Below are 56,834 nucleotides of genomic sequence, written 5' to 3' on the forward strand. Positions count from 1 at the left end.
GGCGTCTTCACGCAGGCAAATTTCCCGCGCTATTGAGCGCCACGGAAGCTGCGGCCGCACGTCCCACGCCGCGCGGCCGCGCCCATCAGAAATCGACTTCGATGGCTGAACCCCGCCGGACGGCAATCTCCACGACTGCAGAGGCGACCGCCAGATCCTGCAGGCCGACACCGGTGCCGTCGAAAAGGGTTATCTCTTCCGCAGACCGCCGGCCGGCATGCATCCCCGTCACCACCTGCCCGATCTCCACGATCGACGCTGCATCCTTGAGCCCGGCGGCCACTGCGTGCTGGCTTTCGCCCAGGGTCACCGCCTGCGCCACCTCGTCGGTGAACACGCTTGCGCTGCCGACCAGTTCCGCTTCCACCTCCTGCTTGCCCACGGTGTCGGTACCCATGCAGGCGATATGCGTGCCGGGCCGCACCTGCGCCGCCTTCAGGATCGGCGCAAAGGACGAGGTGATGGTGATGATGACGTCCGCCTGGGCGCCGAGCCCGTCCAGATCGACGCGCTCGAACGGCAGGCCGCGCCGGGACGCGACATCTTCCAGCTTCGTCAGCATGTCCGGCTCCACATTCCAGCCGACGATCTTCTCGAAGGGGCGTTGCTCCAGCGCCGCTTCCAACTGGAACGTCGACTGGTGTCCTGCACCGACGATGCCCAGCACACGGGAATCCGCGCGCGCCAGATATTTGATGGAAATGGCCGACGCGGCCGCCGTGCGCAGGGCCGTCAACAGGTTGCCGCCGACGATGGCGCGGCACCGGCCGGTATCGGCGTCGAACAGGAAGACGGTCGACTGGTGGTTCGTCAGGCCCTGGGAAAGGTTGCCCGGCCAGAAGCCGCCCGATTTAAGGCCGAGAGCCAGGCTTTCGGCATCGAAGCCGGACTTGAAGCCGTAGAGGGCTTCGGCATGGCCGAGCGCCTCGCGCACGACCGGAAAGTTGCGCGCCGTGCGCCGCGCCATGGAAGCGAAGACGCCCTCCACGGCCTTGAAGCAGTCTGCCGGCCCGATGAGGCCGGCAATGTCGCGTTCGGGTACGATGATCAATTCGAGTGCTCCGCTCAATAGGCCTTGCCGCGCGCCGAGACAGGCCACACGGTTTCGACGACGCCGTTGCGCACGCCGACATACCAGTCGTGGACATTGCAGGTGGGGTCGCAATGGCCGGGCACGAGCTTCAGTTTTTCGTTTATCTTCAAGACGCCGTGCGGATCTTCGATGACGCCATGCTCGTCCGAGCATTTGACGTATTTCACATCGTCGCGCCCGTAGATGAACGGCAATCCGGAATCCACCGATTGCGCCTTCAGGCCGGCATCGCAAATGGCCTTGTCGGGCTTGGCGTGGCTCATCACGCTGGTCAGGATGAAGAGCGCGTTTTGCCATTCGCCCTTGTCGATGCGCTGTCCATCCTTGTCGTGAATGCGCCCGTAGTCTGCGTCCATGAAGGCATAGCTGCCGCACTGCAGCTCGTTATACAGGTTCGAGTTGCTTTCGAAATAATAGCTGCCCGTGCCGCCGCCGCTGACGATTTCCGGGTCCAGCCCTTCCGCCTTGAGGGCTTCCACCGCGTCGCGCACCTGTGCGATGGCGGCGTCCAGCTTGGCCTTGCGCTCCGCAAAGCTGTCGATGTGCTGCATGGCGCCCTGATAGGCCTGTATGCCGGTAAAGCGCAGGCCGGGCGCCGCGGCGATGGCGCGCGCGATCTCCAGGACCGCCGGGGTCGTGGTGACGCCGCAGCGCCCTGCCCCGCAATCGATCTCGATGAAGCAATCCAGAACGGTGCCGTTGCGCTGTGCCGCCTCTGACAGGTCGGCGACATTGGCGACATCGTCGACGCAGACGATGACGCGGCCGCCGTGCAGCGGCAGGCGTGCCAGCCGTTCGATCTTGGCCGGATCGCGCACCTGGTTGGAGACGAGCACATCCCTGATGCCGGCCCGCACGAAGACTTCCGCTTCCGAAACCTTCTGGCAGCAGACGCCGATGGCGCCGCCCAGCTCCTGCTGCAGGCGCAGCACGTCGACGGACTTGTGCATCTTGCCATGCGCGCGATGCGCCATGCCGTGCGCCTTGGCGTAGTCGCCCATCTTGCGGATGTTGGCCTCCAGCGCGTCGAGGTCCAGGATCAGGCAGGGTGTCTGGATCTCATCCGCACTCATGCCCGGCAAGGCGGGAATGTCGTAACCGACCTCGAGGCCGGCGAATTTCGTTTCCGTATCCATGGGTCTCTCCTCAGTGCGCGTTCGGCTGGTTCCATGGCAGCCTGTCGAGATCGACATTGCCGCCAGTGATCACGACGCCGACACGCTGGCCAGCGAAAAGCTCTCGGTTCTTCAGTATGGCTGCCAATGGCACGGCGCTGGAAGGCTCCATGACGATCTTCAGCCGTTTCCAGATCAGCTTCATGGCATCGACGATCTCCGTCTCGGTGACGGTGAGGATATCGGTGACGTTGCGGCTGACGAAGTGCCAGGTCAGATCCTTCAGCGGCACCTTCAACCCGTCGGCGATGGTTTCCGGCGCGTCGTCGGCGATGATGTGTCCGGCCTTGAAGCTTCGGTAGGCGTCGTCGGCCTGCTCCGGTTCGGCGGCATAGATGCGGATCTGCGGGGCCAGCGTGGACAGGGTCAGGCAGGTGCCGGACACCATGCCGCCGCCGCCGATGGGCGCGATGACGGCGTCGAGCCCGTCGACCTGTTCGTTGAGTTCCAGTGCGCAGGTGCCCTGGCCGGCGATGACGCGCGGATCGTTGTAGGGGTGGACGAACTCGGCCCCCGTACGCGCCACGACCTCGGCGAAGACGGCCTCGCGCGAGCTGGTCGACGGTTCGCACTCCACTACCTCGGCGCCGTAGCCGCGCACGGCATCCTTCTTGGCCTGTGGCGCGGTGCGCGGCATGACGACGGTGCACGGGATACCCCGCCGCCCGGCTGCATAGGCCAGGCATGTGCCATGGTTGCCGGACGAGTGGGTCGCAACGCCGCGCGCCGCCTGTCCGTCGCTGAGGCCGAACACGGCATTGGATGCGCCGCGTGCCTTGAAGGCCCCGGCCTTCTGCATGTTCTCGCACTTGAAGAAAAGGCTGGCGCCGGCCAGGCCGTCGATATGCTGCGATGTCAGGACCGGCGTCCGATGAATGTAGGGTGCGATACGCTCGCGCGCGGCGAGCATGTCACGATAGCTGGGTATGGTCATTCTTCTGTTCCCCGTCAGGCGGCGAGCCGGTCTTCGGCGGTTTGCGTGCTGCGATAATGCTCCTGTGCGGCGGCGACCCCGCTGCCCAGCGTAACGGGCAATCCAAGATCGGCCATCGCCATCTCGGCCGTAGCTATGCCGGACAGGGCCATGACGTCGCTGAGGCTGCCGAGATGCCCGATACGGAACAGCCTGCCCGATACTTCGCCGAGCCCGACGCCGAAGGCGACGTCGTATTTGGCGCTGGCATGGGCCACCAGCCGCGTCGCGTCGAAGCCCTGCGGCGTCATGACGGCGGTGACGGTATCGGAGGCGATCTCCGGCCGCCTGGCGCAAAGCGGCATCGCCCAGGCCCTTGCCGCCGCGCGCACACCTTCGGCGATCCGTCGATGCCGGGCATAGACGTTGTCGAGCCCCTCCGTCAGCAACAACTCGGTCGCCAGCTTCAGGCCGTTCAGCAGGCCGACACTGGGTGTATAGGGATAGGCGCCGTCGGCGTAGCGCGCGCGCATGTCGGCGATATCGAAGAAGGTGCGCGGCAATTTCGCATCCGTCATCGCGTCCATCGCACGTTGCGAACAGGCGACTATGGCAAGGCCAACGGGCAGCATGAAGCCCTTCTGCGAGCCGGTGACGGCGATATCGACACCCCATTCGTCCATCCGGAAGTCCATGGATGCGATGGAACTCACCCCATCGACGAAAAGCATCGCCGGATGACCGGCGGCGTCCAGCGCACGCCGAACGGCGGCGATGTCCGAGCGAACGCCGGTGGCCGTCTCATTGTGCGTGGCAAGAACGGCCTTGATGCGATGCTGCCTGTCGGCGCGCAAGCGTGCCTCGTAGGCCTCGACCGGCAGGGCGTTGCCCCAGGACTCTTCCACCAGCTCGACCTCGAGGCCGTGGCGGCGACACATGTCGATCCAACGATGGCTGAACATGCCGTAGCGGGCCGCCAGCACCGTGTCGCCGGGGCTGAGCGTGTTGGTGATCGCCGTCTCCCAGCCGCCGGTTCCGGTAGACGGAAACACGAAGACTTCGGCCGAGGCGCCCCTGATGACCTTTCGCACACCGGCAAGCGCCGGGTGCAGGATTTCGGCGAAGCGCGGCGACCGATGGTCGAGCGTCGGCATATCCGCTGCACGGCGCAGCACTTCCGGCATGTTGGTCGGGCCGGGTATGAAAACGGGGTTCTGCATGTACATCGGCAAACGCCCTCCTCGACGATGCATGAAGCCTAACACCCAGGATCGACGTTGGAAATTTTCTTGAAAAATATTTTCATTTACGTCAGTCCGAGAATTTATTAAGCATTATCAGTTGGTTGTAATTTTTCAGCGCCGGGGGCGGCAATGCCGGGTGAAATCAGGAAGCGCGGTCGACCGAAGGCCTTCAACGAGCCTGAGGGGGAAACGCGCGTCAAGGCGGTCGACCGCGCGCTCGATGTCCTGGATGCGATCGCGGCATCCGACGGCATCAGCCTCAGCCGTCTGGCCGGCGCGTTGGACGAGTCCGTCGCAACCATCCATCGCGTGCTCGGAACGCTGGAGCGACGCGACTTCGTGGAATGCGGCACGGAGGATCAGCTTTGGCGCGTGGGGAGCGGCGCCTTCCGGCTCGGCTCGTCGTACCTGCGCCGCACAAGCGTGGTGGAGCAGAGCCGCCCGGCGCTTCACCAGTTGATGCAGGTCTGCGGCGAAACCGCAAATCTCGGAGTGGAGAAAGAGGGCTTTGTGCTGTTCCTCAGCCAGGTGGAAACGCATGAGGCGATCCGCGCCTTCTTTCCGCCGGGGACGCTGTCTCCGTTGCATGCGTCCGGTATCGGCAAGGCGCTGTTGTCCACCTACGACGCGCCGCGCTTCGAGTCATTCTGCGCCATGGCGCCCATGGCGCGCTTTACCGCGAAGACGTTGACGAAAGCCGAGGATCTGGCCCGCGACATCACGCTGACGCGGCAGCGCGGATTTGCCGTTGACGACGAGGAGAAATCGCCCGGCATGCGCTGCGTTGCCGCGCCGATCCGCAACCATCACGGCGAAGCCGTTGCCGGCATCTCCGTATCCGGGCCGACGCACCGCATGGGCGCGGAGCGCCTGGATCACATCGGAGCCCATGTGAAAGCCGCCGCGACAGAGGTGTCGCGGCGGCTCGGTCATGCCTGATCTTGTGGGGTGTCAGCTACCTTCGTACCAGGCTACGAGGCGCTGACGCTCTTCCGGCGTCATGGCGGTGATGTTGCCCGGCGGCATGGCATGGCTGCGCCCGGCCTGCACGTAGATTTCCCGTGCATGCTCGGCGATCGCTTCGCCGCTGTCGAGCAGCACGCCCTTGGGCGCGCGATGGACGCCCTCCCACACCGGTTCTGCGGCGTGGCACATGGAGCAGCGTCCCATGACCGTCGTCCTGACGGTGTCGAACTCGCCGGAGGCCATCAGCGTTTCGGCCCGCGCCGACACCCTCTCCTGTCCGGTCAGGATCGACGGCGCGGTCGACAGCCACATGATGACGATGAACAGCACGGCGGAAGCGCACCAGGTCCAGTGCGGTTTGGCACCGGTGGCGTGCATCGTGTTGAAATAGTGCCTGATCAGGACGCCGATGATGAAGACGAGCGAAGCGATGACCCAGTTGAATTCCGTGCCGTATGCCAGCGGATAGTGGTTCGACAGCATCAGGAAGATGACGGGCAGCGTCAGGTAGTTGTTGTGCGTGGAACGCTGCTTTGCGATGCGGCCGTATTTCGGGTCCGGCTTGCGGCCCGCCTTCAGGTCGGCCACCACGATCTTCTGGTTCGGGATGATAATCAGGAAGACGTTGGCCGACATGATCGTCGCGGTGAACGCGCCGAGATGCAGCAGCGCGGCCCGCCCGGTGAACAGATGTGTGTAGCCGTAGGCGACGCAGACCACGACCGCGTAGAGCAGCAGCATCAGTGCCGTGTCGTGCCGCCCCAGCGGGGATTTGCAGAGCTGGTCGTAGATCACCCAGCCGAGCGCCAGCGATCCCATCGAGATGAGGATCGCGACGGGCACCGAGACGTCCAGCACGTTGCGGTCGATCAGGAACAGGTCGGCCCCGGTGTAGTAGACCACGGCCAGCAGGAAGAAGCCCGACAGCCAGGTGGCGTAGCTTTCCCATTTGAACCATGTCAGGTGCTCCGGCAGGTTGGCAGGGGCCACCAGATACTTCTGGATGTGGTAGAAGCCGCCGCCATGCACCTGCCACTCCTCGCCGTAGGCGCCCACCGGAAGGCCTTCGCGCTTGCGCAGCCCGAGATCCAGGGCGATGAAGTAGAAGGACGAGCCGATCCAGGCGATGGCCGTCACCACGTGAAGCCATCGGGCGGCGAAGGCCAACCATTCCCAGAAGATCGCGAATTCGTACACAGGCACCCCCTCTCGGCTAGGACGCACACTCTACGCCGTCGTCCCGTCAACGAAATCATGCCGCATTCGGGATGACTTTCAAACGAAAGACGAAAATGATAGCGGCCAAGTCTGCATGAGGGAGGAACGTGCCGGATGATCTATCTCGACAATGTCGCCGTCTTCGTCCGCGTCGTGGAACTGGGAACGCTGTCTGCCGCCGGACGAGACCTGCGCATCTCACCGGCCGTCGCTTCCCACAGGATCAAGGAGCTCGAGAAGCATCTGGGCGTACGCCTCTTCAACCGCACGACCCGGCAGGTCAGCCCGACCGAGCATGGCCGCGCCTTTTATGACGGAGCCAAGAAGGTTCTGGATGCGGTCGCCGAGGCGGAGGCCAACGTGGCTTCGCTGTCCGACCAGCCGCGCGGCGTGATCAGGGTAACGGCCCCGCTGGGATTCGGCCGCCGGTTCATTGCCTCCGGCATCCCCGAATTCCATGATCGCTTTCCGCAGATCGAGGTGCGGCTGCGCCTGTCGGACCACAATGTGGATATGATGAAGGAGGGCATCGACCTCGCCTTCCGGCTTGGCCTCATGGAGGATTCGAGCCTGCGGATGCGCGGCATACTGGAGTGCGAGCGCCTGCTCGTCTCATCGCCCGATTACCTGGCGCGCAAGGGGGTGCCCGACAGGCCAGCCGCGCTGGTTGCCGACGGGCACGAATGCCTGCTGCTCCGCTTTCCCGGATCGCGCGAATTCTTCTGGACGCTGCACGGGCCCGACGGCCCGGAGAAGGTGGAGGTGAGCGGGCCGTTCGATTCGGACGACGGCGACGTGCTGACCGACTGGGCGCTGGCCGGGCGCGGCATCGCGATGAAGCCTCGTTTCGAGGTGGAGGCCCATCTGCGCTCCGGCCGGCTGTGCGCGGTTCTGCCGGCGGCCCCGCCGCCGCCCGTGCAGCTTGCGGCGGTCTATCCGCATCGCAAGTTCCAGGACCCCAAGTTGCGGCTGTTTCTGGATTTCATGGTGGCGCGCTGCCAGCGCCTGGTGCGCGATGCGCTGGCCCCGGCGCAGGAGTAAGCCGTCAACTGCCCCGGTAGGTGGCGTAGCTGAACGGAGAGATCAGCAGCGGCACGTGGTAATGGGCCGCCTCCGCCATGCCGAAGCGGATCGGCACCAGATCCAGGAAAAGCGGCTCCGCAAGACCCGGCGCGGTCCGCCGCAGGTAATCGCCGGCATGGAAGAGCAGCTCGTACGCGCCGGCGGCAAAATCGGCGCCGGCCAGGATGGGCCCGTCGCATCGGCCATCATCATTGGTGACGACCGTCTTCAGGTGGACGCGGCGATCCCCGTCCAGCCGGAACAGGTCTATGCCCATGCCGGCGGCCGGACGTCCGGTCGCCGTATCCAGCACATGCGTCGTCAACCGTCCTGTCGTATCGGCCATGGGACTCCCTCTTTTCTGACCCGCGTCGGGCAACCTAGCGCCGGAACCGGTACGCCATGGATGCCGGGCGGCAGTAAAGACTTTCAAATACACGGGGGTGAATGCAACCGGCCGCGCTATTCTAACCTCGATTCCCGTGGAATGGAGAGGACGATATGGGCATGGCCGACCGTTACGTACGCAACATGCGGGGTTATGGACCCAACCCGCCGGATGCGCGCTGGCCGGGGGGCGCGAAGGTGGCCGTATCCTTCGTCGTCAACTACGAGGAAGGCGGCGAAAACAACGTGCTGCACGGGGATGCCGCTTCGGAGGCCTTCCTGTCCGAAATCGTCGGTGCGGCGCCATGGCCGGGCAAGCGCCACTGGAACATGGAATCCATCTACGAGTATGGCGCGCGGGTCGGATTCTGGCGGCTGCATCGGCTGTTTACGCAGAGTGCCGTGCCGGTGACCGTCTATGGTGTCGCCACCGCCCTCGCCCGCTCGCCCGGGCAGGTCGAGGCGATGAAGGCCGCCGACTGGGAGATCGCCTCGCACGGGCTGCGCTGGATCGACTATCGCGACCATGCCGAGGCGGACGAGGCGAAGGATCTGGCCGAGGCGATCCGGCTGCATGCCGAAGTCGTGGGCGAGCGTCCCGAAGGGCTGTATCTCGGACGGACGTCGAGCTGGTCCGTGCGGCTTGCCGCGGCCGAGAAGGGTTTCCTGTGGATATCGGACACCTATGACGACGACCTGCCCTACTGGCTCGACCATGACGGCCACGGAAACGGCATCGACCCGCAGCTCGTGCTGCCCTACACGCTCGACGCCAACGACATGCGCTTCGCCACGGCGCAGGGGTTCAACACGGGCGAGCAGTTCTTCACCTATCTCAAGGATGCCTTCGACACGCATTATGCGGAAGGCGCGGAAGGCCGCCCGTCGATGATGACGGTCGGCCTGCATTGCCGCCTGATCGGGCGGCCGGGCCGCTTCGCCGCACTCAGGCGCTTCGTCGATTATGTCAAGGGCCACGAGGACGTCTGGATTGCCCGGCGCATCGACATCGCCCGCCATTGGATGAGCGAACATCCCTATCGGGCGCCGGCCCTGCGCCCTTCGCGGATGACGCGCGAGGACTTCGTGAGCCGCTTCGGCTCGATCTACGAGCACTCGCCCTTCATTGCCGAGCGGGCTTTCGACCTGGAGCTCGGGCCTGCGCACGACGGCGCCGTCGGCCTTGCCAACGCCCTGGCCCGCGCCTTCCGCTCCTCCAGCGCGGAGGAAAGGCTGGGCGTTCTGCAAGCCCACCCCGATCTTGCGGGCAAGCTCGCCGCGGCCAAGCGGCTGACCGCCGAATCGACGCGCGAGCAGGCATCGGCCGGGCTGGACGCCCTGACCGACGACGAGAGGGCACGGTTTACGCAGCTCAACGAAGCCTATGTGTCGAAGTTCGGCTTCCCCTTCATCATCGCCGTCCGGGACCATGACAAGGCCTCGATCCTCTCGGCCTTCGAGCACCGTCTGGCGAACGACCGCGATAGCGAACTGGCCACCGCCTGCAGGCAGGTGGAGCGGATCGCCAGCCTGCGTCTTAAGGAGATCCTACCGCAATGAACGGAAAGACGATGAACCGGAACTATTACGCGCCCACCGGCGGGCTGCCGCCGCAGACGCAGTTGCTGACCGACCGGGCGGTGTTCACGCAGGGCTATGCCGTCATTCCGAAGGGCACGATGAGCGATATCGTGACCAGCTTCCTGCCGCATTGGAGTAAGACCCGGCTGTGGGTGCTGTCTCGGCCCATGTCCGGCTTCGCCGAGACGTTCTCGCAGTATATCATGGAAGTTCAGCCGGGCGGCGGTTCCGACCGGCCCGAAACCGACCCGGAAGCCGAGGGCGTGCTTTTCGTGGTCGAAGGCGAGATCACCGTCGACGTCGATGGGCAAACCCATCGCATGCATCCCGGCTGCTACGCCTATCTGCCCCCCTCCAGCAACTGGACCCTGTCCAATGCCGGGGCCTGCGTCGCCCGGTTCCATTGGGTGCGCAAGGCCTACGAGGCGGTGGATGGCATCGACGTGCCGGAACCGCTGTTTTTGGACGAAGCCGCGATCGCGCCGACACCCATGCCCGGCACGGACGGCAAGTGGGCGACCACGCGGTTCGTCGATCCTGCCGACCTTCGGCACGACATGCATGTCACCATCGTCACGCTGCAGCCCGGCGCGGTCATTCCGTTCGCCGAAACGCACGTCATGGAGCACGGGCTCTACGTGCTGGAAGGAAAGGCCGTCTATCACCTGAACCAGGACTGGGTCGAGGTTGAAGCCGGCGACTACATGTGGCTGCGCGCCTTCTGTCCGCAGGCCTGCTATGCGGGCGGACCGGGCAATTTCCGCTACCTGCTGTACAAGGACGTCAACCGCCACATGCCTCTGCCGCGTCGAGGTCGGGCATGACCCGCGTCGTTACGGCCAGGCCGCTGACGCGTGCCGCCTTCGCACCCTATGGCGATGTGCTGGATACCGACTGGGCAAACCATTATCCGATCAATGCCGGGCGCTGCGAGCGCTTCCACGAGTTGGCGCGGGTGGACGTCATCGGCGAGGACGCACGAGCCATTCTGTCGATCTTCCGGGGCACACCCTACACGATGCCGCTGACGCTGACGCTCGTGGAGCGACACCCGCTCGGCAGCCAGGCCTTCATGCCCCTGGACGGACGCCCGTTCCTGGTGGTGGTCTGCCCGGACGAGGGCGGCCGGCCCGGCCGGCCGGAAGCCTTCCTGACGGCGCCGGGGCAAGGGGTCAACTATCATCGCAACGTCTGGCACGGCGTCCTGACGCCGCTTCAGAAACCCCAGAACTTCATCGTGGCCGATCGGGGCGGAAGCGGCAACAATCTGGAAGAGTTCACCCTGGACGAGCCTTTCACGATCGAGCTGCCGGAGGGCACACAAAATGAACAGTGAGATGATCGACCGGCTGTTCGACGTGATCGAGCAGGACATCGTGCCGAAGACGCGCGTCGGCGTCGCGGCCGGCAACAAGGTGTTCGGGGCCGCGATCCTGCGCAAGGACGATCTTTCGGTCGTGGTGGCCGAGACCAACAACGAGCTTGAAAACCCGCTTTGGCATGGCGAGATGCATGCGCTGAAGCGCTTCTACGAAATGCCGAAGGCAGACAGGCCCGATACGCGCGACTGCGTCTTCCTGTCGACGCACGAGCCCTGCACCCTCTGCCTGTCGGCGATCACCTGGGCGGGTTTCGACAATTTCTCCTATTTCTTCAGCCACGAGGATTCGCGGGATGCCTTCGCCATCCCGCACGACCTTGCCATCCTGAAGGAGGTGTTCGGGCTGGAACCGGGTGGCTACCGCCGTACGAACGCCTACTGGACGAGCACCGCCCTCGCCGGTGCCGTGCAGGCTGCCCCCGACGGGGCGCGGGCGCGGCTACAGGCTCGCGCGGATGAGGTTCGCGCGACATACGATAGCCTGTCGGAAACCTATCAGGCGTCCAAGGCGGGCAACGACATTCCCCTGTCGTAAAGACTTTCAAACCGTTCCACGGAAATGCGCAGGCCGATCCGATAGTAGGCTCGCCGCGATCGTCCCTGCCCCAAAACAAAAAAACAGGGGGCATGGCCGAGATGCGCCGCAAGGCGCATCATGATCAGGACAAACAGGGGAGGACCGTTCCTGATGACCCCCAATTCCATTGGCGCCGGCGCCGCCGACAAGCAGGCGGGCGTTCACCCCGTCGACGAGATGCTGCCGGCCCCCAAGCTGTTCACGCTGGGCCTGCAGCACGTACTGGTCATGTATGCCGGCGCGGTTGCCGTGCCCCTCATCGTCGGGCGCGCCCTGCAGTTGACGCCGACGCAGGTTGCCTTGCTGATTTCGGCGGACCTGTTCGTCTGCGGCATCGTCACCCTCATACAATCCCTGGGGGCGACACGCTGGTTCGGCATCAAGATGCCGGTGATGATGGGCGTCACCTTCGCGGCGGTCGGCCCCATGGTGGCCATCGGCACGGCCAATCCCGGCGTGGACGGCGCACGCATGATCTTCGGCTCGATCATCGCAGCCGGCTTCATCGCCATCTTTCTGGCGCCGCTGGTTGCGCGCATGCTGCGCTTCTTCCCGCCGGTGGTGACGGGCTCCATCATCCTCGTCATCGGCGTGACACTGATGCGCGTCGGGATCGACTGGGTGTTCGGAATCCAGCGCGGTCCCACCGCTCCGCAGATCGTGGATCCTGCCCACGCAGCATGGCTTCAGGCAGCCGCCGCCAACGCTCCGGCGATGCCGGACGGGCTCACGCTGGCAGCGACGGTGGACAACCCGGCCTATGCCCAACCCTCGCATATCGCCATTTCGGCACTGGTGCTGGCCGTGGTGCTGCTGATCGCCCGCTATGGCCGGGGCTTCCTGTCCAACATCTGCGTGCTGATCGGCATCGTGCTCGGCGGTGTCGTCGCGGCGCTTGCCGGCATGATGGACTTTTCCCACGTGGCCGGCGCCGGCTGGTTCGCCTTCGTGACGCCCTTCAGCTTCGGCACACCTATCTTCCAGCCGGTCATGATCGCGACGATGGTGCTGGTGATGATCGTGACGCTTATCGAATCCACCGGCATGTTCCTGGCCCTGAGCGACCTGACGGGGCGCAAGCTGACGCGGCCCATGCTGGAGGCCGGCTTGCGGACGGACGGGCTGGGAACGGTCATCGGCGGCATCTTCAACACCTTCCCCTACACGTCCTTCTCGCAGAATGTCGGGCTTGTCGGTGTTACCGGCATCCGATCGCGTTATGTCTGCGCGGCCGGCGGCATCATCCTGATAGGCCTCGGGCTCGTTCCCAAGATGGGCGCGCTGGCCGAGGCCATCCCGACTTTCGTCCTGGGTGGGGCGGGCATCGTCATGTTCGGCATGGTCGCGGCGACGGGCGTGCGCATTCTCGGCGCGGGGGCGGACTTTGCCCACAACCGTCACAACATGTTCATCGTCGCGGTCAGCCTCGGCTTCGGCATGATCCCGATGGTCGCGCCGCATTTTCTGATGTGGATGCCGCATGCCCTGCACCCGCTGATCGAATCCGGCATCCTGTTGGCCAGCATATCGGCCGTTGCGCTGAATGCGTTCTTCAACGGCGCCGGGGCGACGGAAGAGGACCTGCGCGCCGCTGCGCAGGTGGCGGAACACTGATCGCCGCGGGGCAGTTGATAGCATAATCCTCTAGAGCTATATTGGCTTTACTAAGCTACCGGAGCCATCATGCTGCAACTGTCCCGCGAAACCGAAAACCTTGCCCGGCGCGTTGCCATCATGGTCGGTCGCCGGCCGGAGGATCTTATCCAGAGCATACTTGAGCGCGAAGCACGGGAACTGGGGATGCTTGCGCAACAAGCCCCCATGCGCAAGGCGGCTGTCGAGGAGCTCCTGGAGTTTGGCCGACGCGCAGCGAAGAGACCGGTTCTGGATAACCGCCCGCTTCAGGAGATTGTCGACGACATCAATAAGCTATGATCGTCGTCGACACATCGATAGTCATTTCGATTTTCGAGCAGGAATTTGATGGTCCGGAGTTTGCAGGGATCATCGCTTCCGAGCAGAATCTACTGATGTCTTCAGTTAATGTACACGAATCAGCAGTTGTGTTGCTCTCTCGGCGCGGTAAAGAGAACGCCGATGAGTTGATCGAATTCCTCCGGGTAAGCAAGATCGATGTGGTGCCGTTCGACCTTCGGCAAGCTCGTGTCGCCTCCGAAGCATATGCGCGGTTCGGCAAGGGCAGCGGCGCGAAAGCGCAATTGAACCTGGCGGACTGTGCCGCCTACGCTCTGGCAACGGCTTACTCTGCGCCGTTGCTGTTCAAGGGCAATGATTTCACGCATACGGATCTGAAACTGTATCGTTGAGCATTGCGCTGCCTTTCAGTGCCGTGCCGCCGACATAGGTTTCGACGATGGCGCGGTCGTCGCCCATCGTCTGCAGGATGAACAACTCATCCTCCAGGCGGCGGGCACGCTCCGCCCGCAACGCCATGGCGGGCGTCGCCGCCGGATCGAGAACCACGATGTCGGCGGCGCTGCCATCGGCCAGCGTCCCGATCTCGTCCGCCAGTCCCAGCGCCAGCGCATTGCCGCGCGTCGCCTTGTGGAACCCGGCGAGGATGCCGAGCTTGTCGCCGCGCAGCTGCCGCACGTCATAGGCCGCAGCCAGCGTGCGCAGCATCGAATAGGACGTCCCCCCGCCGATGTCGGTGGCGATGGCGCTGACGATCCCGCGTTGTTCCAGCGTGCGCCCCGCGAACAGGCCGGAGCCGAGAAACAGGTTGGAGGTCGGACAGTGGACGGCCCGCGCGCCGCTCTCCGCCATGCGCTCGATCTCCCGGTCTTCCAGATGGATTGCGTGGGCCAGATGCAGGCGCGGCGAGAGGAGGCCGACTTGCTCATAGATGTCGAGGTAATCGCGCGCTTTCGGATAAAGCGACAGCGTATAGTCGATCTCGGCGCGGTTTTCGGACAGGTGCGTCTGCACGATGCAGTCGGGGTGCTCGCGCGCAAGGGCGCCGGCGGCCTCGAGCTGATCCTGCGTCGACGTGATCGCGAAACGCGGCGTAATGGCATAGCGAAGCCGTCCGCGCCCATGCCACCGGCCAATCAGGGCCTTGCTCTCGTCGTAGCTGGACTGCGCGGTATCCAGGACACCGTCCGGCGCATTGCGGTCCATCATCGTCTTGCCGGCGATCAGGCACATGTTCCGCGCCTCGGCAGCCCCCATCAGCGCATTCACGGAGGTCATGTGGCTGGACCCGAAGGCCAGCGCCGTCGTGGTGCCGTTGCGCGCGAATTCGTCCAGGATGAACTCGGCCATCCGTTCGGCATGGGCCATGTCGGCGAAACGCCCTTCCTCCGGGAACATATAGGTATTCAGCCAGTCGAGAAGCTGCTCTCCCCAACTGGCCACCACCTGGACCTGCGGGAAATGGATATGCGCATCGATGAAGCCCGGCATCAGGATATGTGGGCGATGATCGACAACCCTGGCATCGCTTGCGTCCACATCGGAGAAACCGCCGCTGGCGACGATACGCCCATCCTCGACCAGGATCGCGCCGTCCTCGATCCAACGATGACTGTCGGAGTCCGTCTCCGGATCGCCATGGAAATCAAGCAGGCGTCCGCGAAGCAGTATCTTCATGGTTCTTGTCCTTCTGTTCCGCGGGGCCGAACAGCCCCATCAATTCGGCTGCGGTGAATGCGGCGATGACTTCGGGCCGCTTGTCACGGGAGAAGCCCGCACCGATTGGACAGGTCAGTTCCTTGTCCGACAGGCCGGGCACGGACCGGCGCAGCCATGAGCGAAAGCCGGCCCGCTTGGTGGAAGAGCCGATCATCCCGACATAGGCCGCATCCCCTCGCCCCAACGCCTCCGCAGCCAGGAGAAAGTCGAGGGCGTGGTCGTGCGTCAGGATCACGTAGGCTGCGTTGGCGGGCGCTGTCCGGATATGAGCCTCCGGGATCGGCGTCAGCACACGTTCGACTTCGGGCGGCAGCAGCGATAGTTCCTCGGCACGTGGATCGATGACGCGGAAGGCGACGGGAAGCAGCGAGAGCGCCCGCGCAAGCGCCCGTCCGACATGTCCGGCGCCGAAGATCAGCACTGTCGGCCGCCTCGGCGCGGGGGTCTCCCCGCCGTCGGTGACGGACAGTTGCAGCGTCACATGCCCGCCGCAGCACTGGCCGATGGCGGGCCCCAGCGGAACCTCCATCCGCATTGCGCCGCCGCCGGACGCCAGGAGGCGCCGGGCTTCCGCGATGGCCATATATTCCAGCTGTCCGCCGCCGATGGTTCCGTCCAGCCGGGCGGCATGCACGTCCATGAAGGCGCCCGCTTCGCGCGGAGCAGAGCCACGGACGTGCGCGATGGTGACGCGGACGAACATGTCATGCACCGCGCTTCATCCGGTCGATGGCCATCAGCACCCGTTCCGGCGTTGCCGGCGCATCGAGCCGCGGGCAGGTCCGATAGGCTCCGAACGATGCGACGGCCATGCCGATGGCCTCGAAAACCGATATGCCCAGGCAGAAGGGAGGCTCGCCCACGGCCTTGGAGCGCTTGATCGACCGTTCCTTGTTGACCGACCAGTCGGCCAGCGCGACGTTGAAGACCTTGGGGCGGTCGGAGGCCAGCGGGATCTTGTAGGTGGACGGCGCATGCGTGCGCAGTTCGCCCTCAGCGTTCCACCACAACTCTTCGGAGGTGAGCCAGCCGGTTCCCTGCACGAAGGCCCCCTCGACCTGCCCCTTGTCGAGGGCCGGGTTCAGCGACTTGCCGACATCGTGCAGGATGTCCGCGCGCTCGATCACGTATTCGCCCGTCAGGCTGTCGACCGACACGTCCGCTACGGCCGCACCGTAGGAGAAATAATAGAAGGGCCGGCCCTGCCCCGTTTGCCTGTTCCAGTGGATCTTGGGCGTCTTGTAGAAGCCGGCCGCCGAAAGCTGGATGCGCGCCATGTAGGCGGCGCGGATGAAAGCATCGAAGCGCATCAGCCGCGCCCCCAGCACCACGCCGGCCGGCGTCAGCGCGAACTCGTCCGCCGTGACGTCGTAGGCCTCCACGGCGAAGGCGCGCAGCCGGTCTATGATCTGCCGGCAGGCGTCTTCTGCCGCCATGCCGTTCAGGTCTGTTCCAGAGGACGCCGCCGTCGCCGATGTGTTCGGCACCTTGTCTGTTTGGGTTCTCGTAATGAGGATGCGGTCGATGTCGACCTGGAAGGCATCGGCAACCACCTGGGCGACCTTGGTATGCAGTCCCTGCCCCATTTCGCAGCCGCCATGGTTCAACTGGATCGAACCATCGGAATAGACGTGCACCAGCGCCCCCGCCTGGTTGAACCATGTCGCGGTGAAGGAAATGCCGAACTTGACCGGCACCAGCGCGATGCCGCGACGGATGACGCCGCCGCGTGCGTTGTTATCCAGAATGGCCTGGCGACGCGCCTGATAATCGCTGCTGGCCTCCAGTTCGTCGATCAGGCGCGGCAGGATCTGGTCTTCGATCGTCTGGTGATAGGGCGTCGACTGGCCGTTCTCGTACAGGTTGCGGCGGCGGACGGCGAGCGTGTCCTGCCCCGTCGCGTAGGCGATCTCCTCCACGATACGCTCCGCGGCGATGATGCCCTGCGGCCCGCCGAAGCCGCGAAAGGCGGTATTGGATACGGTGTTCGTCTTCAATGGATGCGAGTTCAGCCGCACATGCGGATAGAAATAGGCATTGTCGGCATGGAACAGCGCCCGGTCGGTGACGGGCCCCGACAGATCCGCAGAGAAGCCGCAACGCGCCGCGTAATCGCCGCTCACGGCCTGGATACGGCCGGTGTCGTCGAAGCCGATCTCGTAGTCGACGACGAAGTCGTGCCGCTTGCCGGTGGCCACCATGTCGTCGTCGCGGTCCGGACGCAGCTTCACCGCACGCTTCAACCGCTTGGCCGCGATGGCGGCAACGCAGGCGAACAGGTTCATCTGCGTTTCCTTGCCGCCGAAGCCGCCGCCCATGCGGCGCACCGAAACGGTGACGGCATGGGCCGGGACGCCGAGTGCGTGCGAGACCATGTGCTGCACTTCCGACGGGTGTTGCGTCGAGACGTGGACGGTGACTTCGGCATCCTCGCCCGGCACCGCCAGCGCGATCTGGCCTTCCAGATAGAAGTGATCCTGTCCGCCGACGACCATGCGTCCGGCCAGCCGGCGCGGCGCGCCGGCCAGCGCGGTATCCACCTCGCCACGCTTGAGCGTCAGCGGCGTCGTAACGTAGGGGTAGCCCGCCGCACGGGCGCTATCGATGTCCAGCGCGTGCGGCAGCTTGCGGTAACGCACCTTCGCAAGCCGTGCCGCACGGCGCGCCAGGTCGCGCGTATCGGCCACGACGGCGAACAGGGGCTGGCCCCAGAACTCGACCGTCTCCGTCGCGAAGATGGGATCGTCGTTCAGGCCGTTCGGCGAAATGTCGTTGACGCCCGGTATGTCGGCTGCCGTCATGACCCAGCGGACCCCTGGTGCGGCCTCGACCGCCGACAGATCCATCGCCTCGATGTGCCCGTGCGCCACGGTGGACAGGCCGAGGCAGGCATGCAGCGTGCCGACGGGCTCCACGATGTCGTCGGTGTATTCGGCCGTGCCGGTGACATGCTTGTGGGCGCTGTCGTGCCGCAGGGACTGATGCACACCGCCGGCGATGCGGTTGGCGATGGCTGCATTGTCGTCCTTCATGCCACCCTCCCCATGATGGTCGCGTCGACGCCGCGATCAAGCCGATGGACATCGCCGGTCCCATGCTCCAGCCAGAAGCGGCGCAAGAGGTTGGCGGCCACGAGAAGCCGGTAGTCCGCGCTGGCGCGCCAGTCCGACAGCGGCGTGAAATCTTCCGGGATGGCGGCCGCCGCCGCCTCGAAGCTGCGCTCGCAGAAGGGCGCGCCGGCAAGGGTGACCTCCGCGCCCGTCGCGCGCTTCGGCGTGCCCGCCATGCCGCCGAAGGCGATGCGCGCCTCTTCGATGATGCCGTCGCTGACGGTGATGCAGAAACCTGCCGCGACGGCCGAGATGTCGGCATGATGGCGCTTCGACACCTTGTAGGCGGAAACGAGGCGTCTTCCCGGCAGGGGCACGTGGATCGTCTCCAGAAATTCGCCCGGGCGCCTGTCCTGCTTCCCGTAGGCGATGAAGAAATCCTCGAGCTTCATGCGCCGGCGCTGTTCGCGATGGCGCAGGGTAATCTCCGCGCCCAGCGCGATCATCAGCGGCGGCGTCTCGCCGATGGGCGAGCCGTTGGCGATGTTGCCGCCGATCGTGCCGGCATTGCGCACCTGCCAGCCGCCGATCCGCGACCAGTAGTCGGCCGCGCCCGGCACCAGCCTGCGGATCGTGTCCTCGGCCTCGCTATAGGTGACGCCGGCACCGATGGTCAGCCACTGGCCATCCTGGGAAACGCCCTTCAATCCGTCGAGGCCGCCGATGAAGATGGCGGGTGCGATCGGCCGCAGGAATTTGGTGACCCACAGGCCGACATCGGTTGCCCCGGCCACCAGCGTAGCCTCCGGCATACCGGCATAGATAAGCGCGAAATCATCGAGATCGGCCGGGACGAGTGCGAGGCCCGATGCGCCTTCCAGCCGCGCGCCGCTGCCAGCCAGCATCGCCAGCTGCGCCTTGATCCCTTCCCTTTCGACCGCGAGCCTGTCGAAGGCCTGGCCACCTGCGGCGGCTGCGGCCAATGCGGCGCGCACGATGCTTTCATATCCGGTACAGCGACAGAGATTGCCTTGAAGCGCGGTCTCCACCGCGACCGCATCGGGCGCGGGATTGCCGAGCCACAGGCCGTATAGCGCCATGACGATGCCGGGCGTGCAGAACCCGCACTGCGAGCCGTGGTGTTCCATCATGGCCAGTTGCACCGGGTGCAGGCCGCCCTCCGAACCCCTCAGATGCTCGATGGTCACGACATGGGTGGCGTGGCAGGACGCCAGGAAACGGATGCAGGCATTGACCGGCTCGTAGACCAGGCGGCCATCCGCCAGACGGCCGACCAGAACGGTGCAGGCGCCGCAATCTCCCTCGGCGCAGCCTTCCTTGGTCCCCGTCAGGCGCTGTTGCCCGCGCAGGAAGTCGAGAAGAGTCGCGTCGGGTGCGCCGTCGCGCACCTCGATATCGCGATCGTTGAGAATGAACCGTATCCCATCGGTCTCGCGCATTCGGCTTCCTCCCATGCTTTACGGTCAGACTAGGCCCGAACGCCCTCTTGCCGACAGGCATGGTTTGGATGAAGACTTTATAGATCGCGTAGAAAATCGCGGACTTCCTGCCACCGGTCGGACAATCGCATGACGCAGATAGACAGCCTCAAACTCTTCATCCGCGTCGTCGAACTCGGCAGTATCACCGCCGGCGGACGCGATGTACGCATGACGCCCGCCGTCGCCTCCAACCGCATCCGCGCGCTGGAGCAGGCATTGGGCATCCAGCTATTCAACCGCACGACGCGCAAGCTCAAGCCGACCGAGGCGGCCCAGCTCTATTACGAACATGCGCGGCGCATCGTCGATGCCGTGGACGAGGCCGACGCGCAGATGGCCGGCTATGCCGGCCGGCCGCGCGGTATCATCCGCGTGGCCGCCCCCCTGGTGGCGGGCAAGTCGATCGTCGGGCCGATCATTCCGGCGTTCGCCGAGGCCTATCCCGACATAGAGCTGCGGGTGCGCCTGACCGACCGGACCATCGACGTCTTCGACGACAGCCTGGACCTCGTCTTCTTCCTGGGCGAGCTGCACGATTCCGGCCTCAGCTGGGCGCATATCGCGGACTGCGACCGCGTCATCTGCGCGGCTCCTTCCTACCTTGCACGACGGGGCGTTCCTGCCCATCCTGAGGACCTGGCCTCACACAATTGCCTGCTGCTGCGCTATCCCCGGTCTACGGAATATTACTGGGTCCTGACCGGCTCGGACGGTCCGCAGAAGATGCTGGTGAAAGGCAGCTTCGACGCGGACGACAGCGGCCTTCTGCTGGAATGGGCGCTGGCCGGGGCCGGCATCGTCAACCGGCCGCGCTTCGAAGTGGCGGCCGACCTTGCCGCGGGCAGGCTGGTGGAACTGCTGGCCGGGCATGCACCACCGCCCGCGCGATTCGGCCTTTTGTATCCCCATAGTCGAATGCGAAACCCGAAGTTGAAGGTATTCGTGGACTTTGCCGTACGTGAAGCGAAGAAAGCCCATCAGCGATTGTTGTCAGTAGACGCGGCTTGATTTTCAATCATCTGTAGAAACTGAGTCCGCGAGTTCTGGTTAATCGCCTTTCCGCGATCTCCGTATTCTCACCCTCACATGAGCGGGATTGAACCCGACACCACCGGGAGGAATGATGGCAGGGAAATGGTTCGACCTCGAGGCATTGGGCACCAATGTCCGCACCGAGGTAATCGCCGGTGTCACCACGTTTTTGACGATGGCGTACATCATCTTCGTAAACCCCGAAATCCTGGCGACCACCGGCATGGACCACGGGGCGGTCTTCGTGGCCACGTGCCTCGCCGCCGCTCTCGGCTCGGCCATCATGGGCCTTTGGGCCAACTGGCCTGTGGCCATGGCTCCGGGCATGGGCCTCAACGCCTTCTTCGCCTTCACCGTCGTCGCCGGCCTCGGCTTCACGTGGCAGCAGGCGCTCGGAGCGGTCTTCATCTCCGGCCTCATCTTCCTGTTCCTGTCCGTGACGGGCATCCGCCGATGGCTGATCGCCGGAATACCGGCTTCCATGCGCAGTGCCATCGCCGCCGGCATCGGTCTGTTCCTGGCCATCATCGCCTTGAAGAGCGCCGGAATCGTCGTCGCCAGCCCGGCCACGCTGATCACGCTCGGCGACCTTACGGCCAGCACCACGCTTCTGGCGATATTCGGCTTCTTCCTCATCGCGGCGCTGGATGCGCTGCGGGTGAAGGGCGCGATCCTGATCGGCATCATCGTCGTCACGCTGGCGGCAATGGTTACCGGTGACGCCACCTTTGCCGGCATCGTCGATCTGCCCCCGTCCTTGGCGCCGACCTTCCTGCAGCTGGATATATGGGGCGCCCTCGGCTTCGGCATCTTCCATGTGGTGCTGGTGATGGTGCTTGTGGAAGTGTTCGACGCCACCGGCACGCTGATCGGCGTCGCCAAGCGCGCCGGCTTGCTGACACAGGGGCCCACCCACCAGAACCCCAACCTCAGCCGCGCCCTCATGGCGGACTCGACGGCCATCCTGGCGGGCTCGATGCTCGGAACATCGTCCACGACGGCTTATGTCGAAAGCGCCTCGGGCGTTCAGGCAGGCGGGCGTTCCGGCCTGACGGCCCTGACCGTCGCCGTCCTGTTCCTTCTGGCCATGTTCTTCTCGCCGCTGGCGGCGGCTGTCCCCGCCGCGGCGACGGCCCCGGCATTGCTGTTCGTGGCCACGCTGATGATGCGCGAACTGGTCGAGGTGGAATGGGAAGACGTCACGACCGCCGCGCCTGCGGCGCTGACGGCGCTGGCAATGCCCTTCACCTATTCGATCGCCAACGGCCTCGCCTTCGGCTTCATATCCTATGCGGTGTTGAAACTGGTGACGGGACGCGGAAGCGAGGTGCATCCCGCAACCTGGATCATCGCCGCGCTCTTCGCCATCAAGTTCGCCTTCTTCGGCGAGTGACATCCGTGGCCGGCGGTCCATTTCGGGCTGCCGGCCGCTCCTCCCCCGACCGGTCGGGCGCTCTATCTTAGCTCTGAACACCGTCGGGGCCCAGAGTTCATGGATATCATCACTTCCCAGCAGATGCGGAGGCTTCTGCCGCTGCTGACCGCCCTTGCGGTAGCCGTGCTGGTGCTCAGCATCTCGGCCATCCTGTATCTCGGTCGGGAAATCTTCGTGCCCTTCGCCCTGGGCATTCTCCTGTCCTTCGTGCTGGCCCCCATCGTGATCGGGCTGCAAAGGCTCAACGTTCCGCGCATCCTCGCTATTTCCGCCGCCATCCTGACGGCGACATGCGCTATCATCGCGCTGATGCTGCTGATCTTCTCGCAGGTCGCCAGTCTGGCAGAAAATCTGCCCGGCTACCGCGCCACGATCCAGCAGAAGCTCGACAGCGTCGCCGAGGGCGAGGCACGGCCGACCGGGCCATACGGGCGCGCGCTTGAGGCGCTGCAGGGCATCGCATCGGACATCGAGAAGATCGGCGGTGGCGGCACCGAAGAGGCGGACAACCCCGGCAGCGCGCGGCCGATGCCCGTGACTATCGTTTCCCCCGGTGGCGGCGCGCTGGCCACCGCCGCGGCCGTCATCTCTCCGCTGGTCGGCCCGCTGACCACGCTCGGCATCGTGATCGTCTTCGCCATTTTCATCCTGCTGCAGCGTGAAGACTTGCGAAACCGCTTCATCCGCCTTGCCGGAACGGACGACCTCCAGCAGACCACGGCAGCCATCGACGACGCGGCACTCCGGTTGTCACGCCTGCTCCTGTTCCAGTTCGGCATGAATGCGGCATTCGGCCTGATCACCGGCGCAGGCCTCTATCTGATCGGCGTGCCGAGCCCGTTCCTGTGGGGCATCCTGGGCGGAATCCTTCGCTACATCCCTTATGTCGGTGGTTTCATAGGCGCCGGATTGCCGATGATGCTGGCCTTCGCGGTGGACCCGGGCTGGAACATGATCCTGTGGACCGCTCTTCTGTACATCGCCGTGGAAACGGCGATGTCCAACATCGTGGAACCCATCCTCTATGGGCATTCGACCGGCCTTTCCCCGGTCGCGATCATCCTTGCCGCGCTGATATGGGCCCTGTTGTGGGGGCCGGTCGGCCTGATCCTCGCGACACCCCTTACGATCTGTCTCGTCGTGCTGGCGCGATATGTGCCGGCCCTGGGCATCATCGACATCATGTTCGGCGACAAGCCGGCACTGTCGCCGCCGCAGATCTTCTACCAGCGGATGCTTGCCGGAGAGCCGCAGGAGGCGGGCCTGCAGGCGCGCGAGTTCCTGCGCGAGCGGGCATTGGTAACCTATTACGACGAGGTGGCGCTGGAAGGCATCAGGCTTGCGCATGACGACGTCGCGCGGCTTGCGGTACAGGGAAAGCGGCTGGAAACCCTGCAGCATGCGGCAATGGCCCTCGTGGACCGCCTAGACAGGGTTGAAAGCCCCCTGCCGCGCGGCGGAGTGGTGCGCACCGAGGCGAAGGCCGCCGTGGAGGCCGCCGGGCCGGACACGGCAGGCGCCCTGGTGGTGCAGCGACCGGAAGACCTCAAGCCGGAATGGCGTGGCGCCCGACCCGTGGTCTGCATATCCGGCAACGATCCGCTCGATGCGACGGTTGCCGCGATGCTGGCCCAGGTTCTGACGCGGCATGGGCTGGCAGCCGAGACGGTGGCATGGGCCGATCTTGCCGAAAACCCGCCCAGCGCCGCCGATGCATCGGAAGTCAGGCTGGTCTGCCTGTCCTTCCTGGAGCCGCTGTCCACCGTTCATCTGCGCATGATGGTGCGACAGGTGCATCGTATCGCCCCGAAGGCGCATGTCTTCGTCGGCATCTGGCGGCAGCGCGACCCCGCCATGGTGGCGCAGCTTTCCACGCGCCTGCATACCGACGCGCTCGTCACCACATTCTCGGCGGCGCTGGTAGCGGCCCAGAAGCTGGCCGCGAAGTAGAACGCCGCTGACCTATTCGACGGGCGCGGCGCTGCCCTCTTCTTCCACGAGCGCCTCGATCTGGCCGAGAAGCTTCATGAAATCCACGGGCTTGGCGTGGTAGTCGTCACAGCCGGCGGCGATCGTCTTTTCCCGGTCGCCGGACATGGCATGCGCCGTCAGGGCAATGATGGGCATGCGCGGCAGGGAGGCGTCGGCGCGGATGGTGCGCGCCGCCGTCCAGCCATCCACGACCGGAAGGTTCATGTCGAGCAGGATGATGTCGGGGTTGGTGATGCGCGCCTTGTCGATACCGTCCTGCCCGTCATGGGCCAGGATGACCTCATATCCCTTGCGTTGCAGACGGCGCGACAGGAAATCCCAGATTTCCTCATGATCCTCTACAAGCAGGATGCGCGTCATTCCGATGTCTCCTTGGCTGGCGAAACGATAACGCGTATCTGGGCGGCAAGCTCCGGCAACTCGATCTCCTTTTTCGCAATGACCTCTTCGGTCTCGGCACGCAGCTTGCGGAATTCTTCCCGCGTAAGGTCTTTCGAGGTCAGGACGATGATCGGCGTCTGCGCCGTTTGCGCGCGTGCGCGTGCGGCCCGGATGAAGGCGAAGCCATCCATCTGGGGCATCACCAGATCCGTCAGGATCAGGTCGGGCGTCTTCTCCGCCAGTGCATCCAGCGCCATCCGTCCATTGGGCGCGGTCATGACCCCATAGCCCTCGCGCTCCAGGAGCTCCCGGGTGCGGGCCAGGAAATCCTCGTCATCGTCGACGGCCAGCACCAGTGCGTTCTCGGCCGTACGGAACCGGTCCATCACCTTGCGCAGATGGCCCCATTCCACGGGCTTGAGCAGATAGTCGGAGGCGCCCAGCGCATAGCCGAGGCTGTGCTCGTCGATCACCGTCAGCATTACCACGGGGATACGGGACAGGTCCGCATCGGCCTTCAGCGCCGACAGCACGGACCATCCGTCCATGCGCGGCATCGTCACGTCGAGAAGGATGACGTCCGGGCGCACCAGCGCCGCCATCTCCAGCCCCGCCAGCCCATCGGCCGCGGTACGCACGAGAAACCCCTCGCGCGTCAGGAAGCGTGCGACGAGCTCGCGTGCATTCGGATCGTCGTCGATGGCCAGGACAACGCCGGAAGCGGCATTCCGCTCCGCCGCGGCGATCGGCTGCATGGCCGGGGCCTCCACCACACTGCTCGTGGCGATGGCGGGAATCTTGATGGTGAAGGTGGAGCCCTCTCCCGGCCGGCTGACGACCGCGATGTCACCGCCCAGCATCTTGGCGAACGCCTTGGTGATGGCAAGGCCAAGCCCTGTGCCGCCGAATTTGCGGGTCGTGGAGGCGTCTGCCTGCGTGAAGCGCTGGAACAGCCGGGCAAGCTCGTCGGGCGTCATGCCGATGCCGTCATCCGCGACCTCGAACACGAGCCAATCCCGCTTGTCCGCCGCCTCGCGCCGCACCCGCAGGACGATCGTTCCATTCTCCGTGAACTTCGCCGCGTTGGACAACAGGTTGATGACGCATTGCCGCAGCTTGACCTGGTCCGTATGCGCCTCGCCCAGATCCGGCGCCGCATCGACGACGAAGCGGTTGCCCTTCTTTTCCATGAGGCTCCCGACAGTGGCCGAGATCTCCTCCACGGCTGTGTCGACCGCGAAGCTTTCGGTAAAGACCTCCATCCGCTCGGCCTCGATCTTCGAGAGATCGAGGACATCGTTGATGAGGCTCAGGAGATGCCGGGCATTGGCGTTGATCTTGCCGAGATCCGCAAGCAGGGACTGCTCGCCCATCTCGGTCACCTCTTCCTCGAGCATCTCGGTATAGCCGATGACGGCCGTAAGCGGCGTGCGAAGCTCGTGGCTCATATTGGCGATGAACTGGCTTTTTGCCCGGTTCGCATTTTCCGCTATGTCGCGTGCCGTTTCCAGCTCGCGCTCCTGCGCGCGTTGGTGCGTTACGTCGGTATTGGTGCCGAACCAGCGCAGGACGGCGCCGTCGGGCCCACGGATCGGCACTGCGCGCGTCAGGAACCAACCATAGGTCTCGTCGGCGCCCCGCAGGGGAAACGTGTCCTCCCATTCGCGCGCCGCGGCGACCGAGGCGTCGAACCCGGATCTGACGCGCTCGATATGGTCGGGATGCACGGCCGCCAACCAGCGATGGTCTCCCATGTCCTCCAGCGAGCGGCCGGTATAGTCGAACCAGCGGCGGTTGTACCAGAAGATGTCCCCGTTCTTTCGCGCCATCCAGGCCATCTGGGGGATGTTCTCGGCCAGCGCCTCGAACTGCGCGTTCGTCTCGCGAAGCCGCGCCTGCCGCCGCAGGGCAAGCCAGGCGAGCGCCAGTGCCGCGACGGCCGCGATGGCGAAGGCTATGCTGGAGATCAGTTCGGCCTGCCGCCGCTCCATCGTTATGGACGCGATCCGCGTCGACGCCCCTTCCTGCACCGTATCGATGATGGCGCGCACGGCATCCATCCGCGCCTTGCCTTCTCCGGACCGGACCATCTCCGCCGCGGCCTCGAAGCCCGAGACTGCGCGGGTCCGCACGGCCTCTGCCGCGAATTGCGTCTGTGCGCCGATGGCGGATCGCATCTCCTCCAACGCCGCACCATCGGCGCCGGCATCGGACCATGCGGTCTCAAGCTGCGATATCTGTGCGCCAAGGGCCGCCAGGGCGCCTTCATAAGGCTCAAGAAAATTCTCCAGCCCGGTGAGGACGTATCCACGCTGTCCGGACTCGATGGAGAGGAGGGTCGACAGAACCTTCTGCGTATCGTCGATCAGGCGCACCTGCGCAGCGATGGCGTCCGTCTTCTGCGAGGATGACCAAGATGTCCACGCAAACAAGGCTATCCCCACCGCCAGCGCGGCGATCGCCGCCTTCTCGAAGCGGCCGAGACGGCCGACAAGGCCGGACATCCCCGTTGCCGAACCATCAACCATGCAATTCGCGCCCGCCCTAGGAAAACCGATGTAGAGGAAGATGGTCGCTTATGCGGTTTCTGACAGCCCCCCGGAGCTGCGAACAAGCTCCGGCTGAGCGCCGAGAACGCGATTGCGCCCTGCCCGCTTTGCCTCGTAAAGGGCCCGGTCCGCACGGCTGAACAACGTGACCCCGGTTTCCTGCGCGTCGGACGCGATGGCAAAACCCGCCGTTACGGTGGCGGCAATCGTTTCACCCTCGTTGGCAACAGGGGTCTCCGCGAGGGCACGGCGCACCGCCTCGCCGAGCGCGTGCGCCTGCGATGCGGCGGCCTGGGGCATCATGACGCCGAATTCCTCTCCGCCGAGGCGGGCGGCGATGGCGCCGTCCGGCACCCGCTCTGCAAGAATGCCGGCGAAATGCACAAGCATGACGTCGCCGGCCGCGTGGCCGTAACGGTCGTTGATCTGCTTGAAATGGTCCAGATCGAACAGAATGAGGCAGGTGCCCGGCGCCACTGCCCCTTCCAGAAAATTGTCGGTCAGCGCGCGCCGGTTGGGAAGCTGCGTCAGCGGGTCGGTCAACGATGCACGGCGATGCTGCTGACTTGTCCGGAACTGCATGAGCGCGAAGGAGATCGCCCCGATGCTCGTCAGGCCCACGATGGAGGCTACTGCGTTCAACTCTTCCGCCCAGTTCGACGGACGGAGCGTCAGTACGGCCGGCCCTTCGATGAAGAGTACGGCGGCGCATGCCGCAAAGGACAGCGCCGTCGCACCATAGAGCACGGCGACTGCGCCCATGCCCAGCAACGCCTCATGGCGATGCACCCAGAAACGCCACCCCGTCAGCGACATCAGGGCCGCGATGGCCAGGTTGGCGCTTGCCGTGGCGATGCCGGACAAGCCCTGCACGAAGAAGAACGTGACCGCGACGATGCCGATGAGGCCGATTCCGACCGGAAGTCCCCAGCGCATCCGCTGCGCACAGAAAAGGCTGGAACCGCAGTCGATCGCGACGAAGCCGGCGATGAGCAGCGCCATCGCGGGCAGACGCAGGATCGTCGGATATCCCTCGCCGCTGTTATACAGGACGATGGCGATGATGATGGCTACGAGGCCCGTGGCCCATATCAGAAGATGCTTCTCGTTGCGGAAGAATATCCAGGACGACAGGAAGGCGACCGCGAGCGCGGCGCTGGAGAGCCCAGCGGCAGTCAGCAGGGTCGTCTGATCCAGGTGCATGAAGCCATCATCGTCGAGAAATGCGCCTCCCGCACCCGCCGGACGTATGGCGCGGCGGTGCGAAAGACCAACATCGCCTCACCTTGCCTCAGACGAAAGGCGTGCGCAATCTCTGATATGGCATAGGAGGCAAGCATGATTTACAGGAGCGACACGCGCAACCGCGCGCTTCTGGAGGACGACCGAGGATGCTGAAACTCATTCCGCCGCTCATTTCCCCCGAGCTACTTCTGACGCTTGCCGAAATGGGCCATGGCGACGACCTTGTCATCGCCGACCGCAATTTCCCGGCGGAGTCCGTGGCAGCTTCCACCGTCACGGGGCGTTGCATCCGCCTGTCCAATGTGGACACGACGCAGGCCGCGCGCGAAATCCTGAAGCTGTATCCGCTGGACTCATTCGTGGAAGCGCCGGTGCGGCGGATGGGCGTCGTGGACGATTTCAGCGCCGTGCTGGACGTCCATACCGCCATGCAAGAGGTTATCGAAGAGGCGGAAGGAAGGCCGATCCGCATGGAGACGGTAGAGCGCTTCGCCTTCTACGAGGCAGCGGCCAGGGCCTATGCGGTGGTGCGCACGACCGAGGCGCGCCCCTACGGCTGCTTCATCCTGAAGAAGGGCGTCATCTTCGACTGACGGTCAGGTCAGGTCCATAAGCGGGTTCCAGGCGATCTCCCACAGAAAGCCATCCGGATCGGCGAAGTACCCGGAGCGCCCGCCCCAGAATACGTCGGTTGCCTGCTTGACGATGCGGGCGCCGACGCGCTCCGCCTCCGCAAGGGTGGTATCGACATCACCCTTCTCGGCAACGTTGTGCGCAAGGGTAATGCCGCGGAACCCCACTCCCGCGGGCGCGACGCCCGCATCGTCGGCCAGCGCCTCGCGCGGATAAAGGCTCAGCCAGCTTCCATCGAGCTCGAAGAAGGAAACGCCCTGGGCATCGAGCGGATGGCGCCTGAACCCGAGTGCCTCGTAGAAGGCCGTCGCGCGGGCCAGATCGCTGACACCCAGCGTGACCATACTGATCTTGTTCTTCATCATGCCCCTCCGGCCCTATCGCGGAAGGGAACATAACAGGAACATTGTTGGGCGGCAATCGCTCAGCGGATGGGGAAGACGAATGTCTGGCCGTCGTAGGCGGGCCGCACATGCGGCGGCAACTCCGCGCTCAACGTGTCATAGTCGAGCGGGGTATGCATATGGGTCAGCACCGCCTGCCCCACATCGAGGCGGGCGATCCATTGCAGCGCCTCTTCCAGGGACAGATGGCTGGGGTGCGGGCGGCGCTGGAGCGCGTCGATGATCAGCAGCGATGCGCCGGAAATTTCCTGGATGGCAGGCGCCGGAAAGTCCGAAACGTCACTGCAGTAGGCGATGTCGCCTATCCGGAAGCCGAGCGACAGGATGCGGCCGTGTACCTGGTGGAACGGCCTCAGCGTGATCGGCCCTCCGGCACCCTCGATGCGGAAGGGCTGCCCGCCCCATATCGGAACATGCTCGACGATGGGGGGATAGTTGCTGCCTTCCGGTGTCTGGAAACAATAGGCGAAGGCCTCGAACACCCGCGCGAATGTCGGCTCGTCGGCATAGACCGGTACAAGGCCGCGCCTGTCCTGGGCATAGCCCCTGATATCGTCGAGCCCATGGATATGGTCCGCATGCGGATGGGTCAGCACGACGGCATCCAGGTGCCGCACCTCGGCATCGAGCATCTGGTTGCGGAAGTCCGGTCCGCAGTCGATAGCGATCGTGGTGACGCCGTCGCGGCCTTTCCGGCGCACCAGCGCGGCGGCGCGCCTGCGCCGGTTTCGTGGCTGGGATGGGTCGCAGGCGCCCCAATCGCCGTTGACACGCGGCACCCCGGGCGATGAGCCGCAGCCCAGAATGGTGAATTCCAGTCTGTCGCTCACGCCGCCTCGGCCATGCGCGGATCCGGCGTTTTCGAGAACAGCCGGAAGAAATTGTCGCTGGTGGCCCCGGCGACCTCTTCCAGCGTCAGGCCTTTCACCTTGGCGAGAACCTCGGCCGTGTACCGGGTGTAGGCCGGTTCGTTGCGCTTGCCGCGGAACGGGGGCGGCGCAAGGAAGGGCGCGTCGGTTTCCACCAGGATCCGATCCATGGGGCTGGCTGACGCGACGGCGCGGATATCCTCGGAGCGGTTGAAGGTGAGGATACCGGAAAAGGAGATGTAGCCGCCCATCTCCAGCCCGGCCTCGGCAAGCCGCGGCCCGGACGAAAAGCAGTGCAGCAGGAATGGGAAAGCGCCTTGCGCCATCTCCGCCGAAAGGATGCGTTCCATGTCCGCATCCGCATCGCGGGCATGGATGACCAGCGGCAACCCGGTTTCACGCGCGGCGTCGATATGGCGGCGGAAGACCGCTTCCTGCACTGCCGGGCCGGCCTTGTCGTAATGATAGTCGAGGCCCGCCTCCCCGATCCCGACGATCCTTTCATGGGCGCTCAGCGCCACGAGGCGTTCCGTCGGCACGTCCGGCTCCTCCGCCGCGCTGTTGGGATGCGTGCCGACCGTGGCATAGACGTTGGGATAGGCGTCGGCGATATCCAGCAGCACCGGCAGGCGTTCGACCCTGGTGGAGATGGTCACCATGAGGCGCACGCCCTTCTCGGCGGCACGCGCGACGAGTGCATCGCGCTCCCCGTCGAACTCCGGGAAATCGAGATGGCAATGACTGTCGACGATGAACGGCGCGCTCATGATGCGGCCTGGCCTTCCGCCTCCACATACCGTGGGAACACGCCCTGCGGCGCAGGCATGGCGCGGCCGGGCTCCAGCCCGTTCCCCTCCGCGAGCGCCGCAAAGCTGCGCTCCTCCGGGGTTACGGCCAAAAGGTCCAGCAGACGGGCGCAGGAATCCGGCATGAAAGGCTGCAACAGGATGGCGGCGCGGCGGACGACTTCCGCCGTCACGTAGAGAACCGTCGCCATCCGCGCCGGATCGGATTTGCGCAGCGCCCACGGTTCCTGACCGGCGAAGTAGCGGTTCGCCTCGGAGATGACGGCAACCACCTGCCCCAGCACGACATGCAGCTCCTGCCGCGCCATCGCCTCGCGCGCCTGGCCGAGTAGCGCGCCGGACGCCGAAAGGATGGCATCGTCTTCCCCGGTGAATTCGCCCGGCTGCGGCACCCGGCCATCGCAGTGCTTGGCGATCATCGAAAGAGAGCGCTGCGCAAGATTGCCGAGATCGTTGGCCAGTTCGGAATTCGTACGGTTCACAATGGCTTCGTGCGAATAGTTGCCATCCTGTCCGAACGGAACTTCACGCAACAGGAAGTAGCGGAACTGATCCAGGCCGTAGGTATCGATCAACGCCATCGGATCGATGACGTTGCCGACGGACTTCGACATCTTCTCGCCGCGGTTGAACAGGAATCCGTGCACGAATACGCGCTTCGGCAGGGCAATTCCCGCCGACATCAGGAAGGCCGGCCAATACACCGTGTGAAAGCGGACGATATCCTTTCCCACGACATGCAGGTCGGCTGGCCAGAAGGCGCTCCGCTCTCCTTCGTCGGGGAAGCCCGTTGCCGTCAGATAGTTCGTCAGAGCGTCGACCCAGACATACATGACGTGCCGCTCGTCCCCCGGCACCGGGATGCCCCAATCGAATGTCGTGCGCGAGATCGAAAGATCGCGCAGGCCCGACTTGACGAAGGAGACCACTTCGTTGCGGCGTTCGGCGGGGGCGATGAAGCCTGGATTGTCATCGTAAAGCGCAAGAAGACGATCCTGGAATGCGGACAGGCGGAAGAAATAGCTTTCCTCTTCCACCCATTCGACCGGGCTGCCCTGAGGGCCTAGACGCGTGCCACCCTCGGTGACGCGGGTCTCGTCCTCCGCGTAATAGGCCTCGTCCCGCACGGAATACCAGCCCGAATAGGAGCCCTTGTAGATATCGCCGGCGTCTGCCATGCGACGCCAGATCTCCTGACTGGCGATCTTGTGCCGCGCCTCCGTCGTGCGGATGAAATCGTCATTCGAGGCGTTGACGCCGCGGCCCATGGCGCGGAACTCGTCCGCGTTGCGGGTTGCGAGTTCCAAGGGCTCGATGCCCAGGTTTCGGGCCGTCTGCAGCATCTTGATGCCATGCTCGTCCGTCCCGGTCAGGAACAGGACATCCGCGCCGTCGAGCCGCTTGAACCGGGCGATGGCATCGGTTGCGATCAACTCGTAGGCGTGGCCGATATGCGGACGGCCATTCGGGTAGGAAATGGCGGTCGTCAGGTAGTAGCGTTCGGCCATGATGGTTCCGGGATCCAGTCGCGATAAGTCGTTTGCCAAGCGAGATAATGCATCCGGGCCATGGGCTCAATCGTTTCGCGCGGCGGCGAGCCCGGTAAAGAAGGTCAGCAGCATCTGCTTGCGGTCGAGATTATAGGCCTCGCCCTCGCGCCAGCGGGCATTCTCCGCCTGCCAGAATTCTGCGAGCCGCTCGGCGGCGACGAGGTTCCCGGCGGCCAGCGCCGCCTCGGATTCCGCTCCCAACGCCCGGAACAACTCGCGGACCATCAGGCCGTAGGATGCCTCGCGCCCCTTGACGGTGACGGCGTCGGCCAGCGCCTGTATGCCGGCCCAATCCGGCGTGGACAGCGCGAACAAGGCCCGCACCTGCGCATTGACGTCGGCCCCGCCGCCGATAAGATTCTGAAACCCTGTCCGCATGCTGCCCATGGCGTGGGTCGATGCCTGTGCGATCTCCTCGTCGGCTGCGTCCGGAACGTCTTGGCGCAGCCGGTCCGCGATGGCCGACGCCGGCAGTTCGCCCAGGCGCAGGACCCGGCAGCGCGAGCGGATGGTCGGCAGCAGGCGGCCGGGCATGTGGTTCACGATCAGGAACAGCGAGCGCGCCGGAGGTTCCTCGAGTATCTTCAGCAGCGCGTTCGCAGCATTGCGGTTCATGTCGTCGGCCGGATCGACGATGGCGACCCGCCAGCCGAGACCCGCCGTCGTATGGAAGAAATGCATCAGGCGCCTGATTTCGTCCACGGTGATCTGCGTCTTGAAGCCGCCGCCCTTGTCGGCCAACGGGCGGCTCACATGAATCAGCCGGGGGTGGCTTGCCTGCGCTACCTGTCGCCTCACCGCGAGGGGGTCTTCGCCCGTGGACGCCAGCAGATGGCGTGCGAAAGCGAAGGCGAGCGTCGCCTTGCCGATGCCCGGCGGCCCTTGCAGCAGCCATGCATGGTGCATCCGGCCGCTGTCGAGAGCCTGCATCAGCTCCCCGAGTGCTGCGTCGTGCCCGACGACGCCCGGCTGCGCCGCCGGAGGCGGGATACCGTCCAGGTCGTCGTGCCGCGCCTGCGCGACTGCCTGAATATCCGACATGGATCAGACTTCCTTGAGGCCCAGGCGCTCCGACACGCGGGCAAGTATATCGTCGGCAACCACATCGGCCGGACGCCGCGCATCGACGACATGGCACCGCTCCGGCTCGCGCGCGGCGATGGCCAGGAACGCCAGACGTCTTTCTTCGTGCAGGCTCAGCGCCTCCGCCTCGAAGCGGTCGGCCGTGGCCGTTTCGCGGCGTGCCGCGGCCCGGCGCAAGCCTTCTTCCGCCGGGAGGTCCAGTATGAAGGTCATCTCGGGGCGGCAGTCGCCCATGGCGGCGTCTTCCAGCGCGGCAAGATAGTGCGCATTGTCGCCGCGGCCTTGGTACACCCGGGTCGAATCGTGGAACCTGTCGCAGATGACGTCGGTGCCGCCGGCCAGCGCCGGCGCGATCACGCTGTCGACATGATCGGCGCGCGCCGCCGCGAACAAGGCTGCCTCGACATCGTTCCCGAAAGCCTCCGCGTCGCCGCCGAGCACCATCTCGCGGATCATGTCCGCGCCGGTCGTGCCGCCCGGCTCGCGCGTCGTGGCAACGCTACGCCCGAGTTTTCGCAGCGCCTGCGCCAGCCGTGAGACCTGCGTGGACTTGCCGCTGCCTTCTCCGCCTTCGAAAGTGATGAACAGCCCCGCCAAGTCGCGCCTTTCTACAATGCGCGGATCCAGCCGAACGCCAGTTCATGCGCGGCATCCAGCGCGCGGCTCGAGAATGTGCCTTGCGGCACGTCCTCTCCGGCGAACAGGTCCCGCACGATGCTGGCCTGATTCTCGATCCGCATCTCGACCCGGCCTATCTTCTGCCCCTTCTCGATCGGCGCACGCAAGGGGCCGTCATAGATCATCACAGCCTTGACTAGGTCCGGCGACGCATTCGGAACATAGGCGACGACGTCTTCCGCGGTGCGCAGGGAAACGCGCGGAGCCGTCCCGCCATACACGGTGGCATGGCCGACAGTCTCGCCGGCCGAGAATATTTCCTGCCTTTCGAACGTATCGTCGGCCCACTTGAGCAGCGTCGCGGCCTCGCGTGCCCGCTCCGCGTCGCTGGCAAGGCCGCCGAGCGCGATGAAGGTCTTGCGGCCGCCGTGTTCGGTCACGCCGACGAGGGAGTATCCGGATGCTTCGGTAAAGCCGGTGCCCATGCCCGTGGCGCCGATATCGAGACGCAGCAAGGGGTTGCGGTTGCGCTGGAGGATCTTGTTCCACTCGAATTCGGGTTGCGAATAAAGCCGGTAGTATTCGGGATAGGTCGCTTCGATATGGCGCGCCAGCGTTACAAGGTCGCGCGCCGTCACGCTTTGTCCCTCCGCCGGAAGGCCCGTCGGATTGACGAAATGGCTGCCCGTCAGCCCGATCTCGGCGGCGCGCCGGTTCATGCGCTGGGCGAAGGCGCCCTCGGAGCCGGACATGCCCTCGGCCAGCACGATACAGGCATCGTTGGCGGCCTGGACGATGGCGCCTTGCAGCAGGGCCTCCACCGTTACGCTGGATTTGACGGCCGCAAACATGGTCGATGTCCTGGAAGGCGCGCCCCCGGTGCGCCACGCATGCTCGCTGACGGTGAAACTCTGGTTGAGCGAAAGCTCGCCCCTCTTCAGGGCATCGAAGACGATTTCCATCGTCATCAGCTTCGCGAGCGAGGCAGGACCGAAGGCGACGTCGGCGTTCTTCTCCAGCAGGACGGCGCGCGTTTCGCCATCTACGATGAGCGCCTGCCGCGCCTTGGTCTGGTTGAAGAAGGATGGCGCCGCATCCTGAGCGGCCACCGGAGCCGCCAGGGCCAGAAGCAGAAAGGCGGATACGCAGGGAAGGATCGGCGCGCGCACCGTACTGAAGCTGATCATGGGTTCCTCCGCCGCAACATTCAACCGGCAGTGTAGCAAACCCGGGGCTGGCCGCCATGACGGGGCGACCGCTTCGTCAAAAGCCTCGCGATATCGTTAACTCATTCCTTGACGACGAAGGCATCCTCGGCGCCGCTGGTCCAGAGGGCCTGCAGAACCAGGTCCGCGTTCTCGCCGGGCGCCAGGGCGAGCGTCAGGGAAACGCCGCCGCCGAACTCCGCGGGCACCGCCTCACGCGTAACATTGCCGTGTCTTCCGGCCAGTGCTTCCACGCCGGCCAGCACGGTTGCGTCCGTCAGGATGCCGAGTTCGATCGTTTCGGTTCCGGCGGCGATGGCGGCAAGGGCGCCGAATGCGTTGCTCTGCGTTTGCGCCGGCGCATAAGAAAGCATGCCGGACCGTGGCGTGGGCATGGGTGCGAAAGCGGGCGCCGATGGCGCGGGAGCCGCGACCGGCATCGCGAAGCCTTCGCTGCGTGCCGCCCGCTCCGCGGCCGTCACCTGCTGGATCGCCTGCATGGACCGCACGCCCGGTACGCCGCTGCCTGCAGCGGCCGAAATGGCAGGCGTGTCGTGACCGGCGGACGCGAAGGCCGCTGCGACGAGCATCTCGTCGCTCGGGCGCTCGGCCGAGGCAACCATGACGCCTTGCGGCAGGCCATCCTGTTCGCCGCCCTGCCCGCCCGGCCGGAACGACGCCATCAGCATGGGGGTATCGTCACCGTCGACAGGGGCACGGCCGACATACTCAACCTTCACGTCGGCGATGCCGGCGCTCTTGAAGCCGAGAACGTCTGCGGCCTTGGACGATACGTCGACGATACGATTATGGGAGAACGGCCCGCGATCGTTGACGCGGACAAGAACGGAATTGCCGTTGCTCTTGTTCGTCACGCGGGCGTAGGACGGAAGCGGGAATGTCGGATGGGCGGCCGACAGGTGGTACATGTCGTAGACTTCGCCGTTGGCCGTCAGCCGGCCATGGAAGTTGGCGCCGTACCACGATGCCTTGCCGGCCTTCTCGTAATTCTCGTCTTCCTTGGGATAGTACCACTTGCCCTTGACCTTGTAGGGCTTGCCGACATGGTCGCGGCCCCCGCCCTTGCGCACCTGCTTCAGGTTGCTCACCCGCGGGCTTGCTTCCACGCCGTACTCGGCGGAGGTGAAGGCCGGTGCGTCCGGCTCGGGCGCCAGCTCGGCATGCGTGGAAGAACCGGATTGGCACGCTGCCAGAAAGGCGGTTGCACATACGGCGATGACGACGGGCGCCACGCGAGCACGTGACGCATCGGCAGTCATTTTCATCTTTTGTCCCCTCAGATGTGACGCCTGCAGATACCGGCCATTTGGAACGCGGCCATCCCTCTTCGGAAATTGTTACCAACAAATTAACGCGCAAGGCAAGCCGCTAATGACAAACGCGTGTTTCCGGGGTGATCGAGGGTAAATTTTCGCGCAAGGAAGCAAGATGAATGTATGGATGATAACGTGCGTTTCACTACCGTGCAAAAGGTTTCATCTTTTCCGATATCATTCACATGAATGATCTGCTGTCTGAGGGCTTGCGAAGGGCATGGCCGTGGAGCGGTTCATGACGGATTCAAGCCACAATTTGTATCTGACCCCTAAAACATGCCATTGTGAGTTTGCCGCACGTTCGCGGTCGTTACCGAAAGACACTCATGGCTACTGGCACTGTTAAATTCTTCAACGCCGACAAAGGGTTCGGCTTCATCACCCCGGACAATGGGGGTCCGGACACCTTCGTACACATCTCGGCGGTACAGAATTCGGGGATCACGGCCCTGAACGACGGCCAGAAGGTTTCCTACGACACCGAGCCGGATCGTCGCGGCAAGGGCGACAAGGCCGTAAACCTCAAGCTCCTTTAGTTTCAAGGGCGGTGGCGGTGTCCAAGGCATCGCCACCGATCCAGTTGCGCGCCCCTCGGCGAGACGATAAAGACCGTTTCGACGGTCGTTCGTCGGCATCGCGCAGATCCCATTTTCGGTCGCGCTGATTCGCCGAAACGTTCGGCTGTGGAAGGGTGGCCGAGTGGTTTAAGGCAGCGGTCTTGAAAACCGCCGTGCGGGAGACCGTACCGTGGGTTCGAATCCCACCCCTTCCGCCACTTCGCCGCCGATAGCGCGATATTGCCGCCCATAACTGCCGATCACCGCACAATATTTTCGGCTATTACGCTGTAAGTCCCGCCGATAGCCCTCCATAGCACTATTAAATGAGGGTTCTCACTCACCCGACCATGCAGCATAGCCCACGCCGAAAATGGCCGCCGAGTGTTCGCCGGAAATCGTGCTTAGCGCGTGATGCCTTCACAACTCGCGATGACAGCTTGGCGCCACGAGTGGACATTTACCAACGCGCGCTAACCGGATATTCCGCTCGGCAAGCCGCATGCAGTCAGATGACGAACTCCCTGCCTCGCGTATCTCGCTTGCCCCCAGCTATAGCTGATTTCACCGCCCCGACGCCTAGACTCACTCCGATGCGCGCAGGCCGTCCGAACCCGCGACAGCACTGCGATGTTTCTGAACGGGAACCGAACCCCTAGACGTCCGGACGCGTCGGCCAATCCAGCGGAATGAGAGCGTTTCCTGATCCCCGCGTCCATCTCTCGCGTGTCGCAGCGACATAGCGGGAGTCATCCGCGAAGAAGGCGTGCTCGATCAGGAGAACCTGAAGACCGGATCGCCTCGAGGTTTCCGTGAACAGGAAATCGATGTGCTGGCGCATGGCTCGTACATCCTCGTCCTCTGTCTTACCGGAAATCTCGGTCTCGTCGTCGTCTCCGCTCGTCGGAAAATAGGGTCGGCTAACCTGATCGAGGACGAGCAGTCCCGGTACGGGCGCCTTCACAAGCTCGAAATAGCGCTGCAGCGCAAAAGAGAGGGCGATATGGACAGCCAGATAGTTCTGGTCCGACCCAACGTCCGGCATTCTCAGGACGGCGTCGCTGGCATCCTCGATCACCACCACCTCGGGCACGCGGCTGGAGAAGTCGAGGTCCGAGCCGATACACGGCGCGACCGTCGGAAGAATTTTGAAGGTCTCGGAGGCGAACTTCGACACCTTAGCTTCGGCGCGCTTTAGCTTGATCTCGCGAGCCTCACGATTCACCCGCGCTTCGAGCTCCTGAATCTCCGTCCTCAGGCTGTCGAGATTGGTAGACAGTTGCTTGTCGTGGTCGCCGCTGGACTCCAGGAAGAACGACACACGTCCGAGTAGATGGGCCCGTTGCTGTCCGAGATTGGCGAGTTGTCGCGTCTCTTCGGTCTGTCGCAGCCAAGTCTCGATCTGGCCGTCCACTTCCCGGAGTTCGGCGTTCAGGGCGCGGAACCGCGCATTGACCTCTTCGCCATGCTCGACCAGACGAGGTCGAACCCGTTCCACAGCGGCGCTCTCTGCGCGAATCGTCGTAAGAGTCGCCGTCAGGGCTTTCGCTGTTTCGCGCCCTTTTTCCGACGGCGCTTCACATACGGGACAGATACCAGCGACGCCATTCAGGTGAAGGTGTTCCGCCAGCATCAGCTTCTCGCGCTGACGTGTCACGGCACCCTCGAACCCCGAGGCGTCCCGGATCGCCGCTCGGGCCGCCGCCATCTGGCGACGTGTGTCGGCAAGGTCGTCAAGAATGCCGCGCCGGCGCGTGTGCAGCGCGCCAATCTCGCCCTCGCTCGGATAGGCGTTCGCGGCCAGCCGCGTTTCGGCCACCTCGCGGACCTGGGCCAGTAGGGCCGCCTCGCTGGCGTCAGGCGACGGCGCCGCCGTCAGGCCGAACCGGTTCGCCTCGACCAAGAGGCTGAGCGCGCGCTGCTTCAGCGCGGTATCGACGGCGGCGCGATGTCGCTCGCGGGCCTCGCCCTTCTCCAGCGCCCTTTGCAGATGACGCAGACGGCGCTCGGCGAGCGCCCCGGCCTCATCCTGCACGCCCAGGAAGTAGGGCATCGAGCCCACGATATCCCGGGCCTTCGCCGCCTGTTCGAGACCATGGAGCAGCACCGTTTCGCTATAGATCACTTCCTTCGTCACGAAGAGGTATGGCGTCACGTGTCGGACAGTGGCCCGCCCTCTCGCACCCGGCTGACTGTTCTCGGCGATGCCGAGGTCGCCGATACCGAACGCGCGCTCGATGAAGGCCTTGGCAGCCTCCACATTGGTGGCACCGTCGAGATCCTCGACCTGATCGGGCAGCGACAGGTCCCGGCCCGAATGGACGTACATGTAGCCGCTGGTGTCCTGACCAACGGGCGGGACGATCCGGGCGATAATCATTTCATCCGGCCCGGCGACCCATTTGACGCCCACGGCCACCACTCGCCTACGGACATGGGCCGGAAGCTCGCATTTGCTCGAACCGAGGCAGTAGTCGATGGCCTTGATCAGCGTCGACTTACCGGTGCCGGACGCGCCAGTGATGATATTCATCGCATCGGGCGTCAGGGTGACGTCGCGACGTTCGCCAGATACGCTCAGGAAGAAGATTGTGGCGATATTCCAGCGGATCATACGGTCAGTCCCATCATATCGAAAACGGTACGGGTCGATCCCGCGTCGGCGAACCAGTACCCAAGCCGCTCGGCGCGCTTCACCGCTTGCGCTGGTTGATCGGTCAGCGCCTTGACCGCACTCGCCTTGAGCTTTTCGGGCCCAATCTTGAGGCGACCGTCGGCTTCGAAAGTCACGACCTCGATGAAGGCGCTGAATCGCACCCCCTCGGTGACGATCTCCAGGGTCTTGTTTACCCGTTCGGCCAGACCGATCTGCACCTCGGGCCGCCGTTGCAGCCACATGGCGAGCCCGGTCTTCTTGTTTGTTCCCTCGAAGCTCGGTCCAAGGTCTCCGGACAGGGCGATCGGCAAGGCAATGTAAGCTGTCGCAAGGTCCGGACCGCGTCCCTTGGTCACCGCATAGGCATCGACGAAGGCGGCCAGGACAAAGGCGCAGAAGGCAGGGTTGGTCTCTGAATAGACATCGTGCGCGACCCTCACTCATCGCCTCCGAGCAGGGCTTCGAAGTCCGCGTGCCAGCCGACCTTCAAATCGATCGCGAGGACCTGGTAGCTACCGCGCACATAGTAGGAGGCATCCCAGCCCTTGGTGATCGGGCGAATGGTGTTGGGTGCCTGATGATGTGACCACCGGAGGATCTTGAGGCCCGCCTCAGCCCGTTCCGGGGCCTCCAAGCCAGCGCAGTCGCCGCACATCTGGGCGTGATGATCAGACCATTCGAGTTGGAGCAACCGATCGTACTCTCCGATGGTCGTCGCCATGGCGGGGTTGGCGTTGGTCCACTTTCCCCGCTGCTCGCGCGCCTTCCACTCCTCCCGGATCGCCCGCGTGAGATCTGCGTCCAGCCCGTTCACGAGATGAATCTGGCGCGCAAGCATGCCATCCGGCTGGTAGTCGGCGGGCGGCGTCGACAGTTCGAAATCCGCAGTCAGGACATCCTGCTCGATCTCCGCCACGATAGCGCTGTACTTCTGCTGCAGCTCGGCGCGTGAAATCACCACGTCCCGCTGGCCACACAGCGAATAGACGATCTCCCGATCCCACCATTGCATCAGGCGGACGGCGACCGCGGGCCTGTCGGCTGGCGGCAGAAGTATGAGCTCGGTCGCCACCGCCTGCTCAATTTCCGGAAGCGTAAGGCTGTCCGGCTTGAGGACGACACTTCGCAGCAGGTTGGCGCGGGTCGCGTCGCTTAACGCCAGAAACGCCTCGCAGCCTGCCGCCCGATCCGCGTGCGGTGCCGGGGCCTTTGCGGTGACAGCCTGCAGACGCTCGGTCCTGACGCGGGTCGCCTCTGCGACCAGGGCGGCGAGCAACGCGGCGCGGTCCGAGCCAGCCGTGAGCAGAACCTCCAGCCCGTTGTCCTTCGCCAACGGCGCCACCGTCACCAGATGGAGGGAGGTTTCGGCGAGCGTGATGTTCGGAAGGATGTCGATCCAAACCTTGAGGGTCTTCCACAAGGCCACGGACTTCAGCGACAGCGGCGCGGGCGTCGCGGCCATCGAGTGCTTGAGCTGGTGTAGGAGGGTATGGCCGTCAATCTTGACCTCGACGTCGTCCAGTTGCTCGACCGCGACGGCGGCGTCATCGGCCTTCTGCTGCAGTAGCAGGAGCAAGGCGTAGAACGCCTGATAGTAGAAGCCCTGCCAAGCCGCTCCCGCAGCATGCCCCTTCGTCGCTGTCGCCGAACCCTGCTGCATTATGCTCCTAGATGAAATAGCCTAACACTCATTCCCGTAAGCCTAAGCATATTTCCGCAGGCTTTGCCTTATCCAGCTTTCCTTCTTGCTGATGACCGCGGGCGATCCAATCGAATGTGGACACGGTCACTGTAAAAGACGGCGTCGTCGTGGCGAGCCGACAGCCGACTGGCAGGTTCAAGGCGCTAACCTAGAGGAAGGCCACCTGCAGGGGCGACAGTTCGACATCTCATGCGCAAAGGTCGCCAATCTCGCGTTCAACGAGCCGGAAACGCTCCTTAACCTCTTCGCCCGCATAAAAAGCAAGCATGTCTTCCTTCGTGAGGGTCCCCTCGGTGAGAAACTTGATGAGGTAGCGCTGATTGAATTCAGCAAGAAGGATGCCTTTCTCGATCTGTGCGAGGATTTGCTTCATATTGTCGATATTGGCGGTGACGAGATGCTTCACCAGCGCCATGTCGCGCGCATCCTTGATCAGCCGGTTCACGATGATCTTGAGGACGTCGGTGTCCAGCTCGAGTGTCTTCGCATTAAGCGCGATGTCGCGTGCCAGCATGTAAGCGATGGCGAGGTTGCGATAATCGCCCTTCTGGGAATCGATAATCGCGATCAGCCCGATACCGGGGAGGAATTTCAGGTCCTGGACAGCGGCGAGGATGCTGTTGTCGACGAGCGAGGCGTCGAAGACGATGATTCCGGCCTGCCCGTCGCGATTGGCCTGCGCTTCGAGTAGCTGGCTCCAGGCCGTATCCGCTTTTTTGGTGAAGACATCCTTGGTCTGGATGTCACCGAGGCGGATGCTCTTGTCGAACTTGCATTCGATCGCGATCCGTTTTCCACTGTCGCCAGCAAGATGGCAAACAATGTCGCCCGTCTTGTTTCGACGGATTGCACCGGCACGGTCACCGGTCAGCTCGATACGGTCGGCGAGCTTCTGGCGATCAAAAAACTCCGACAGGAAGTCGGCGATATCGGCCTCGGCGAGCACGCCCTTCACCGCCGACCGGTAGAAAAGCTCCTTCTTCATATCGAAGATAAGTTTCAGGCTTTCGAGCTCGGTCCCGAGTTCGTTCGCTGTCCGCGAGAGGAAGCTCGAGAGCCGGTCCTCCATGAGAGCCAAGACGCCGATATAGAGCGCCTTGTGAAGCTGCTCGTCGCGATCGGCGGCGGGAACCTTATTGAAGAACTCGAACAGGATCTTGTTGTCGACCTCGAAGGCACCAAACTGAACGCGACTATTTTTCTGGTCAAGGCTGACAAGTGGCATATTAGACCCGGCTGTAGCGATAATGACCTTTGATGGTCGACGCGAGGAAAGTCCCCTTCGATCCGGCCTGATCGAAGGCCTGCGCAATCTGCGGCGGCACATCATAATAATGATAGCGGGTGCTGTTGAGAAACTCGACCTCGAGCAGCAGCTGATCTTCATCGTAGCGGATTGCGGCGATGTTTGACGAGGTAAAGGGGGCGAAATCCTGCCAGGCCATATGTGTTATTCCTTCTTGGGCGGGGTGGGGACCGGGTTCTGCTGGAGCCAAGTCTCGACAAAATAGCGATAGTCCGCGGCGATGTGCATTTTCAGGTTCCAACCGCCTGGTGTCATCGAATCCTCGGGCGCGGCTTCGTCGCAGATCAGCGGATCCTGACTGTCGGGGCGACGATCGCGAGGCGGCGCCTGGATCATTGTCCGCATCGGGAGTCTTACCGCTTCGCCCAGAATGATAGCCTCGCCGGTGCGCAGCACCGGCAACATGCTCGTCAAACCTTCAAGGTTGTCAGAGAGCGCGCTGGTCACATGTGAGCGATCGGTGGCGTTGCTCAAGCGCATTGCAAAGAAGGTCCCGCATTGTGACAGGATCGTGGGATTGATCTCGGCCGGGCGCTGGCTGACGATCATCGCGCCGATCCCATATTTGCGCCCTTCCTTGACTATGCGCTGGGTCGCGATCGAGGCGGCGCTGCTGCCATTGTCGCCAAGATAGCTGTGCGCTTCTTCCATCACGACGAGCAGCGGGCGTTCGCGCCCGCCCTCCGAGAGGTTACGCGCCCAGAAGAGACCATCGTAAAGGACGCGCAAGATGTTGCCGATGATATCGTTCGTCACCGTCGAGGGAATGCCTGACAGGTCGAGGATCGTGATCGGCTTGTCACTGCCGAGCCATTGACCGACGAGATCCGCGAGCGTCTTGGTCGTCGTGCCGTCGAGCTCGGGATGCCAGTCGCCGGCCTTCAGCAGGAAGTCGTAGCGCGCGACGCGAAGCCGAGCGCCGAGCGCCTCAAGCGGCCCCCGGATGTTGAGGACGTCCGGGAGCCAATTGATCTTCTCCGGATCAGCGGCGACATTCTTGACCTTGCGAAAGCGCGGCGGGACCGCGGCCTGCGCATCCCCCACGATCTTCGCGCCCAAAGGATCGCATTCGTAGGCCCAGGTCGCCTGATCTGACGGGTTTGCGCCGCCGGCGCTGAGATAGGTTCCGAACTCGCGACAATAGAGGTCATGCCAGAGCTTGTTGAGCGAGAAAGGTACCGGGCTATCGGCGGTGATGCTGGCGGAATCGACACCGGCGATCGGCTGCGCCGTTAGGCTTGCGATCTTGGCCTCGAGTATCTGCTCGAGGATGATGTTGCGTGCTTTTCCATCGGGCGGGAGGCTTCCGAATGTCACCCGCATGAGCTCATCGAAGCTAAGCGCCCAGAAAGGGATACACAGCCGATGCTCATTGGCGTTGCGGGCATCCGGGCTGATCTTGAAGATATTCGCTCGGTCGCCGAGTGCCTTGCCATATTCGCCGTGGAGATCGAGCACGACGATCCGCGCTGAAGGGAAGCGCCTTTCATCCGACAGGACGTTCAACAGCCCCGCGACTGTTGTCGACTTACCTGAGCCGGTCGTGCCAACGACCGCGCTGTGGCGCGTCACGAGTTTATTGACGTCGACAAGTGCGTCAATCGACTCGCTGCCTGCCACATGACCGACCCGGACCAGATGATTCTGCTTGTCCGACCGGCCATAGATCGCCTGGAGATCTGCCTCAGAGACGAGATGGACCTCGTCCTCGAAGGTCGGATATTGCGAGATGCCACGCTGGAACCGGCCTGTCCTATAGCCCTCGCCGATCAGCTGGACTGTCATCCAGCGCAGCCCGTTGGGCATCGAAAGTGCGGCCTTCTCGGGAACCGCACTGGCGCCTACCTGCGACACGATCCCATATAGGTCGACATAGCCGATTGGAATTTTAACAAAGCTACCGATCTGGCCGATTTTATGGCCCTGACCGTGGACAAAGCTCAGGCCCGAGAAGCGGTCCGACGTCAAGGTGACGCTGACCGAAGTGCCGCTGACGTCCTGGACAGTGCCGATCACTGTTGCCCGGTTGGCCAGATCAGGCTGGATCATCGCTCATCCTGTCGCCGGAGAGACCGCGCAACAGCGCGCCGAGCGCGGCAAAGTCACCGAGCCTCACGGTGACCTTGTCGCCATCCTTCACGAGGATGCTGGGCGGCAGCACAAGGTCATCCGCGCCGTCGCCTGTCCAGTCACCCGGGGTGCGGCCGACGATAGCCTTGTCGAAACCCAACAGGCTCAGATTCGGGGTCGCTAGCGCACACTGGCGCGCCAGCTTGTAGCTGTCCGTCTCTAGGTCACCATAAACAAAGGCAAAGACATGCGCGGTCGGGTTCGCCTCGAGACTACGGCATATGACGTCATTGATATGCTCGTCTGCGAAGGAATAGCCACAGATGAAGAGCAGCGAAGACGGCGCGAGAAGGAAAGACTTCAGCCGATCGAGCATCGCGAGATATGGCATCTTGCGGCTCTGGTCATATTTGAGATGCGACGGGTAGATTAAGTAGCTCTGCTTATCGGTCTTCTCATCGGTTCGAACGACGTCCGTCTCATTCTCTAAGCGCCAGTTGAGCGAGCCATGAATTTTCCACAGCCGGGTCCACCGCGGCGGCAACAAGCCCTCGTCCTCAACGGCGCCGAGGTCGAAGAAAGCCTTCCGGGCACCGATGAAGCCGTCGAAATAGGGCGCTGAACTTTCCTCGAGCGCCTGCTCCATCAGCAGGTCGTAATTGGTCGTAAAGAGATGGACGGGCCGCTCACGACGGATCGAGCGACTCCAGATCGCAAGATTGTGATAAGGGCTGTCCTTTTCCGGAAGCGTACGGGTGACCTCCTCGGAGATCACCTTGCATACCTCGGCATCGAGCACTTTGAGTTCTGTTGCTGTGAGGCCGCGTACATTTCCGATACCGGCGACGCTCGCGAACACGCGGATGCGGCTGAGGATGAGTTCGATATTGCCACTGTTGCCGCCATCCTCCTTCACGATCTGAACGATCTTGTCCCAACTTTTGGGGTTTATGGGGTCCCCGCTGGACAGGGTCTTGGCGATTACCTTCGTCAGTCCTGCCACGTCCCAGATCAGTGGGTCGGTGATAGTCTTTCCATCCTCCTCGCGCTCATTGACACGGATCGACAGCGGGCAGCCCGCGCCGAGGAAGAAGCCGATCGGTTTACGGTTCTGCGACAGCGCCTGCTGAATGAAGCTGATCTGTCGAACCGGATCATGTTTATGCATCTCGCCGCCTAGCCAGCACTCCCTCCCTGGTCCGGAATTAGTAGTCCTTAATCTTCTACCCGAACAGGCCGGCGATGTCGGGCGGCCCGAAGGTGGACGCCACAATCCGCTGGCGCGATCTCCCATTATCGCCGTGACAATGACGTCACTAGCCTTCTTTTGCCGATAAGTTCGGATATCCCCCAACGACCCCGTGCTGAATCAATATTTCATCACCAATTTGTAACGCAATACAAGTGGTAAACCTATTTATATTGACACCTGATCTGATCAGGTTCGGATCGTCCGCTATAGCAGACCTTCTGATCGGTCCAAGCGGACTCTATGTTTTCAGATGGCCACTGTCAGCCGGAGACTGGAGTTCAGTGCAGAATCACTGTTCCCGACCTGAGGACCGACACCTTCATGACTGCGTGCACGTAATCCGCACCTTGTCAGCCTCGGCAACGATCCGCCCGGCAAAGGCGGAGGCATATTCTCCGACGCAATCAGCTCGATATGATCCTGCTGCCGACGCGAAGCCGAATGGCGGAAGCGCATCCTTGGCGTGGTTCTTGCGCAGCCTAAAGCCCAACCCGAAGGGCAACGCGCAATCCTGTAACGTACAACAGCATTCGTCACGGATTCGGGGGCGAGGTTTTTTCCAGCCGGTCAACTGCGGCCGGATCGGACGCGGCCTTGCGAAGCGCGGCCCAATTGTCAGGCGGATTGCCGTCCTCCAGCATCCATTTGAAAACCTTGTAGGCGTCGGTTTTGGCGCCGTAGGTCCGCAAAGTCGTTTCATCATTCACCCAGGCGAAGATGATGATTTTCGCGGTCGAGTCATACCGGAAGAACAGACGGAAGCGGCCATTGCCGAACTTCGCCCGGAACCAGTGCTTGTGCGCCTCGCCGAGCGTCGAACCTTGTCGATAGATGGTTGCGGTCGGGTCGGCAGGGATTGTCTGGAACACCAGCTTGTTCAAAGCGGCCAAGAGCTTCGTGCTCGCATTCTTCTGGTATTCGTCGGGCTTCCTGGCCTTCAACGCCTCAACAGCGTCGGTCAGCTTTTCCAACTGATCGAGAAAGAGGGGATGCGCCAGAATGGTCCAGCCATTGATCGTCAGCATGGCTAGAGCGCAACATCCCCGTCAATCTCGGCATCGAGGTCCACGTCCATATCCCCGACAAGCGCGGCCACGCGGTCGCGCAAACTGGCGGGCAGCGCAACGACGGATGTGCCGGGGTTCCTGCTCATGTCCTGTGCCAGAAATTCGAGGAAGCGATTCACGACCGGATCGCTGACCTCTTCCGTCGCCTTCTCGACATGGACCCGGCGCTGGTCGTCGACGAAGAAGGCAATGCGCCCCCCGTAGTCCACGCCCAAAGCCTGCCGGACGCTCTTGGGAACGGTCGTCTGGCCCTTGGCGGTGATAGTGCTTTCTTCTTTCAGCAACGCGCCCATGATTGGCTCCAATTCTGATCCTCGGCATAGGTAAGGAAATTTCCTTACTTTGTCAAGAGGCATGCCTAACGACTATCAGGATGGGCCCACGTGATGTCCGCTTTTGGCAAGTGGCCATCGGTATTTGAACGTCCGACCTTCAGGCGCGAAGCAGACATCCCTATTTAGGAGGGCTATAGAGGGCTATGGAGTAGACATAGTTCTCATCGCTATCTCGCATGGCCCGCCATTTCAGACCTGTACGGCCCGGAGACATAGGTAACAGATCGTACCTAAGACATGGGTGACAACCTTGTGCCGAACGGGTTGTCGATAGTTTGCAGAGTTTTCTGTTCCAGGTCGATATATCCCAGATCGTAGTTCATGAAGCTGACGATGCCGAACGCACGGCAAACGTCGCTCATGCCCTCGTCGTCGAGAAGACGGCCGACAAAACGAACACGCTCATCCATAACCGAATACTGCTTCCACGGCATCAACACCTCCCCCCAAAAGCGAAAAGTGTTACCCATGTCCGGTACAAATCGTCACCTATCTCTCGGGTCGTTCAGCCGATTACCGCACTAATTCGCCGGCTATCTCTTTAACATCAAATGGATAGCATTTTGCGGGGTGGTCGCCCTACGGGCAGGGGTTCTCGCACGCCCTACAAAGCCGCATGGCACTCGCTACAACCGCCGATCACTCGCTACGGCTCCTTCGCATGCCTCTCAACAAATAGGCTGGGGCATGACCGGGGGGTGGAGTGGACCCCGTTTCGCCGGACAGACGGCGGTTGGGTTTAGGCACTGAGCCTGATGAACTCGCGAGGCGAGCGGAACTTCAATCCTGAGTGCGGGTGGACCTCGCAATAGTCTTCGATCCAGAGGGGTAGCAAGGCGAGGATGGTTGCGGCGTCGGGCAGGATCGTTACCCGAGCGTAGTCGCGTTTCAACGTTTTGACGAAGGCTTCGGACATGCCGTTGCTTTTAGGGCTGCGGACGGGCGTGAAGAGCAGCGTCAGGCCGAGGGCTCGCGCCGTGTCGGCGGTGTCCCTGGCGATGTACGCGCTTCCGTTGTCGGAGAGCCATTCGACGGCATGTGGCTTTCGCGTCGTGCCGAAGCGGCGTTCGACGGTGGCGACCATGAGGTCGCGGACCATCTCACCGGAGATGCCGCCGTTGGCGACCGCGAGCGAGGCAATGATCTCGCGGTCGCAGGCATCGAGCACGAAGAGGACGCGCACCACTTCTGGGTTCTGGGTGTGGACGTGCCGTATGGCGCTCCAGCGTCAGGCGATGGTGCTGAATGATCCGTAGCACGCGCTTGGCGCTGACCGTGGGCTTGCCTTCGAGACGCAGCTCCCGGTTCAGCAGAGCCGTGACACGGCGATAGCCGTAGGTCGGCCTGGCATCGACGATGGCGCGGATCGGTGCCAGGAACTCGGCATCCTCCGCCATGCGGTACGGAACCCGTGGTTTGGCCGTCCTGCCGCGTCGCTCGTTGATGTGAGAACGAGCGACGTTCAGCGTCCTCGCCACCGCGCTCACCGTGAACCGTTCGTCGGATCGCTCCACAACAGCAAGGGCGATGTCCGCTTTTTTTTGGAGGGTGATGTCGAGCGCCTCCTTGAGGATCTCGTTCTCCATCGTCTTGCGGCCAAGCAGCGGTTCGAGGTCGCGGACGCGCTTCTCCAAATCACGAACCCTCGATGACCCGACGACATCCTCGTCAGCCTCGACAGCGGCATGACCGCCCTCCACCATCCGGCGCTTTCAGGCAAAGAGCTGCGACGGTGAGATGCCGGCCTGGCGCGCTACGAACGACACGCTCATCCCGGGCTGCATCGCCTCTTCGACGAGACGGACCTTCTCGGCCGTGGACCAGCGGCGCCGGCGCTGCACCGAGGCGATCACTTCGACCCGCGAGAACGGGCCGTCCGGAGCTTTCGACATAGTCGTACTCATAGGCGAATGCCTATGCCTTATCGGCTATGCTACCTGTCCGGTCAAAAAGGGGTGCGCTCCAGGGGGGCCGACTGCTGACTCGAGGGTTTCGGCATGATCTGCGGGCTAGCTGCAGGTCTGCCAAACTAGGCAATGGCCCGCCAGTTGGCGCGTACTTTGATCGAGAAACTCCTTCTCAAACCGCCAAATCTAAGCGAAGCCCATTCGCTCCGCGTCTGCAATCATCTCCGCACAAACTTCGTCGGGATTTCGCGGTGAGAACATATGCTCGATGGCATTCCGCCAAATGAGCACGTTGGTCGAAGCCGGGTCGTGATTGAGCGGATAGAATTGCGCATCTGGCTCGCTGTGGCGATTGTCCATGATCAGCACCCGTGTGGGGCTGAGAGGAAACGTCACCATGGCTTCAGAGTGCTTCAATCCACAATGCGGACCGATGGTATCGCCGACCAATACCGGGTTATCGGAGGTAATGAAAACTGGCTTATCACTGAAGAGAACGGCCCAGCGCATCTTGAGGAACATCTGAGCGATACCAGCAGCTCGCCCGATCCATGCATTCCAGGCTTGTTTCATGTCCTCCTCGGTAGCGTCCCGGTAGTGCGGCCAGGAACTGTGATCCAGTTCCACACGGCGGTCGCCGATGGTGACGGCATCGGGAAGTGTGTCGTGCTGGGCGAAGAAATCGGCACATTGCTGGTGCATGGACTTCCAGAACTCGAATTGCCGGGGCGTGCGTAGCCAAGTCACCGCAGCCAAAAGAGCCACCATCTTGCGCAATGGCTCCCTGGAAAAGTCGGGGAAGTCATTGCAGACCGCCTTCCACACCGGATCGCCAAAAAAACGCTCCAGTTCTGCGAGCTTCTTCTCCAATGCGTCGTCTCGCCGGCCGTCAGCATTAAGCGATGCGTAGAGGTGAAACTTCACGGCTACCTTGTCGATACGCTTCAGCTCAGGTTCTCCATCGTTCCTGCTGAAACGCCAAATGCGTTGCCGGCCCTCATCGGCGGCGAAGGCTTTCAGGTAGGACTGCGCCACCCAATGGCAGCGTTTAGTAACCTGTTTGGCCATGTGATAACGACGACGCCGCACTCTGCTCGGACTCGATCTCAGCCGCATCACTAAACGGCGAGTCCGAAACTCCGAGCTCTGTTTTTATGAAATGCCGAGCTAACCGGCGCATGATATCGGCTGCATTATGCAGCCGATGCAATTCTTCGGCGATGTCAGGATCGGAGGGGTGTTTCTCGCGCACATGGGCGACGGCCACCCGGCACGCTTTCCATAGATATTGCTCGAGGTCCTCGCTCCCGCGCGCCTTTTGGAGCGCAGCTAGTAGGTCGCCGTCGAGATTGCTTTGCAGAAGCCCGAAGGTCTGCGCGATCCACGGGCGGATATCCTTTCCCTCCGGGTAGCGGACTTCAAGCACCTTGAAGTAGCTCAGCACGGCATAGCTGATCATGAACTTCTGCTCGGCGTTTCGTCCCTCACGATAGAGCGCGAGGGCTCGCCGCGCCTCATTCGATGTCGGAATATTTCGGTTGAAAACCCATTGGTACCTGGTCGTGAAAGCGAGATTGCGCTTTGACACAGCAACGGGCACCGGGTTACCCGCCCAACCATCCTGCATGATGGCGTACTGATCGTCGCACCACGCGAGCAAACTGAGAAAGCGATTAATAACCGTCATCGCCTCTTCCATGCTCAGCCCGTTCGCGTGCAGATCGATATGTACTGATTGCACATGGTCCTTCGTCTTCGGCATCAGCACGAGTTTGTAGCGATCAAACTCGATCAGCATTTCCTCGCGCGGCCAAGTTACTTGATTATCAACGCCGATATTCAGGAAGCGCGATGATGGCCTTGCGCCCAACCGCACGCGGCGCGCTTCCTCCGCATCCTCCCGGTCATACTCGCATCCATCGCCAACCGGCGGCGAGGGATGCGCCCGTGCTTCGGCAACCGCCCTCGCGAGCTGCTCGATGAAGCGCCGGTTGAAGACCAGTTCCCGGCTAACCGGGGCGTTTCGCAACTCGGCGTCCAGGTGGGCTCGAGGTTGGAGCGACGATACCGCCTCGTCACGGACGAATGACAAGTGGTCCCGCGTGCCGTTATGTTCGCAGGTGATAACCCCAAGGCCATGGCTGTTGGTTCCTGCCTCCGCCACTGAGAGCCGCACGGAAATTACGCTGTCAAGAATCGCTTTGTTCGATAGCAGGTTACTGAGCGCGTCGGTTAGCGTGGTGGCGCCACCGAATGCATCATTCGTTCCACCGACCGGCTTCAGCTTTGCGAGAATGGTAGCCACGTGCCCTGACCAGCCCGGCTGCGCAGCGGTCAGACCGAGTACTGCCGCGACGATCTGCTCGTTGCTAAGCGCACGTCCTCGGTTCTCACGGCCGCGTGGTAATTTACCGTAACCACGCAGCGACTCGAAACGCTGATCCATATCGATGGACGTATCGGTTACCACATCGCTGTGACGGGATAGTTGGGTCAATACCTGGGAAAGCTGCTTAGCAAGCATGGCCTAATCCTGCCGCTTCCAGTCGTCGTCCCATGTATCGAGGAGCATCGGCATGCTTATCGCGTCGCTTCCCTTCTCGTGGGCACGTCGCCGTTCCTCAGCGTGGATGCCCAACGACAGGTACGTGATCGTCGCTCGAGCCAGCTTCAATTGACGCAAAGTCTTGGCGATCAGATCGGTAACTGGAAGGTCGAAGATGCCCGCAGTGCGAGGCTCGGCAAGCTGTGGCGAGATCGCCCGCATCAGCCAGTCGTGCACCGTCACGAACTTATGCTCCATATGATTTCGCAGATCGTAGAGCGATTGGGCGTCCGGCTCGGTGACCGCCTGGAAATCGTCCTCGAAGATATCCTTGGATAGCCAAAACAAGCCGCGCAGCGGCCAATTCGCCAACCCGTCCAGCGCTGGGTGGAGTTCCTTTCTCTTGCCCTTCACGAACCAGAGACTACGGAAATTGACCTGCCGCTCCTTATGTCCCAGGGTAAGGTAGGCATTGAGCAGGAACGCGGTCTTATCGAACACTGCGTAAGCTCCACGGAACGCCATCTTCATCCGCTCGACGGGAAAGCCGAAAGCAGGATAGTCAAGCGTGTTATAAAGAAGCACGCCTCGATCCGAGAAATGCACGCCGGTCGAGGCGATACCCTCATACAGCGCATACCGTGCGGCGCAGAATTCCTGCTTGATGATGTTGAAGTAGTGGATAACGGCGGGCAGGCCCGGCCCTGCGTCGATGCCGACCGTGATTGAGGGCAACGTCATCACGTCCCGTGCGGCGATCGGGTTCGGCCCTACATCGTTGAGCGGGTTGATGAAGAGGCGGTTGTTCAAGCACCATTGCCGGTACTCGCGCTCTTTTTTGCCGCGACCCATCGAATGGTTCAGCATGTCGATTTGCCCGGCAATTCCGGGAACATCGTAACGCGTCCAAATGTCATTCAGATGCGCCGCGAATTTGCCGAAGGCTTCTTCATAGCCATAACTCTCGACCACGGCATCATCGGCGCATGCTTGCGCCAACGACTCTGCGGCAAAAATCATCAACACGCGGTGATGACCTGGATCATAGAGCGCATGCGCATAGTGCCCTAGCCCAGCTCCACGGTTACCGCATGCCATTGCGAACTTGGGAACGGCGCTCAGCGCCCGATCCCAATATTCGATGGCTTCGATGAACCGGCCGGTATGATTCAGGATGTTGCCGAGATTGGTATAGATCTGCGCGCGCTCGCGCGGCTCAAACTCCTGAAAGCCAGGATGCGCCAGCGCCCGGCGTAGCTCCAATATCTCGCCGTCAATGGCTTCGCTTTTCCACAGCCACACTTGCAAATCCGGCGATGCATGGCGCTTCGAGCTCCAAATGTTGGCACGGAAATAATGTGCGCGGCAGGCATGACGCGCTGCGACATTCCTGGCCAAGTACTGGTCGAGCAGGCCGCTGGCGTGATCCAGGGCGGCAACCGATGCCTCATCGCCGCCTTGATCAATGATCGCACCGATTACCTGCATGGCTTTGTCTTCGGAAAGCCCATCAAGCTTCTGAACCATGAGGGAAGCCAAGGATGGTTTGCGTGGTGACGGTGCCATCAGCGGGGGAGTGTCGCCTGTTGCATCAACGAGTTGACGCTGCCTGTGTGCCACTGATCCAGGCTAAGTGCGAGGCACGATCTGTAGAACTCTTGGGCCGATGTTGTCGACTTGAGTCTAAGAGCATGATCATTAGACAGGCTGAGCCAGTGGCCGAACCAGCTCGTCCCGAGGGTAGCGACCATGCTAACTGCGGCAGCGCCAACGATTGCCCAGATGCATTCCATGCAACCCCCTCACGTGTCCAGCATGTCCCAGTCGTCATCCCTTTCGATTCGTGCCGGCCAAGTGGCAAGCGACACGTCGATACTACATTATAGCCCGACGCTGAATGCTCCCCACCTCACGAAAATTGTGTAGTGCGGTCGTTACGGAAAACATTGAGAACATGCGATTATGGATGAGCAAAAGCAGAAGGAGATCGCTGCTTCCTTGTTGAAAGACATGGAGGACATAGCTGCTCGGATGCGCGCGCTTATCGTCGCGATGCCCCCACATGATCTGCTCGGCTACATCTACGCGCAGCACATGATGAAGGCGATGGCAGACCAAAGCGCCGCCGAGGAGCAACGCGAAGCGGATGGCTCGAATGACCTGATCAACGAAAACCAGTTCCTGTTGGAGTACGTACATGCGGTGCTCGCGTCAGATGGCGCCCCTGCGGAAGTGATATTCGACGAAGGTCGATGCGCCGAGCTGTTTGAACTTAGCCGTAAACTGCGAGAGCAGGCCATGTTTTTCGCCATGGCCACGTCCGCCGATACCAAAGAAGGCGTCTTTGGTCCCGACACGGCCGACATTGAATTTCGCGCGAGATCGACCTGGGTCATGCGACGCGGGAACCGGTACCAAGTCTTGGAAGGTGAATTCTACAGCTACGTCCTAGCACCTCACAATGATGTCCTGAAAGAAGTTTACGGTGTCGGTGCCGCCGATATCGCGGAAGGCTTCCAGGCCATGGCCGACGCCACCCGCTCTGGGCATGCCGACGCTATCATGGAGATGATGAAGCAGTTTGAGGCGGCACAGGCCTTCGCTGCGGCACAAGACAAGCCTCTGGAAGACGTCACTGAGGCATGGATTGCGGCCAATGCAGAACAGTCGAAAGCCGCCGGGCGGGCGATGGATGACATGTTTCGGGGCGGCATTGCCAACGTGAGTCGACACACTACGCTGCCGCCGACACTGTTGGCGGACTTGGCGTACCGGCGCGGAGAAGAAACCGAATTTTTCGCAGCGGGCGATTTTTCGGGGACCCCCTACCGGACGCTGCCTGCCAGGAAGAAGCCTCTAATTCAGCTTGGGCCGGACTACTACGCCATCGACCCGTGCTTCACCCGCGACGCTGGGTATCGTGCGCTTCTCTACAACCTCTTGCAGCGAAAACCGGACTACAAGAAAGCTTTTGAGGATCGGCAGAAGAGGATGAGCGAAGCTGCCTTCGCCGACATTCTGGCCGCCCAGCTTCCCCGAGCCACGGTTTTTCAAGAGGTCTATTACAAAGACCCTACCAGCAAGCAGTGGTCCGAAAACGACACCCTTATCCTGGTCGATGACCTGCTGTTCCTGGTTGAAGCCAAGGCAGGCGCGGCTGCGACCATCGCATCGCCAGCACTTGATTTCGACCGCCACGCTCAGTCCGTTCAGGACTTGGTACTCAAAGCCTACAAACAATGTGAGCGCTTCTTCAGTTATCTGAGTTCGGCGCATGAAGTGCCTCTCTACCACCTGGCGGACGGCAAATACGAAGAGTGCGGCCGTGTCCGCCGCTCCGACTACCGCGTGATGGTGCCGATCGGGCTGACGGTCGAGTCGTTCTCGCCCTTCTCCACATACTGCAAGGAGCTGCCGGAGGTTGCGCCGTTACTTGGAAGGCATTCCTTCGTTTCGTTGTCCATCGACGAGCTATTTGTGCTCAAGCGTCTTCTGCCCTCACCTGGCGAGTTCGTCCACTACATGGAGGTGCGGCAGGCCGTGGCGGGGATACGCCGAGTTCATCTCTTCGACGAGTTCGACCATTTGGGCGCGTACCTGAAGGAGAACCGTTTCGATCAGGACATTGCCGAGCAGCTGAAGGGCGGCAAGGTGAACATGGTTATCTGGGACGGCATGAGCGACATCGTCGACAGAAGCTTTGAGGGTGAGGACTGGGAAAGCAGACCGTTTCCGACGCAGGACTTCCCGGAGGAGGTACTGAAGCTGCTTGGAGCGCTTGACGCTACCCGAGCACGCGGGTGGCTTTCGGCGGAAAGCCATATCCGTGACCTGGGAGACGAGGGCCGAAATAATCTCGCCAAGATGCTGTCCGACCTTCGCCAAACTCTGAACCAACATCCCGCTCGGTACTTTACGCTAGCGGGGGACGGCGAGCCGCTTTTCGTTTGGCTTCAACAACACGACCACCAAATTGACTGGACCAGGGTGAATGACAAGGCCAGCGCAGCTGCGTTGGCCGTCAAGGCTTCTAACGTCATCGGCGTCGTGGCAGAGGTTAATGCCGACGGAACCTACCATCGGGCGCAGTCTTTCGCGGTCCACGTACCGACAGAGCGAAACGAAGAAAACGCCCACATCTACGAAGATGCCGCGCGAATGGCTCAACCCACGCGGGCGGTAAACCTCAGCCCGCCGAGGAGGCTCGCCCCTCCTGTGAAGACCAAAAAGCCTGGACGGAATGATCCGTGTCCGTGTGGCAGTGGCACAAAGTACAAGAAGTGTCATGGCCGTTAGGATCGAGCCGAACAGAAATCGATAATTTTTCGGGTACGGCGACCTTCTAGCAACCTGACTATTTTGGAGGGCCATGGACGGCTATAGCGCAGATGTAGTTCTCTGTTTCATCGGCTTCGGCCCGCCAGATTCATGGAAATCGTTGATGTTTTCGTCGATTTTCGCCCGGTGGCATAACCGCGCCTCAGATGCCCAGATA

50 protein-coding genes, 1 tRNA gene and 1 pseudogene (1 of these 52 cut by a window edge) are annotated in these 56,834 nt (G+C 63.0%); 17 read left to right on the forward strand and 35 right to left on the reverse strand.

Translation table 11 applies throughout. From position 1 onward, the window contains the following. Window positions 1–36: the 3' end of an SDR family NAD(P)-dependent oxidoreductase gene (locus NDN16_RS12125; protein WP_251113841.1), read on the forward strand. Its footprint begins 726 nt before the window's first position; only the last 36 of its 762 coding nucleotides appear in the window; its start codon lies beyond the left edge, outside the window; its stop codon occupies window positions 34–36. 49 nt (window positions 37–85) lie between these two features. On the opposite strand, the gene bhcD is transcribed toward NDN16_RS12125, so the two are convergent. From bhcD to bhcA, 4 genes are read right to left on the reverse strand one after another with little or no spacing between them, the layout of a single operon-like run. After that, the gene (bhcD, locus tag NDN16_RS12130; protein ID WP_251113842.1) at window positions 86–1,051 is read right to left on the reverse strand and encodes an iminosuccinate reductase BhcD; all 966 of its coding nucleotides are present in this window, start codon (window positions 1,049–1,051) and stop codon (window positions 86–88) included. A 14-nt stretch (window positions 1,052–1,065) separates the two neighbouring features. Continuing rightward, entirely contained in the window at window positions 1,066–2,229 is a 1,164-nt protein-coding gene (gene bhcC, locus NDN16_RS12135) for a 3-hydroxy-D-aspartate aldolase BhcC (protein WP_251113843.1), read from the reverse strand. 10 nt (window positions 2,230–2,239) lie between these two features. Then, a complete protein-coding gene (bhcB, locus tag NDN16_RS12140; protein WP_251113844.1) occupies window positions 2,240–3,202 on the reverse strand; it encodes a beta-hydroxyaspartate dehydratase BhcB in 963 nt (320 codons plus the stop codon). Between the two features lie 14 nt (window positions 3,203–3,216). Further along, on the reverse strand, window positions 3,217–4,407 hold the full coding sequence (gene bhcA / locus NDN16_RS12145) for an L-aspartate--glyoxylate aminotransferase BhcA (RefSeq protein ID WP_251113845.1): 1,191 nt from the start codon (window positions 4,405–4,407) through the stop codon (window positions 3,217–3,219). A 147-nt stretch (window positions 4,408–4,554) separates the two neighbouring features. Between bhcA and bhcR the strand changes: the two genes are divergently transcribed. After that, window positions 4,555–5,364 (forward strand): HTH-type transcriptional regulator BhcR, encoded by an 810-nt coding sequence (gene bhcR, locus NDN16_RS12150; protein ID WP_251113846.1) that lies wholly within the window; start codon window positions 4,555–4,557, stop codon window positions 5,362–5,364. Window positions 5,365–5,376: 12 nt separating this feature from the next. Here the strand turns inward: bhcR and NDN16_RS12155 are convergent, their stop codons facing one another. Continuing rightward, window positions 5,377–6,588 carry a urate hydroxylase PuuD gene (locus tag NDN16_RS12155; RefSeq protein WP_251113847.1) on the reverse strand — a complete coding sequence of 404 codons (1,212 nt, stop codon included), beginning with the start codon at window positions 6,586–6,588 and terminating at the stop codon, window positions 5,377–5,379. Between the two features lie 135 nt (window positions 6,589–6,723). Here NDN16_RS12155 and NDN16_RS12160 point away from each other — a divergent pair, with 135 nt between their 5' ends. Next, window positions 6,724–7,650 (forward strand): LysR family transcriptional regulator, encoded by a 927-nt coding sequence (locus NDN16_RS12160; RefSeq protein WP_251113848.1) that lies wholly within the window; start codon window positions 6,724–6,726, stop codon window positions 7,648–7,650. Between the two features lie 4 nt (window positions 7,651–7,654). On the opposite strand, the gene uraH is transcribed toward NDN16_RS12160, so the two are convergent. Further along, window positions 7,655–8,017 carry a hydroxyisourate hydrolase gene (gene uraH, locus NDN16_RS12165; RefSeq protein ID WP_251113849.1) on the reverse strand — a complete coding sequence of 121 codons (363 nt, stop codon included), beginning with the start codon at window positions 8,015–8,017 and terminating at the stop codon, window positions 7,655–7,657. A 161-nt stretch (window positions 8,018–8,178) separates the two neighbouring features. Here uraH and puuE point away from each other — a divergent pair, with 161 nt between their 5' ends. From puuE to NDN16_RS12200, 7 genes are all read left to right on the forward strand, one after another. Then, on the forward strand, window positions 8,179–9,618 hold the full coding sequence (gene puuE, locus NDN16_RS12170; RefSeq protein ID WP_251113850.1) for an allantoinase PuuE: 1,440 nt from the start codon (window positions 8,179–8,181) through the stop codon (window positions 9,616–9,618). 11 nt (window positions 9,619–9,629) lie between these two features. After that, window positions 9,630–10,463, forward strand: a complete 834-nt coding sequence (locus tag NDN16_RS12175) for a bifunctional allantoicase/(S)-ureidoglycine aminohydrolase (RefSeq protein WP_251113905.1) — start codon at window positions 9,630–9,632, stop codon at window positions 10,461–10,463. After that, complete coding sequence (locus NDN16_RS12180) at window positions 10,460–10,975, forward strand: ureidoglycolate lyase (protein WP_251113851.1); 516 nt, start codon at window positions 10,460–10,462, stop codon at window positions 10,973–10,975. Before NDN16_RS12175 ends, NDN16_RS12180 begins: the two co-directional genes overlap by 4 nt. Then, complete coding sequence (locus NDN16_RS12185; protein ID WP_251113852.1) at window positions 10,965–11,555, forward strand: nucleoside deaminase; 591 nt, start codon at window positions 10,965–10,967, stop codon at window positions 11,553–11,555. Before NDN16_RS12180 ends, NDN16_RS12185 begins: the two co-directional genes overlap by 11 nt. 153 nt (window positions 11,556–11,708) lie before the next feature. Continuing rightward, window positions 11,709–13,211 (forward strand): nucleobase:cation symporter-2 family protein, encoded by a 1,503-nt coding sequence (locus tag NDN16_RS12190; protein ID WP_251113853.1) that lies wholly within the window; start codon window positions 11,709–11,711, stop codon window positions 13,209–13,211. 69 nt (window positions 13,212–13,280) lie between these two features. Further along, a complete protein-coding gene (locus tag NDN16_RS12195; protein WP_251113854.1) occupies window positions 13,281–13,532 on the forward strand; it encodes a hypothetical protein in 252 nt (83 codons plus the stop codon). After that, window positions 13,529–13,924: a type II toxin-antitoxin system VapC family toxin gene (locus tag NDN16_RS12200; RefSeq protein ID WP_251113855.1), complete on the forward strand. Its 396-nt coding sequence runs from the start codon at window positions 13,529–13,531 to the stop codon at window positions 13,922–13,924. The genes NDN16_RS12195 and NDN16_RS12200 overlap by 4 nt, the downstream gene beginning before the upstream one ends. Here the strand turns inward: NDN16_RS12200 and guaD are convergent. The 4 genes from guaD to xdhA are packed head-to-tail and all read right to left on the reverse strand — an operon-like array spanning window position 13,893 to window position 19,761. Continuing rightward, window positions 13,893–15,209, reverse strand: coding sequence for a guanine deaminase (guaD, locus tag NDN16_RS12205; RefSeq protein ID WP_251113856.1), 1,317 nt, complete (start codon window positions 15,207–15,209; stop codon window positions 13,893–13,895). The genes NDN16_RS12200 and guaD overlap by 32 nt on opposite strands. Continuing rightward, window positions 15,178–15,954 (reverse strand): xanthine dehydrogenase accessory protein XdhC, encoded by a 777-nt coding sequence (xdhC, locus tag NDN16_RS12210; RefSeq protein ID WP_251113906.1) that lies wholly within the window; start codon window positions 15,952–15,954, stop codon window positions 15,178–15,180. Before xdhC ends, guaD begins: the two co-directional genes overlap by 32 nt. A gap of 1 nt (window position 15,955) precedes the next feature. Then, a complete protein-coding gene (gene xdhB, locus NDN16_RS12215; protein WP_251113857.1) occupies window positions 15,956–18,283 on the reverse strand; it encodes a xanthine dehydrogenase molybdopterin binding subunit in 2,328 nt (775 codons plus the stop codon). Next, window positions 18,280–19,761, reverse strand: a complete 1,482-nt coding sequence (xdhA, locus tag NDN16_RS12220; RefSeq protein WP_251113858.1) for a xanthine dehydrogenase small subunit — start codon at window positions 19,759–19,761, stop codon at window positions 18,280–18,282. The genes xdhB and xdhA overlap by 4 nt, the downstream gene beginning before the upstream one ends. Window positions 19,762–19,890: 129 nt before the next feature. Here xdhA and NDN16_RS12225 point away from each other — a divergent pair, with 129 nt between their 5' ends. The 3 genes from NDN16_RS12225 to NDN16_RS12235 all read left to right on the forward strand — a co-directional run bounded on the left by NDN16_RS12225 (window position 19,891) and on the right by NDN16_RS12235 (window position 24,220). After that, window positions 19,891–20,811, forward strand: coding sequence for a LysR family transcriptional regulator (locus NDN16_RS12225; protein WP_251113859.1), 921 nt, complete (start codon window positions 19,891–19,893; stop codon window positions 20,809–20,811). Between the two features lie 115 nt (window positions 20,812–20,926). Further along, window positions 20,927–22,228, forward strand: coding sequence for an NCS2 family permease (locus NDN16_RS12230; protein ID WP_251113860.1), 1,302 nt, complete (start codon window positions 20,927–20,929; stop codon window positions 22,226–22,228). Between the two features lie 99 nt (window positions 22,229–22,327). Beyond that, entirely contained in the window at window positions 22,328–24,220 is a 1,893-nt protein-coding gene (locus NDN16_RS12235; RefSeq protein WP_251113861.1) for an AI-2E family transporter, read from the forward strand. Window positions 24,221–24,232: 12 nt separating this feature from the next. Here NDN16_RS12235 and NDN16_RS12240 read toward each other — a convergent pair whose 3' ends face one another. Genes NDN16_RS12240 through NDN16_RS12250 form a run of 3 tightly spaced genes read right to left on the reverse strand, consistent with a single transcriptional unit; the run spans window position 24,233 to window position 28,395 of the window. Further along, window positions 24,233–24,622 (reverse strand): response regulator, encoded by a 390-nt coding sequence (locus NDN16_RS12240; protein ID WP_251113862.1) that lies wholly within the window; start codon window positions 24,620–24,622, stop codon window positions 24,233–24,235. Further along, entirely contained in the window at window positions 24,619–27,171 is a 2,553-nt protein-coding gene (locus tag NDN16_RS12245; protein WP_251113863.1) for a response regulator, read from the reverse strand. Before NDN16_RS12245 ends, NDN16_RS12240 begins: the two co-directional genes overlap by 4 nt. Before the next feature lie 48 nt (window positions 27,172–27,219). Then, the gene (locus NDN16_RS12250; protein ID WP_251113864.1) at window positions 27,220–28,395 is read right to left on the reverse strand and encodes a GGDEF domain-containing protein; all 1,176 of its coding nucleotides are present in this window, start codon (window positions 28,393–28,395) and stop codon (window positions 27,220–27,222) included. 188 nt (window positions 28,396–28,583) lie between these two features. Here NDN16_RS12250 and NDN16_RS12255 point away from each other — a divergent pair, with 188 nt between their 5' ends. Continuing rightward, window positions 28,584–29,030 carry an RbsD/FucU family protein gene (locus NDN16_RS12255; RefSeq protein ID WP_251113865.1) on the forward strand — a complete coding sequence of 149 codons (447 nt, stop codon included), beginning with the start codon at window positions 28,584–28,586 and terminating at the stop codon, window positions 29,028–29,030. 3 nt (window positions 29,031–29,033) lie between these two features. Here NDN16_RS12255 and NDN16_RS12260 read toward each other — a convergent pair whose 3' ends face one another. The 8 genes from NDN16_RS12260 to NDN16_RS12295 all read right to left on the reverse strand — a co-directional run bounded on the left by NDN16_RS12260 (window position 29,034) and on the right by NDN16_RS12295 (window position 36,891). Next, window positions 29,034–29,435 carry a VOC family protein gene (locus NDN16_RS12260; RefSeq protein WP_353050215.1) on the reverse strand — a complete coding sequence of 134 codons (402 nt, stop codon included), beginning with the start codon at window positions 29,433–29,435 and terminating at the stop codon, window positions 29,034–29,036. A 59-nt stretch (window positions 29,436–29,494) separates the two neighbouring features. Next, the gene (locus NDN16_RS12265) at window positions 29,495–30,304 is read right to left on the reverse strand and encodes an MBL fold metallo-hydrolase (RefSeq protein ID WP_251113867.1); all 810 of its coding nucleotides are present in this window, start codon (window positions 30,302–30,304) and stop codon (window positions 29,495–29,497) included. Further along, complete coding sequence (locus NDN16_RS12270) at window positions 30,301–31,110, reverse strand: TatD family hydrolase (protein WP_251113868.1); 810 nt, start codon at window positions 31,108–31,110, stop codon at window positions 30,301–30,303. The genes NDN16_RS12265 and NDN16_RS12270 overlap by 4 nt, the downstream gene beginning before the upstream one ends. After that, a complete protein-coding gene (gene metG / locus NDN16_RS12275; protein WP_251113869.1) occupies window positions 31,107–32,657 on the reverse strand; it encodes a methionine--tRNA ligase in 1,551 nt (516 codons plus the stop codon). The genes NDN16_RS12270 and metG overlap by 4 nt, the downstream gene beginning before the upstream one ends. A 66-nt stretch (window positions 32,658–32,723) precedes the next feature. Next, the gene (locus NDN16_RS12280) at window positions 32,724–33,740 is read right to left on the reverse strand and encodes a DNA polymerase III subunit delta' (RefSeq protein ID WP_251113870.1); all 1,017 of its coding nucleotides are present in this window, start codon (window positions 33,738–33,740) and stop codon (window positions 32,724–32,726) included. A gap of 3 nt (window positions 33,741–33,743) precedes the next feature. Then, window positions 33,744–34,379 (reverse strand): dTMP kinase, encoded by a 636-nt coding sequence (gene tmk / locus NDN16_RS12285; RefSeq protein WP_251113871.1) that lies wholly within the window; start codon window positions 34,377–34,379, stop codon window positions 33,744–33,746. Window positions 34,380–34,390: 11 nt separating this feature from the next. Beyond that, window positions 34,391–35,587, reverse strand: a complete 1,197-nt coding sequence (locus tag NDN16_RS12290; protein ID WP_251113872.1) for a D-alanyl-D-alanine carboxypeptidase family protein — start codon at window positions 35,585–35,587, stop codon at window positions 34,391–34,393. 101 nt (window positions 35,588–35,688) lie between these two features. Continuing rightward, complete coding sequence (locus tag NDN16_RS12295) at window positions 35,689–36,891, reverse strand: septal ring lytic transglycosylase RlpA family protein (RefSeq protein WP_251113873.1); 1,203 nt, start codon at window positions 36,889–36,891, stop codon at window positions 35,689–35,691. 377 nt (window positions 36,892–37,268) lie between these two features. Here NDN16_RS12295 and NDN16_RS12300 point away from each other — a divergent pair, with 377 nt between their 5' ends. Together NDN16_RS12300 and NDN16_RS12305 are read left to right on the forward strand one after the other, a co-directional pair. Further along, window positions 37,269–37,478, forward strand: coding sequence for a cold-shock protein (locus NDN16_RS12300; protein ID WP_251113874.1), 210 nt, complete (start codon window positions 37,269–37,271; stop codon window positions 37,476–37,478). A 149-nt stretch (window positions 37,479–37,627) separates the two neighbouring features. Then, a tRNA-Ser gene (locus NDN16_RS12305) sits at window positions 37,628–37,717 on the forward strand. Between the two features lie 437 nt (window positions 37,718–38,154). Here the strand turns inward: NDN16_RS12305 and NDN16_RS12310 are convergent. The 14 genes and pseudogenes from NDN16_RS12310 to NDN16_RS12375 all read right to left on the reverse strand — a co-directional run bounded on the left by NDN16_RS12310 (window position 38,155) and on the right by NDN16_RS12375 (window position 53,866). Further along, on the reverse strand, window positions 38,155–40,113 hold the full coding sequence (locus NDN16_RS12310; protein ID WP_251113875.1) for a DUF3732 domain-containing protein: 1,959 nt from the start codon (window positions 40,111–40,113) through the stop codon (window positions 38,155–38,157). Further along, window positions 40,110–40,595, reverse strand: coding sequence for a three component ABC system middle component (locus NDN16_RS12315; RefSeq protein ID WP_251113876.1), 486 nt, complete (start codon window positions 40,593–40,595; stop codon window positions 40,110–40,112). The genes NDN16_RS12310 and NDN16_RS12315 overlap by 4 nt, the downstream gene beginning before the upstream one ends. Next, on the reverse strand, window positions 40,592–41,815 hold the full coding sequence (locus tag NDN16_RS12320; RefSeq protein ID WP_251113877.1) for an ABC-three component system protein: 1,224 nt from the start codon (window positions 41,813–41,815) through the stop codon (window positions 40,592–40,594). The genes NDN16_RS12315 and NDN16_RS12320 overlap by 4 nt, the downstream gene beginning before the upstream one ends. Window positions 41,816–42,044: 229 nt before the next feature. Continuing rightward, on the reverse strand, window positions 42,045–43,082 hold the full coding sequence (locus NDN16_RS12325) for a hypothetical protein (protein ID WP_251113878.1): 1,038 nt from the start codon (window positions 43,080–43,082) through the stop codon (window positions 42,045–42,047). 1 nt (window position 43,083) lies between these two features. Next, the gene (locus tag NDN16_RS12330; RefSeq protein WP_251113879.1) at window positions 43,084–43,302 is read right to left on the reverse strand and encodes a KTSC domain-containing protein; all 219 of its coding nucleotides are present in this window, start codon (window positions 43,300–43,302) and stop codon (window positions 43,084–43,086) included. Between the two features lie 5 nt (window positions 43,303–43,307). Continuing rightward, window positions 43,308–45,212, reverse strand: a complete 1,905-nt coding sequence (locus NDN16_RS12335) for an ATP-binding protein (RefSeq protein WP_251113880.1) — start codon at window positions 45,210–45,212, stop codon at window positions 43,308–43,310. Further along, the gene (locus tag NDN16_RS12340; protein WP_251113881.1) at window positions 45,199–46,401 is read right to left on the reverse strand and encodes an SIR2 family NAD-dependent protein deacylase; all 1,203 of its coding nucleotides are present in this window, start codon (window positions 46,399–46,401) and stop codon (window positions 45,199–45,201) included. The genes NDN16_RS12335 and NDN16_RS12340 overlap by 14 nt, the downstream gene beginning before the upstream one ends. Window positions 46,402–47,018: 617 nt before the next feature. After that, window positions 47,019–47,510 carry a type II toxin-antitoxin system YhaV family toxin gene (locus NDN16_RS12345; protein ID WP_251113882.1) on the reverse strand — a complete coding sequence of 164 codons (492 nt, stop codon included), beginning with the start codon at window positions 47,508–47,510 and terminating at the stop codon, window positions 47,019–47,021. 2 nt (window positions 47,511–47,512) lie between these two features. Further along, window positions 47,513–47,845: a type II toxin-antitoxin system PrlF family antitoxin gene (locus NDN16_RS12350; RefSeq protein WP_251113883.1), complete on the reverse strand. Its 333-nt coding sequence runs from the start codon at window positions 47,843–47,845 to the stop codon at window positions 47,513–47,515. Between the two features lie 272 nt (window positions 47,846–48,117). After that, entirely contained in the window at window positions 48,118–48,321 is a 204-nt protein-coding gene (locus tag NDN16_RS12355; RefSeq protein WP_251113884.1) for a hypothetical protein, read from the reverse strand. 305 nt (window positions 48,322–48,626) lie between these two features. Continuing rightward, window positions 48,627–49,779 (reverse strand): annotated as a pseudogene (locus NDN16_RS12360) (transposase). Window positions 49,780–49,980: 201 nt separating this feature from the next. After that, window positions 49,981–50,862 carry a DUF4238 domain-containing protein gene (locus tag NDN16_RS12365; protein ID WP_251113885.1) on the reverse strand — a complete coding sequence of 294 codons (882 nt, stop codon included), beginning with the start codon at window positions 50,860–50,862 and terminating at the stop codon, window positions 49,981–49,983. After that, window positions 50,843–52,318 (reverse strand): methylamine utilization protein MauJ, encoded by a 1,476-nt coding sequence (gene mauJ / locus NDN16_RS12370; RefSeq protein WP_251113886.1) that lies wholly within the window; start codon window positions 52,316–52,318, stop codon window positions 50,843–50,845. Before mauJ ends, NDN16_RS12365 begins: the two co-directional genes overlap by 20 nt. Window positions 52,319–52,321: 3 nt before the next feature. Beyond that, complete coding sequence (locus tag NDN16_RS12375) at window positions 52,322–53,866, reverse strand: LA2681 family HEPN domain-containing protein (RefSeq protein ID WP_251113887.1); 1,545 nt, start codon at window positions 53,864–53,866, stop codon at window positions 52,322–52,324. A gap of 435 nt (window positions 53,867–54,301) precedes the next feature. Here NDN16_RS12375 and NDN16_RS12380 point away from each other — a divergent pair, with 435 nt between their 5' ends. Further along, on the forward strand, window positions 54,302–56,635 hold the full coding sequence (locus NDN16_RS12380; protein ID WP_251113888.1) for a YecA family protein: 2,334 nt from the start codon (window positions 54,302–54,304) through the stop codon (window positions 56,633–56,635). Window positions 56,636–56,834 lie beyond the last annotated feature (199 nt).

Origin of the sequence: Aureimonas altamirensis, from assembly GCF_023702225.1 — a bacterium.
GTDB lineage: Bacteria > Pseudomonadota > Alphaproteobacteria > Rhizobiales > Rhizobiaceae > Aureimonas > Aureimonas altamirensis_B.

What these genes read in the sequence shown, in the direction of transcription:
- NDN16_RS12350 (WP_251113883.1), bottom strand. Translation starts at nt 47,845, where the DNA reads ATGGGCGCGTTGCTGAAAGAAGAAAGCACTATCACCGCCAAGGGCCAG.
- NDN16_RS12240 (WP_251113862.1), bottom strand. Translation starts at nt 24,622, where the DNA reads ATGACGCGCATCCTGCTTGTAGAGGATCATGAGGAAATCTGGGATTTC.
- NDN16_RS12320 (WP_251113877.1), bottom strand. Translation starts at nt 41,815, where the DNA reads ATGCAGCAGGGTTCGGCGACAGCGACGAAGGGGCATGCTGCGGGAGCG.
- NDN16_RS12190 (WP_251113853.1), top strand. Translation starts at nt 11,709, where the DNA reads ATGACCCCCAATTCCATTGGCGCCGGCGCCGCCGACAAGCAGGCGGGC.
- NDN16_RS12325 (WP_251113878.1), bottom strand. Translation starts at nt 43,082, where the DNA reads ATGCCACTTGTCAGCCTTGACCAGAAAAATAGTCGCGTTCAGTTTGGT.
- NDN16_RS12375 (WP_251113887.1), bottom strand. Translation starts at nt 53,866, where the DNA reads ATGGTTCAGAAGCTTGATGGGCTTTCCGAAGACAAAGCCATGCAGGTA.
- NDN16_RS12380 (WP_251113888.1), top strand. Translation starts at nt 54,302, where the DNA reads ATGGATGAGCAAAAGCAGAAGGAGATCGCTGCTTCCTTGTTGAAAGAC.
- NDN16_RS12185 (WP_251113852.1), top strand. Translation starts at nt 10,965, where the DNA reads ATGAACAGTGAGATGATCGACCGGCTGTTCGACGTGATCGAGCAGGAC.
- xdhA (WP_251113858.1), bottom strand. Translation starts at nt 19,761, where the DNA reads ATGCGCGAGACCGATGGGATACGGTTCATTCTCAACGATCGCGATATC.
- NDN16_RS12230 (WP_251113860.1), top strand. Translation starts at nt 20,927, where the DNA reads ATGGCAGGGAAATGGTTCGACCTCGAGGCATTGGGCACCAATGTCCGC.
- guaD (WP_251113856.1), bottom strand. Translation starts at nt 15,209, where the DNA reads ATGAAGATACTGCTTCGCGGACGCCTGCTTGATTTCCATGGCGATCCG.
- NDN16_RS12200 (WP_251113855.1), top strand. Translation starts at nt 13,529, where the DNA reads ATGATCGTCGTCGACACATCGATAGTCATTTCGATTTTCGAGCAGGAA.
- NDN16_RS12270 (WP_251113868.1), bottom strand. Translation starts at nt 31,110, where the DNA reads ATGAGCGCGCCGTTCATCGTCGACAGTCATTGCCATCTCGATTTCCCG.
- NDN16_RS12175 (WP_251113905.1), top strand. Translation starts at nt 9,630, where the DNA reads ATGAACCGGAACTATTACGCGCCCACCGGCGGGCTGCCGCCGCAGACG.
- NDN16_RS12250 (WP_251113864.1), bottom strand. Translation starts at nt 28,395, where the DNA reads ATGCACCTGGATCAGACGACCCTGCTGACTGCCGCTGGGCTCTCCAGC.
- uraH (WP_251113849.1), bottom strand. Translation starts at nt 8,017, where the DNA reads ATGGCCGATACGACAGGACGGTTGACGACGCATGTGCTGGATACGGCG.
- NDN16_RS12300 (WP_251113874.1), top strand. Translation starts at nt 37,269, where the DNA reads ATGGCTACTGGCACTGTTAAATTCTTCAACGCCGACAAAGGGTTCGGC.
- NDN16_RS12180 (WP_251113851.1), top strand. Translation starts at nt 10,460, where the DNA reads ATGACCCGCGTCGTTACGGCCAGGCCGCTGACGCGTGCCGCCTTCGCA.
- NDN16_RS12280 (WP_251113870.1), bottom strand. Translation starts at nt 33,740, where the DNA reads ATGTCGGATATTCAGGCAGTCGCGCAGGCGCGGCACGACGACCTGGAC.
- mauJ (WP_251113886.1), bottom strand. Translation starts at nt 52,318, where the DNA reads ATGCTTGCTAAGCAGCTTTCCCAGGTATTGACCCAACTATCCCGTCAC.
- NDN16_RS12235 (WP_251113861.1), top strand. Translation starts at nt 22,328, where the DNA reads ATGGATATCATCACTTCCCAGCAGATGCGGAGGCTTCTGCCGCTGCTG.
- xdhC (WP_251113906.1), bottom strand. Translation starts at nt 15,954, where the DNA reads ATGTTCGTCCGCGTCACCATCGCGCACGTCCGTGGCTCTGCTCCGCGC.
- bhcC (WP_251113843.1), bottom strand. Translation starts at nt 2,229, where the DNA reads ATGGATACGGAAACGAAATTCGCCGGCCTCGAGGTCGGTTACGACATT.
- bhcR (WP_251113846.1), top strand. Translation starts at nt 4,555, where the DNA reads ATGCCGGGTGAAATCAGGAAGCGCGGTCGACCGAAGGCCTTCAACGAG.
- NDN16_RS12330 (WP_251113879.1), bottom strand. Translation starts at nt 43,302, where the DNA reads ATGGCCTGGCAGGATTTCGCCCCCTTTACCTCGTCAAACATCGCCGCA.
- xdhB (WP_251113857.1), bottom strand. Translation starts at nt 18,283, where the DNA reads ATGAAGGACGACAATGCAGCCATCGCCAACCGCATCGCCGGCGGTGTG.
- NDN16_RS12355 (WP_251113884.1), bottom strand. Translation starts at nt 48,321, where the DNA reads ATGCCGTGGAAGCAGTATTCGGTTATGGATGAGCGTGTTCGTTTTGTC.
- NDN16_RS12365 (WP_251113885.1), bottom strand. Translation starts at nt 50,862, where the DNA reads ATGGCCAAACAGGTTACTAAACGCTGCCATTGGGTGGCGCAGTCCTAC.
- NDN16_RS12195 (WP_251113854.1), top strand. Translation starts at nt 13,281, where the DNA reads ATGCTGCAACTGTCCCGCGAAACCGAAAACCTTGCCCGGCGCGTTGCC.
- NDN16_RS12255 (WP_251113865.1), top strand. Translation starts at nt 28,584, where the DNA reads ATGCTGAAACTCATTCCGCCGCTCATTTCCCCCGAGCTACTTCTGACG.
- NDN16_RS12225 (WP_251113859.1), top strand. Translation starts at nt 19,891, where the DNA reads ATGACGCAGATAGACAGCCTCAAACTCTTCATCCGCGTCGTCGAACTC.
- NDN16_RS12340 (WP_251113881.1), bottom strand. Translation starts at nt 46,401, where the DNA reads ATGCATAAACATGATCCGGTTCGACAGATCAGCTTCATTCAGCAGGCG.
- NDN16_RS12335 (WP_251113880.1), bottom strand. Translation starts at nt 45,212, where the DNA reads ATGATCCAGCCTGATCTGGCCAACCGGGCAACAGTGATCGGCACTGTC.
- NDN16_RS12260 (WP_353050215.1), bottom strand. Translation starts at nt 29,435, where the DNA reads ATGATGAAGAACAAGATCAGTATGGTCACGCTGGGTGTCAGCGATCTG.
- bhcB (WP_251113844.1), bottom strand. Translation starts at nt 3,202, where the DNA reads ATGACCATACCCAGCTATCGTGACATGCTCGCCGCGCGCGAGCGTATC.
- NDN16_RS12345 (WP_251113882.1), bottom strand. Translation starts at nt 47,510, where the DNA reads ATGCTGACGATCAATGGCTGGACCATTCTGGCGCATCCCCTCTTTCTC.
- puuE (WP_251113850.1), top strand. Translation starts at nt 8,179, where the DNA reads ATGGCCGACCGTTACGTACGCAACATGCGGGGTTATGGACCCAACCCG.
- NDN16_RS12295 (WP_251113873.1), bottom strand. Translation starts at nt 36,891, where the DNA reads ATGAAAATGACTGCCGATGCGTCACGTGCTCGCGTGGCGCCCGTCGTC.
- NDN16_RS12245 (WP_251113863.1), bottom strand. Translation starts at nt 27,171, where the DNA reads ATGGTTGATGGTTCGGCAACGGGGATGTCCGGCCTTGTCGGCCGTCTC.
- NDN16_RS12160 (WP_251113848.1), top strand. Translation starts at nt 6,724, where the DNA reads ATGATCTATCTCGACAATGTCGCCGTCTTCGTCCGCGTCGTGGAACTG.
- NDN16_RS12310 (WP_251113875.1), bottom strand. Translation starts at nt 40,113, where the DNA reads ATGATCCGCTGGAATATCGCCACAATCTTCTTCCTGAGCGTATCTGGC.
- NDN16_RS12290 (WP_251113872.1), bottom strand. Translation starts at nt 35,587, where the DNA reads ATGATCAGCTTCAGTACGGTGCGCGCGCCGATCCTTCCCTGCGTATCC.
- bhcA (WP_251113845.1), bottom strand. Translation starts at nt 4,407, where the DNA reads ATGTACATGCAGAACCCCGTTTTCATACCCGGCCCGACCAACATGCCG.
- metG (WP_251113869.1), bottom strand. Translation starts at nt 32,657, where the DNA reads ATGGCCGAACGCTACTACCTGACGACCGCCATTTCCTACCCGAATGGC.